Source organism: Caulobacter sp. GW821-FHT12D05 (genome assembly GCF_058807295.1).
On the sequence record NZ_JBXAQO010000002.1, the window covers coordinates 114,030 to 170,940 of the forward strand.

The 56,911-nt window shown below is 65.7% G+C and carries 50 protein-coding genes (1 of these 50 running past the window's edge); 23 read left to right on the plus strand and 27 right to left on the minus strand.

What is annotated here, in order from left to right:
* Positions 1–78: 78 nt before the first annotated feature.
* Entirely contained in the window at positions 79–651 is a 573-nt protein-coding gene (locus AC1RRR_RS07905; RefSeq protein ID WP_492811978.1) for a dihydrofolate reductase family protein, read from the minus strand.
* A gap of 19 nt (positions 652–670) precedes the next feature.
* Positions 671–1,693, minus strand: a complete 1,023-nt coding sequence (locus tag AC1RRR_RS07910) for a hypothetical protein (protein WP_492811980.1) — start codon at positions 1,691–1,693, stop codon at positions 671–673.
* A 99-nt stretch (positions 1,694–1,792) separates the two neighbouring features.
* Here AC1RRR_RS07910 and pdxR point away from each other — a divergent pair, with 99 nt between their 5' ends.
* Positions 1,793–3,190, plus strand: coding sequence for a MocR-like pyridoxine biosynthesis transcription factor PdxR (pdxR, locus tag AC1RRR_RS07915; protein WP_492811982.1), 1,398 nt, complete (start codon positions 1,793–1,795; stop codon positions 3,188–3,190).
* A gap of 98 nt (positions 3,191–3,288) precedes the next feature.
* Here the strand turns inward: pdxR and AC1RRR_RS07920 are convergent, their stop codons facing one another.
* Genes AC1RRR_RS07920 through AC1RRR_RS07930 form a run of 3 tightly spaced genes read right to left on the minus strand, consistent with a single transcriptional unit; the run spans position 3,289 to position 5,406 of the window.
* Positions 3,289–4,245 carry an amidohydrolase family protein gene (locus AC1RRR_RS07920; RefSeq protein WP_492811983.1) on the minus strand — a complete coding sequence of 319 codons (957 nt, stop codon included), beginning with the start codon at positions 4,243–4,245 and terminating at the stop codon, positions 3,289–3,291.
* A 52-nt stretch (positions 4,246–4,297) separates the two neighbouring features.
* Positions 4,298–4,735, minus strand: coding sequence for a DoxX family protein (locus AC1RRR_RS07925; RefSeq protein ID WP_492811985.1), 438 nt, complete (start codon positions 4,733–4,735; stop codon positions 4,298–4,300).
* Positions 4,736–4,737: 2 nt separating this feature from the next.
* On the minus strand, positions 4,738–5,406 hold the full coding sequence (locus tag AC1RRR_RS07930) for a dihydrofolate reductase family protein (RefSeq protein ID WP_492811987.1): 669 nt from the start codon (positions 5,404–5,406) through the stop codon (positions 4,738–4,740).
* 598 nt (positions 5,407–6,004) lie between these two features.
* Between AC1RRR_RS07930 and AC1RRR_RS07935 the strand changes: the two genes are divergently transcribed.
* Complete coding sequence (locus tag AC1RRR_RS07935) at positions 6,005–6,460, plus strand: VOC family protein (protein WP_492811989.1); 456 nt, start codon at positions 6,005–6,007, stop codon at positions 6,458–6,460.
* Positions 6,461–6,576: 116 nt separating this feature from the next.
* Here the strand turns inward: AC1RRR_RS07935 and AC1RRR_RS07940 are convergent, their stop codons facing one another.
* Complete coding sequence (locus AC1RRR_RS07940; RefSeq protein WP_492811990.1) at positions 6,577–7,458, minus strand: LysR family transcriptional regulator; 882 nt, start codon at positions 7,456–7,458, stop codon at positions 6,577–6,579.
* A 104-nt stretch (positions 7,459–7,562) separates the two neighbouring features.
* On the opposite strand from AC1RRR_RS07940, the gene AC1RRR_RS07945 reads away from it, so the two are divergent.
* The gene (locus AC1RRR_RS07945) at positions 7,563–8,441 is read left to right on the plus strand and encodes an SDR family oxidoreductase (RefSeq protein ID WP_492811992.1); all 879 of its coding nucleotides are present in this window, start codon (positions 7,563–7,565) and stop codon (positions 8,439–8,441) included.
* Positions 8,442–8,639: 198 nt separating this feature from the next.
* On the opposite strand, the gene AC1RRR_RS07950 is transcribed toward AC1RRR_RS07945, so the two are convergent.
* From AC1RRR_RS07950 to AC1RRR_RS07960, 3 genes are all read right to left on the minus strand, one after another.
* Positions 8,640–9,653 (minus strand): FecR family protein, encoded by a 1,014-nt coding sequence (locus AC1RRR_RS07950; protein ID WP_492811994.1) that lies wholly within the window; start codon positions 9,651–9,653, stop codon positions 8,640–8,642.
* On the minus strand, positions 9,653–10,228 hold the full coding sequence (locus AC1RRR_RS07955; protein ID WP_492811996.1) for an RNA polymerase sigma factor: 576 nt from the start codon (positions 10,226–10,228) through the stop codon (positions 9,653–9,655). Before AC1RRR_RS07955 ends, AC1RRR_RS07950 begins: the two co-directional genes overlap by 1 nt.
* Positions 10,229–10,505: 277 nt before the next feature.
* Entirely contained in the window at positions 10,506–11,120 is a 615-nt protein-coding gene (locus tag AC1RRR_RS07960; RefSeq protein WP_492811998.1) for a winged helix-turn-helix domain-containing protein, read from the minus strand.
* Between the two features lie 341 nt (positions 11,121–11,461).
* Here AC1RRR_RS07960 and AC1RRR_RS07965 point away from each other — a divergent pair, with 341 nt between their 5' ends.
* The 8 genes from AC1RRR_RS07965 (at position 11,462) to AC1RRR_RS08000 (ending at position 19,675) form a co-directional block, all read left to right on the plus strand.
* Positions 11,462–14,587 carry a TonB-dependent receptor gene (locus AC1RRR_RS07965; protein ID WP_492812000.1) on the plus strand — a complete coding sequence of 1,042 codons (3,126 nt, stop codon included), beginning with the start codon at positions 11,462–11,464 and terminating at the stop codon, positions 14,585–14,587.
* A 273-nt stretch (positions 14,588–14,860) separates the two neighbouring features.
* Positions 14,861–16,099, plus strand: coding sequence for an epoxide hydrolase family protein (locus AC1RRR_RS07970; RefSeq protein WP_492812002.1), 1,239 nt, complete (start codon positions 14,861–14,863; stop codon positions 16,097–16,099).
* Between the two features lie 104 nt (positions 16,100–16,203).
* Entirely contained in the window at positions 16,204–16,623 is a 420-nt protein-coding gene (locus AC1RRR_RS07975; protein WP_492812004.1) for an organic hydroperoxide resistance protein, read from the plus strand.
* Between the two features lie 58 nt (positions 16,624–16,681).
* Positions 16,682–17,434, plus strand: coding sequence for a hypothetical protein (locus AC1RRR_RS07980; RefSeq protein WP_492812006.1), 753 nt, complete (start codon positions 16,682–16,684; stop codon positions 17,432–17,434).
* Between the two features lie 148 nt (positions 17,435–17,582).
* Positions 17,583–17,960 carry a DUF1330 domain-containing protein gene (locus AC1RRR_RS07985; protein ID WP_492812008.1) on the plus strand — a complete coding sequence of 126 codons (378 nt, stop codon included), beginning with the start codon at positions 17,583–17,585 and terminating at the stop codon, positions 17,958–17,960.
* Between the two features lie 23 nt (positions 17,961–17,983).
* On the plus strand, positions 17,984–18,064 hold the full coding sequence (locus AC1RRR_RS07990) for a hypothetical protein (RefSeq protein WP_492813517.1): 81 nt from the start codon (positions 17,984–17,986) through the stop codon (positions 18,062–18,064).
* Between the two features lie 111 nt (positions 18,065–18,175).
* Positions 18,176–19,156: an alpha/beta fold hydrolase gene (locus AC1RRR_RS07995; protein WP_492812010.1), complete on the plus strand. Its 981-nt coding sequence runs from the start codon at positions 18,176–18,178 to the stop codon at positions 19,154–19,156.
* A gap of 12 nt (positions 19,157–19,168) precedes the next feature.
* Positions 19,169–19,675, plus strand: a complete 507-nt coding sequence (locus AC1RRR_RS08000; RefSeq protein WP_492812012.1) for a cytochrome P460 family protein — start codon at positions 19,169–19,171, stop codon at positions 19,673–19,675.
* 364 nt (positions 19,676–20,039) lie between these two features.
* Here AC1RRR_RS08000 and AC1RRR_RS08005 read toward each other — a convergent pair whose 3' ends face one another.
* Entirely contained in the window at positions 20,040–20,882 is an 843-nt protein-coding gene (locus AC1RRR_RS08005) for an exopolysaccharide biosynthesis protein (protein WP_492812014.1), read from the minus strand.
* Between the two features lie 17 nt (positions 20,883–20,899).
* On the opposite strand from AC1RRR_RS08005, the gene AC1RRR_RS08010 reads away from it, so the two are divergent.
* Both AC1RRR_RS08010 and AC1RRR_RS08015 read left to right on the plus strand, forming a co-directional pair.
* A complete protein-coding gene (locus AC1RRR_RS08010) occupies positions 20,900–21,154 on the plus strand; it encodes a DUF2171 domain-containing protein (protein WP_492812016.1) in 255 nt (84 codons plus the stop codon).
* Positions 21,155–21,439: 285 nt separating this feature from the next.
* Positions 21,440–21,880: a response regulator gene (locus AC1RRR_RS08015; protein ID WP_492812018.1), complete on the plus strand. Its 441-nt coding sequence runs from the start codon at positions 21,440–21,442 to the stop codon at positions 21,878–21,880.
* Here AC1RRR_RS08015 and AC1RRR_RS08020 read toward each other — a convergent pair.
* The 3 genes from AC1RRR_RS08020 to AC1RRR_RS08030 form a co-directional block, all read right to left on the minus strand.
* A complete protein-coding gene (locus AC1RRR_RS08020) occupies positions 21,877–22,968 on the minus strand; it encodes a sensor histidine kinase (protein WP_492812020.1) in 1,092 nt (363 codons plus the stop codon). The genes AC1RRR_RS08015 and AC1RRR_RS08020 overlap by 4 nt on opposite strands.
* A 103-nt stretch (positions 22,969–23,071) precedes the next feature.
* Positions 23,072–23,488: a hypothetical protein gene (locus AC1RRR_RS08025; protein ID WP_492812022.1), complete on the minus strand. Its 417-nt coding sequence runs from the start codon at positions 23,486–23,488 to the stop codon at positions 23,072–23,074.
* A 247-nt stretch (positions 23,489–23,735) separates the two neighbouring features.
* Complete coding sequence (locus tag AC1RRR_RS08030; protein ID WP_492812024.1) at positions 23,736–24,632, minus strand: LysR family transcriptional regulator; 897 nt, start codon at positions 24,630–24,632, stop codon at positions 23,736–23,738.
* A 102-nt stretch (positions 24,633–24,734) separates the two neighbouring features.
* Between AC1RRR_RS08030 and AC1RRR_RS08035 the strand changes: the two genes are divergently transcribed.
* Together AC1RRR_RS08035 and AC1RRR_RS08040 are read left to right on the plus strand one after the other, a co-directional pair.
* A complete protein-coding gene (locus AC1RRR_RS08035; protein ID WP_492812026.1) occupies positions 24,735–25,613 on the plus strand; it encodes an SDR family oxidoreductase in 879 nt (292 codons plus the stop codon).
* A gap of 374 nt (positions 25,614–25,987) precedes the next feature.
* Positions 25,988–29,314, plus strand: coding sequence for an ATP-binding protein (locus tag AC1RRR_RS08040; protein ID WP_492812027.1), 3,327 nt, complete (start codon positions 25,988–25,990; stop codon positions 29,312–29,314).
* Between the two features lie 146 nt (positions 29,315–29,460).
* Here AC1RRR_RS08040 and AC1RRR_RS08045 read toward each other — a convergent pair whose 3' ends face one another.
* Positions 29,461–30,357 carry a LysR family transcriptional regulator ArgP gene (locus tag AC1RRR_RS08045; RefSeq protein WP_492812029.1) on the minus strand — a complete coding sequence of 299 codons (897 nt, stop codon included), beginning with the start codon at positions 30,355–30,357 and terminating at the stop codon, positions 29,461–29,463.
* Positions 30,358–30,425: 68 nt separating this feature from the next.
* Here AC1RRR_RS08045 and AC1RRR_RS08050 point away from each other — a divergent pair, with 68 nt between their 5' ends.
* Both AC1RRR_RS08050 and AC1RRR_RS08055 read left to right on the plus strand, forming a co-directional pair.
* The gene (locus AC1RRR_RS08050) at positions 30,426–31,052 is read left to right on the plus strand and encodes a LysE/ArgO family amino acid transporter (protein WP_492812031.1); all 627 of its coding nucleotides are present in this window, start codon (positions 30,426–30,428) and stop codon (positions 31,050–31,052) included.
* Between the two features lie 14 nt (positions 31,053–31,066).
* The gene (locus tag AC1RRR_RS08055) at positions 31,067–31,747 is read left to right on the plus strand and encodes a B3/B4 domain-containing protein (RefSeq protein ID WP_492812033.1); all 681 of its coding nucleotides are present in this window, start codon (positions 31,067–31,069) and stop codon (positions 31,745–31,747) included.
* Positions 31,748–32,088: 341 nt separating this feature from the next.
* On the opposite strand, the gene AC1RRR_RS08060 is transcribed toward AC1RRR_RS08055, so the two are convergent.
* The gene (locus AC1RRR_RS08060) at positions 32,089–32,496 is read right to left on the minus strand and encodes a response regulator (protein WP_492812035.1); all 408 of its coding nucleotides are present in this window, start codon (positions 32,494–32,496) and stop codon (positions 32,089–32,091) included.
* Between the two features lie 263 nt (positions 32,497–32,759).
* On the opposite strand from AC1RRR_RS08060, the gene lov reads away from it, so the two are divergent.
* A complete protein-coding gene (lov, locus tag AC1RRR_RS08065; protein ID WP_492812037.1) occupies positions 32,760–33,797 on the plus strand; it encodes a blue-light-activated histidine kinase in 1,038 nt (345 codons plus the stop codon).
* A 51-nt stretch (positions 33,798–33,848) separates the two neighbouring features.
* Here the strand turns inward: lov and AC1RRR_RS08070 are convergent, their stop codons facing one another.
* The gene (locus AC1RRR_RS08070) at positions 33,849–35,369 is read right to left on the minus strand and encodes a sensor histidine kinase (protein WP_492812039.1); all 1,521 of its coding nucleotides are present in this window, start codon (positions 35,367–35,369) and stop codon (positions 33,849–33,851) included.
* Between the two features lie 120 nt (positions 35,370–35,489).
* Positions 35,490–35,747, minus strand: a complete 258-nt coding sequence (locus AC1RRR_RS08075; RefSeq protein WP_492812041.1) for a GlsB/YeaQ/YmgE family stress response membrane protein — start codon at positions 35,745–35,747, stop codon at positions 35,490–35,492.
* Positions 35,748–35,875: 128 nt separating this feature from the next.
* Between AC1RRR_RS08075 and AC1RRR_RS08080 the strand changes: the two genes are divergently transcribed.
* Positions 35,876–36,505 carry a type II toxin-antitoxin system HicB family antitoxin gene (locus tag AC1RRR_RS08080; RefSeq protein ID WP_492812043.1) on the plus strand — a complete coding sequence of 210 codons (630 nt, stop codon included), beginning with the start codon at positions 35,876–35,878 and terminating at the stop codon, positions 36,503–36,505.
* A gap of 205 nt (positions 36,506–36,710) precedes the next feature.
* Here AC1RRR_RS08080 and AC1RRR_RS08085 read toward each other — a convergent pair whose 3' ends face one another.
* Positions 36,711–36,956 carry a hypothetical protein gene (locus AC1RRR_RS08085; protein ID WP_492812045.1) on the minus strand — a complete coding sequence of 82 codons (246 nt, stop codon included), beginning with the start codon at positions 36,954–36,956 and terminating at the stop codon, positions 36,711–36,713.
* A 94-nt stretch (positions 36,957–37,050) separates the two neighbouring features.
* Positions 37,051–37,317 carry a hypothetical protein gene (locus tag AC1RRR_RS08090; RefSeq protein ID WP_492812047.1) on the minus strand — a complete coding sequence of 89 codons (267 nt, stop codon included), beginning with the start codon at positions 37,315–37,317 and terminating at the stop codon, positions 37,051–37,053.
* Positions 37,318–37,961: 644 nt separating this feature from the next.
* Here AC1RRR_RS08090 and AC1RRR_RS08095 point away from each other — a divergent pair.
* On the plus strand, positions 37,962–38,603 hold the full coding sequence (locus tag AC1RRR_RS08095; protein WP_492812049.1) for a GntR family transcriptional regulator: 642 nt from the start codon (positions 37,962–37,964) through the stop codon (positions 38,601–38,603).
* A 13-nt stretch (positions 38,604–38,616) separates the two neighbouring features.
* Here AC1RRR_RS08095 and AC1RRR_RS08100 read toward each other — a convergent pair whose 3' ends face one another.
* A complete protein-coding gene (locus tag AC1RRR_RS08100; RefSeq protein WP_492812051.1) occupies positions 38,617–39,282 on the minus strand; it encodes a GntR family transcriptional regulator in 666 nt (221 codons plus the stop codon).
* A gap of 181 nt (positions 39,283–39,463) precedes the next feature.
* On the opposite strand from AC1RRR_RS08100, the gene AC1RRR_RS08105 reads away from it, so the two are divergent.
* On the plus strand, positions 39,464–41,326 hold the full coding sequence (locus tag AC1RRR_RS08105) for an ATP-binding cassette domain-containing protein (protein WP_492812053.1): 1,863 nt from the start codon (positions 39,464–39,466) through the stop codon (positions 41,324–41,326).
* Here the strand turns inward: AC1RRR_RS08105 and AC1RRR_RS08110 are convergent.
* Together AC1RRR_RS08110 and AC1RRR_RS08115 are read right to left on the minus strand one after the other, a co-directional pair.
* Positions 41,251–41,757 carry a helix-turn-helix domain-containing protein gene (locus tag AC1RRR_RS08110; protein ID WP_492812055.1) on the minus strand — a complete coding sequence of 169 codons (507 nt, stop codon included), beginning with the start codon at positions 41,755–41,757 and terminating at the stop codon, positions 41,251–41,253. The two genes, AC1RRR_RS08105 and AC1RRR_RS08110, sit on opposite strands and share 76 nt — an antisense overlap.
* A gap of 93 nt (positions 41,758–41,850) precedes the next feature.
* A complete protein-coding gene (locus tag AC1RRR_RS08115) occupies positions 41,851–42,843 on the minus strand; it encodes a HEPN domain-containing protein (protein ID WP_492812057.1) in 993 nt (330 codons plus the stop codon).
* 137 nt (positions 42,844–42,980) lie between these two features.
* Here AC1RRR_RS08115 and AC1RRR_RS08120 point away from each other — a divergent pair, with 137 nt between their 5' ends.
* Entirely contained in the window at positions 42,981–43,949 is a 969-nt protein-coding gene (locus tag AC1RRR_RS08120; RefSeq protein WP_492812059.1) for a hypothetical protein, read from the plus strand.
* A 20-nt stretch (positions 43,950–43,969) separates the two neighbouring features.
* Here the strand turns inward: AC1RRR_RS08120 and AC1RRR_RS08125 are convergent, their stop codons facing one another.
* The gene (locus AC1RRR_RS08125) at positions 43,970–47,488 is read right to left on the minus strand and encodes a P-loop NTPase fold protein (protein WP_492812061.1); all 3,519 of its coding nucleotides are present in this window, start codon (positions 47,486–47,488) and stop codon (positions 43,970–43,972) included.
* A 194-nt stretch (positions 47,489–47,682) separates the two neighbouring features.
* On the opposite strand from AC1RRR_RS08125, the gene AC1RRR_RS08130 reads away from it, so the two are divergent.
* Complete coding sequence (locus tag AC1RRR_RS08130) at positions 47,683–48,672, plus strand: DUF8168 domain-containing protein (protein ID WP_492812063.1); 990 nt, start codon at positions 47,683–47,685, stop codon at positions 48,670–48,672.
* 48 nt (positions 48,673–48,720) lie between these two features.
* Here the strand turns inward: AC1RRR_RS08130 and AC1RRR_RS08135 are convergent, their stop codons facing one another.
* From AC1RRR_RS08135 to AC1RRR_RS08150, 4 genes are all read right to left on the minus strand, one after another.
* Entirely contained in the window at positions 48,721–54,633 is a 5,913-nt protein-coding gene (locus AC1RRR_RS08135) for an SIR2 family protein (protein WP_492812065.1), read from the minus strand.
* Positions 54,634–54,986: 353 nt separating this feature from the next.
* Complete coding sequence (locus AC1RRR_RS08140; RefSeq protein WP_492812067.1) at positions 54,987–55,676, minus strand: calcium-binding protein; 690 nt, start codon at positions 55,674–55,676, stop codon at positions 54,987–54,989.
* Positions 55,677–55,754: 78 nt separating this feature from the next.
* The gene (locus AC1RRR_RS08145) at positions 55,755–55,988 is read right to left on the minus strand and encodes a hypothetical protein (RefSeq protein ID WP_492812069.1); all 234 of its coding nucleotides are present in this window, start codon (positions 55,986–55,988) and stop codon (positions 55,755–55,757) included.
* A gap of 78 nt (positions 55,989–56,066) precedes the next feature.
* Positions 56,067–56,911, minus strand: the 3' portion of a protein-coding gene (locus AC1RRR_RS08150; RefSeq protein WP_492812071.1) for a sensor histidine kinase. 553 nt of this gene lie beyond the right edge of the window; 845 of the gene's 1,398 nt are visible here — the last part of the coding sequence; its start codon lies off the right edge, out of view — the gene reads right to left on this strand; its stop codon occupies positions 56,067–56,069.

Consider the following 56,911-nt stretch of genomic DNA (forward strand, 5'->3'; position numbering starts at 1 on the left):
CCTCCTTGTTGCGTGTGACCTAAACCCGTCGGCGCGGCCGTCGTTCGGCTTGGCCATGGGGCCGCGCCACCAGCGACCTCACCCGCGTAGACGCGCGTAGGTGAGCCTCACTGCGCCGGTGTCCATCTGCCGGACATCCTCGAGCGCCAGGGCGATGGGCGTGTGCGGATGCTTGAAGACCGAATGGCCGCCGCCAAACAGGTGCGGCGTCACCAGCAGGCGGTACTCGTCGACGAGATCCTCGGCCAGCAGCGCCGCGGCAAGGGAGACGCCGCCGACGGCGTTGATGTCGCCCTGGAAGCTTTGCTTTAGCCCCGCGACCGTCGCCTCGAGGCTGTCGGCCGAGACCGTCGCGTTCCATCCGGGGTCGCGCAACGTGCGGGAGACGACGACCTTGGGCAGCCCGTTCATCGTCCGGGCCAGGGCGCGAAAGGCCGCCGGATTGCGCTCGTCCTGCTCCATCGCCGGCCAGAGCGGCGCGTTCTGCTCGAACGCCCGGCGGCCGTAGAGCAGCAGGCTGCCCGGCGCGACGTTCGGCGCGGACCAGTGCTGCTCCAGGTCGTCGGACCAGTCGGGGCGGATCATCGCCCCGTCCGGCCCCTCGACGAAGCCGTCGAGGGTCATGAACATGCTGAGGATCAGTTTGGACATCCGGTTTCCTTTGTTTGGACTAGAGGCGCAGGCCGCACAGCCCGGCTATGATCGCCGCCGACAAGGCCGCCGCGCCGGCTAGGCCCGCGCCCCACACACGATCCGCCACTGCCTGGCGCAGGCCATGCGCGAGCAGCACCTGGCGCAGGCCGCAGAACAGGTGCGCGACGATGAAGAAGACGCCCAGGGCGTAGTGCGGGACGAGGCGGATGTTCCACGCGTCGAGCAGCAGGCCGTCGGGCGCGCCCGTCGCCCACGCCCAATTGGTCTGGATCTTGTGGACAGCCCGGGCCGACACGAACGCCGAGTTCATGTGGGTGACGATGAAGGCCGCCAGATAGGCGCCTGATCCGACCTGGATCGTGCGGACCAGATCCGTCGGGCGGGCGCTCCAGCGCCAGGCCATGATGCCGCCGCCGGCGACCTGGAACAGCAGCAGGATCACGAGCACGGGTTCGACGAAGCGCGACCGGTAGACCACCCGCCCCAGGGCCATCACGCGGGCATGCATGTCGGGACCCAGAAGGCCCATCAAGTGGTTGAACAGGTGAAACGCCACGAACAGCAGGATCAAGACGGCCGCCACGCCATGGGCGATCCGAAGGCGGGGGGATGACTCCACCTCCCCTTCCGTCCGGTCCGGTTTGACGAACGACGAGATCACGCCGAGGCCGATCCAGAGGCCGGTCCAGATCCAGAGGTCCTTTACGGGCGAATGCAGCAGCCCAGCCAGGACGCCGGTCAGCACGAACAATGGCGGCGCGGCCAGTCCGGCCAAGGCCAGACGGCGCGCGGCGACGCCGACCTGCGCGAGACCGGGCAACGTCAGCGCCAGGCACGAGAGCGGTAGGGCGAAGACGACGAGCAACCGGATGCACGCGCCCAGCGTCAGCCCGCCGGCGCTCGCCGCAGCGCCTTGGAAGGCTCGAAGCGCCCATGGATACAGAAGCGCCGCGGCGACCGGCAGCCAGAGTGCGCCGCGAACCGCTAGGTCCGTCGCCGCCAGGTTCAGCCTTGAATTCGTCGAAACGCTTGTCGACACGCCACACGTCCCTGCTGGTTCGCCATCGTGGCGACGGCAGGACTAGAGGCGCCCCATGGCCCATTGCACAGAGCCACTTTCGATGAAAATTAGTGAGCCATGAATGCTGCGCCCCATCTCGACGCCTTCGTCATCGACCGCGCCTCGGCGATGCCGCTGCATGATCAACTCTATGAGCGGATCCATGGCGCGATCCGCGATGGGCGTCTGGCGCCGGGCGCGCGGCTGCCCTCGACGCGCAGCCTGTCCACCCAATTGGGCGTCGCGCGCGGGACCATCGACGCGGTCTATGCGCGCCTGGCCGGCGAGGGCTGCCTGACGGCCCGCCGCCCCGGCGGCACGATCGTCAGCCCGAGCTTTCGGCCGCCATCCGGCGCCCCTGCCGCACCCAAGCTCCAGCCTTCATCCGAGCCCTGGCTTCCCTTGCAATTGGGCCTGCCGGCTCTGGATCTGTTTCCCCGCAAGACCTGGACCCGGATCCTCGCGCGGCAGGCGCGACAGTTGCCGATCGACGAGATGGTCGCGCCCGATCCCATGGGCCTGCCGGCGCTGCGCGAGGCGATCGCCGCCTATCTGGCCGTGTCGCGCGGGATCACTTGCGACGCGCGCCAGATCGTCGTCACCCATGGTTATCAGGACGCGCTTAACCTGACTGTCGACCTGGTGCTGGCCATGGGCGACACGGTGTGGATCGAGGACCCTGGCTATGGCTTCGTCCAGCGAACCCTGAGCGCGCGGCTGATGACCGTCGTCGCCGCGCCCGTGGACGAGGAAGGTCTGGATGTCGACCAGGCCCGGGCCAAAGCGCCTGACGCCAAGCTCGCCATCGTCACGCCGGCCCATCAGTTCCCGCTGGGCGTCACCCTGTCGTCAGCGCGGCGGCGCGCCCTGCTGGCCTGGGCCGCGGAGGCTGACCGCTGGATCTTGGAGGACGACTACGACTGCGAATTCCACTACAGCGGCCATAAGCCGGCGGCGCTGAAGACGATGGACGTCGACCAGAGGGTTTTCTACGCCGGCAGCTTCAGCAAGTCGCTGCTGCCCTCGCTGCGCCTGGGCTATCTGGTTCTTCCCCCCCACCTCGTGGACGCGGCCAGGACCGCTCAGCAGCTGCGTCATCGCGGCGTGGCGATGTTCGAGCAATTGGCTGTCGCCGAGTTCATGCGCCAAGGCCATTTCGCGAGGCATCTGCGGCGCATGGCGGTCTGCTACAAGACGCGCCGCAACGCTCTGGTCGCCGCGCTGGAACGCGCTTTCGGCGACCGCATCGCCCTCACCCACCGCGCTGGCGGCCTGCATGTGCTGGGTCGGTTTCCAAGCCTGAGCGAGGATGTCGAACTGGCCCAGCGGGCGGCGCGGGCCGGTCTCAGGCCAAGCCCGCTATCAGGCCAATATATGGAGCGGGGCCGCGACCAAGGCCTGCTGATGAGCTTCACCAACATCCCCGAGGATCGGGCCGACCAGGTCGCCGCCGCTTTGGCGAGCGTCCTCATTTGAGACGCCGTGAGACCTAAAAGCCCGCCGACGGCCTCAGAGCTTGATCCGATGCGCATACACCAGGCTGCGACGCCGCGAGTGGCTGCTCCCGGGCCGGTTCAGCCCTGGACGCCGTAGAACGACGCCGCATTGTTGTAGAAAATGTCTCTTTTTTCCTCCGTCGAGAGATAGGACGCGGTTCCGATGCGCTCGACAGCGAGAGCGATGGCGTCGGGCCAGAACATCTGGTCGGAGCCAAACATTATGCGCTTGCCGAAGCCGGCGTCGATCATACGACGGAGATAGTCGCGGAAGGCCGGCGCCGGCAGCAGCCACGAGAGGGCGCCGGTGTCGATATTGACATTGTCGTAGATCATCATGACCGCCATGGCCTCCTCGACGTGGGGCCAAGCACTGTGCATCAGGTTTATCTTAAGCTTGGGATGCCGATTTATCGCCTCCTCGATGGACTCGGGATGCCCAAGTCCGGACCGCGCGAGACGGCAGCAGGGATCAAATGTCGTCTGGCCCGGCATTGTGCCCAGGTGCACGGCGACGGGAACGCCTAGGTCTTCGGCCAGAGCAAGATAGGGCTCATAGATTGGATCACCCAGCGTCTTGCCGGCGTATTGCGCTGTGACTTCGCCCAGGACCCTTAGGTCGCCATTGGCGAACAGCTGTCGCAATGTATCGATGGACGGCAAGGGCGCGTCCTCCGAGCCTCGGATCCCCGCTCCACCGATCACCTGATCCGGATAGGCGCGGCGCCATTCGAGCGCTGCGCCTATCCTGTCGCCGTCACCACCGCTCACCACCGCGCGGGCGACGTTGAGCCGCCTCATCTCATTGATGCAGGCCTGCATATGATCCGCGCCGTTGCGGATCGAACTCTTTTGCTTTGTGATCGGATTGACGATCGGGCCATCGAACCTCATCGCTGCGGGATAGGCGTGCACGTGCACGTCGATGATGGGGTTGGCCTTGACGCCTTCTGGATGTGGCCAGACCGCGCCGGCATAGCCGCTGGCGGCAGTCACCGCCGCGGTCGCCAGAAAATTTCGCCGATTTATGGTCATGCTTGATCTCACTCTATGGCGGTTCGGCAAGGATCGCGGCTTGCTCATCCGTTCAGCGCGCGCGGTCGACGATCAAGGACCGCCGCCGGACGAGAAGCCTTCCGGGGCCATGGACCGCGGCGAACAACATCCCCGCCGCGAAGGGGAAGTGGCTGACGAAAGCGCCGAGCTCGAGGTTCTTTGCGTCGGTCCAATGCGACGCGCCATGGAACGCGAAGGCAAGGAACAGGACGTAGATCGCGCCCAGCAGCATCATCTCGGAGAAGAATGCTCCGGTCGCGAGCGCGAGAATCAAGCCCAGCTCGAAAAGCGCGGCGAGGACCGCCAGGACCCACGGGACGGGGAAGCCCGCTGCGGCGATGGTCTCGGCGATCGTGGCGAACATCATGACCTTCGAGGCAAACGCCATGAGAAAGACAAGCGCGAGCGCGAAGCGGGCCAAGAGCGCGATCGCGTCCGACCATCGCGCTAGGGGGAGATTATCGGTCACGATTATCGCTCTCCCTCGCTCTGTTCCCTCGCCTCGGATGCGGCCGTTTGCCCTCTGGGCGGCCGTGCGATGGCGTAGCGCAGGTGGGTCGCCGCGCGCGTGGTGACGACCGAGCGGGCCTCCAGAGCGACGACGCGCCCGAACGCATCGTCGAACATGCGCGTGCCGCCACCGAGAAGAACTGGCGAGACATGAAGCGAAACTTCGTCGACAAGCCCGGCGCGCAGGAACTGCCGGCCGATATCGGCGCCGCCCATGATGCAGATGTCCTTGCCGCCCACCGCGACGCGGGCTGACGCCAGCGCGGACACGATGTCGCCGGCGAAATGGTAGACGCCATCGGGGATGGCGGCAGGGACCGTGTGCGAGACAACAAACAGTGGAAGGCGGGCGGCGCCGGTCGGCCCGTCGGCGCCCCAACTTGGGAGAGAGTCGTCATAGGTCCGGCGACCGCAGATTATGGCCCCTGCCCCGCCGACGCCGTCGGCCAACAGGCGGCGGTCTTCCTCGGTGGCGTCGCGGCCAACCCAGGCGTGGAGCGCTTCGCCGCCATCGCCGAGGATATTGCCGGGGCCTGGGTTGGGACCGCGCATGAACCCGTCCACCGACAGGCTAATATCGAATACCACGAGGCTGCTCATCGACGCTTCTCCTTCAACTGTGGTGGCCATGACGCGCTCCCGCGGAGGTCAGGCCGCCGGAGACCGCCTCTCCGTGCCGCCCTGAGCGCCCGCGGATGCAGGAGCGCGGCGCCGATCGGCGGCCAGGGCGAGACCGAGGCGGCTCGGCCCGATGTGGCGAAAGCCAATCCCGAATTTGCTGCAACCTCTGTCGACACCGCGTACATCCCTGTCGTCGCCAGGTTCGACAACGGTCGCACTAGAGAGGTCACATGGACCACTGCACAGGGCCATTTCTGGTAAAAACGAGTAGGCCATGAACCAGGCGTCCGATCTCGACGCCTTCGCGCGGGATCACGCTTCGGCGCCGCCACCGCATCGCCAACGTTGTGCGCGGAACTTGGCCCGGCGCGCCGATACCGTCGACGCGCATCCCACGCTTCTCAACCGTCTGGAGCTTAAGCGACGCAGCTTTCGTGGCGGCTGGCGCCGGCGCCAGACTCTAGCTTTCAACCAACTCGCGGACGTTCAGCCCAGCGCGCCTGCAGAGGCTAGGGCGCCCACTGCCTATGACTAAAGAATTCGATAGCGACCAGCCCACAGCGCGCGAATGATCCGGGTGGCGACACGCCGCCCCTGGGGAGAGAACATGACCAAGAGCAACCTGCTGCGGATGGACAACGTGGGCATCGTGGTGGAATCCCTTGATGATGCCGTGGAGTTCTTCACCGCGCTTGGCCTGACGTGCGAAGGACGAGGCGCGATTGAAGGTGAGTGGGCCGGACGCGTCACCGGGCTTGGCGATCAGCACGTCGAGGTCGCCATGATGGTCACGCCCGACGGCCATAGCCGCCTTGAGCTGTCGCGGTTTCTCAGGCCATCCGTCATCGCCGATCACCGCAACGCTCCGGTCAACGCCCTCGGCTACTTGCGGGCTATGTTCACCGTAAGCGACATCGACGAAACCCTAGCCAGTCTTCAAAAGCACGGGGCGCGGCTAGTCGGCGAAGTGGTTCGGTACCAAGACGCGTATAGGCTCTGCTACATCCGCGGCCCCGAAAACCTTCTCATCGGACTGGCGCAACCGCTCGCCGGTGGTCAGTAGCATTGGGCGCAGCGGCGCCATGAGCGGACATTGAGCGCAGCTCCAGAAGCAGACGTGCTCAAACGGACCTTCTGCTCTGAGCCAGAGGTGATTGCCCAACCCTCTTCCCGCAAGCTTCAGCTTAGCTCGACGTACCTAGCGAGCTCCTCAGGCGCGCCAGTTGGGAACGTGGCCTTGAGATGATCCAGAAAAGCTGAGACCCGCGCGCTCAACAGTCGCCGGGACGGATAGAGCGCCCAGAGCGCGATCCTGGATTCTGCGACCTCGCCCCAAGAGACCAAGCGGCCCGCCTCCAAATCGTGGCTGACCAGCGAGATCGGCAGCCGGGCAATCCCCACGCGCGCGCGCACCGCGTCGCGCACCATGATCATCGACGACAGCCGCAGCACCGGCTCGACTGCGATGCGGGAGGCGCCTACTTGCCAAGTCTCGGCGTCATTGGCCGCGCCGCGCACGACGGCCCGCACCGGCGCGCCGTCCATCGGCTGCGTCAGATCCGGCGAGGCTACGACCACCAGTCGGTCGTGCAGGAAGACTCGGCCGATCAGGCCCGCGTCCGGGTCGGGGTTCACCCGGATCACCAGGTCATAGCCTTCCTCGACCATGTCGACCTGGCGGTCGTCGGTGGTCACCTCGAGCCTCACCTCGGGGAACTGGCCCGCGAAGTCGGCGGCGAGGCGGCCCATGGCGGTCTGCGAAAACAGCAGCGGCGCACTGATCCGCAGCCGGCCGCGCGGCGTGCCGCCGCCGGAGGCGATCGCCGCGGCCGCTTCATCCAGCTCGGCCAGCAGCGCGCCGGTGCGGGCGTAGAGCGCGCGGCCCTCCTCGGTCAGCTTGAGGGTGCGCCCGCGCTCGAACAGGCGCAGGTCCAGACTGGCCTCGAGCTCGGCCACCCGGCGCGACAGGGTGGCCTTGGGCCGGCCGGCTTCGCGGGCGGCGCGGCCGAAGCCGCCATGACGGGCGACCAGATTGAAGTCGGCGAGGGCCAGAAGATCCATACGTTCCGCCAGTGAGACGAGGCGTCCAGATATAGCGACTATTGGCCCACTTGTGGATCGATCATTTCTCTGGGCGTCAAACCACTGCAACCCGGAGATTTTCCATGACCATCCTCGTCACCGGCGCTACCGGCCGTGTCGGTCGCCACGTCGTCCAGCAACTGACCGATCGCGGCGCCAAGGTCCGCGTCCTGGCCCGAGCCCCCGCCAAGGCCGACTTCCCGACTTCGGTCGAGATCGCCAAGGGCGACCTGCTCGACATCGACGCCCTGCGCGCGGCCTTCAAGGGCGTGCGCACCCTGTTCCTGCTCAACGCCGTGGCCGGCGACGAATTCACCCAGGCGCTGATCACCCTGAACATCGCCCGCGAATGCGGCGTCGATCGCGTCGTTTACCTGTCGGTGCTGCATGCCGACCGCTTCGTGAACGTGCCCCACTTCGCGGTGAAGTCCGGGGCCGAGCGGATGATCCAGCAGATGGGCTTTTCCGCCACGATTCTGCGCCCGGCCTACTTCATCGACAACGAGCTGATGATCAAGGAGGTGGTCCTGAACCACTGCGTCTATCCGATGCCGATCGGGGCTAAGGGCATCGCCATGGTCGACGCCCGCGACATCGCCGAGGTCGCCGCGATCGAACTGATCCGCCGCGACCAGGCGCCGGGCAAGCTGCCGGTCGAAACCCTAAACCTGGTCGGTCCCGACTCGCTGACGGGCGCGGACGTGGCGGCGATCTGGTCGGACGTCCTGGGCCGGCCGGTCGCCTATGGGGGCGACGATCCCAGCGGCTTCGAGCAGGCCGTCTCGGCCTTCATGCCCAAGTGGATGGCCTATGAGATGCGGCTGATGGCCGAGCGCTATGTCAGCGACGGCATGGTTCCGGAAGCCGGCGATGTCGAGCGCCTGACCGCGATCCTGGGTCGCCCGCTGCACACCTATCGCGAGTTCGCCAACGCGGTCGTCGCTGACAAAAAACAGGCTTAGCTTCTGCGGAAAATTGGGGGCGGCTAGAGTCGGCCGCCCTCGTGCCGCTTTGTTTGGTATGCGCCATTAGCTGACTTTGGACGGCATCCGGGAAGGCGACATTCAGCTGATCGTCCGAGCGTCGAAATAGGCCTATCCAGAAGGTTATCTCACGTTGACGAGATGGAACATTTGCCACCGCAGCTTCGGGCAAGCCGACTAGTGGTTGGCGACAATTTCCCATGTGCCGCGACCTCGCGAAACAAGCCGAACGTTGTGGAGCAGAGCCAGAGAACGTCCGAACCGTGGCAGGTCGCCAGCCTTGAAACGCCCGCTGATCCGCAAGGCGGCCACGGCTGGATCGCGCACGAGAAGTTGGCCGCCGCCGCGACTACTGAGCACCTTGGCGGCCTCGCCCAAGGTGACGTCGTGGAGGACCACGAAGGCCTCGCCCTGACCGCCTTCCAGTGAAGGACGCAGGGTGGACGCCACCACAGGCGCCTGACCGGCGCGGGCGATGAGTTGCTGCCCCGCCGTCAGAATCGTGACGCCCTCGCCTTCATTGATACGCCGTACGGAAACCCGACCTTCCTCGAGGACGATCCGAACTTCGCCCGACGCCAGTTGAACGTCGAACCGGGTTCCGAGCGCTCGAACTTCCTGATCACCCGCTTGGACCACGAAGGGCCGCTCCGCGTCATGCGTCACGTCGAAGTGCGCCCGCCCGCGTCGCAGCTGCACATCGCGGTGCTGGGCGGTCATTTTCACGGTTACGGCGCTGCTTCTGTCCAGGATCATCCGTGAGCCATCGGCCAGACGAACGTTCTTGGCTTCAGCCGCGTTCGCCATGTAGTCGCGCGTCACCGGAGCGCCCGAGGTCAGGCTTGGAAGTCCGCGTTGAACCACAAGGCCCAGCGTCCCGCCCACCGCGAGCACGGCGACCGCAGCGATCGCGGCCACTCGCCTCGCCCAGCCGGTTCGTGCCGGCGAGGCCCCGCGCGCGTCGACGCGGAGAGCGGCAAGGATCTCATCGTCCTCACCGCCTTCGAACGCGTTCCAGCCTGTGCGAGCGGTCTCCAGGGCCAGACGATGGGCAGGATCAAGCGCCAGCCACTCCGCCAGAATGTACGCGTCGAGGCCTGCCGCGCCGTCCGCATGGCGATAGACGAGCAGCGCTGCGGCCGCATCGGGGTCCATGGCTACAAGGCGTTCTAGGGTCAGCACGTCATGCATCAGGTCGCCCTTCCCCGAACCAGGCTGATGTGTTGGATCGCGCGCACCATGTGCTTCTCGACGGCGCTAATCGATATTCCGAGTTGCACGGCCACCTCCCGCGACTTTCGTCCCTCTAGCCGGTGCAAGACAAAAACCGTTCTCGTGCGATGCGGCAGGTCCAGCAACGCCAGGGTCACGGCACGTAACGCCTCCTTGCCAGCCAGAATGCGGTAGGGATCGAAGTCCTCGTCGCCATGGCGCTCTGGGTCGAATGCGACATGGGCTTCGGCTTTGCGGGCGAACCGGCGTCGGCCGCGGTCAGCCAGGACGTTCGAGGCGACCTGGAACACGAACCCGCTGAGATGCGCGATCGGCTCTGGACTGTCTCGCGCTGCGATCCGGGCGAAGACCTCCTGCACCAGGTCTTCGGCATCGGCCGGATCGGGCACCCGATGGCGAAAATAGCGCGCCAGGGCCTGCCGGAGCGGGCCGGCCTCCTCTGCGGGCGAGGGTCTTGTCACCTGGGCTGGCCTGTTGCGGTCGCGGGTCTCGCCCGCCTCCACATCCGTCGCCCAGGTGGAAATCTGATCCATCTCACTGAGGTCGCGGCGAGGCGCAAAACCCGCATGCATTTTCCGCGCTGTCCTGCGGAAAGGCGATGCTCGACGGGGGCTGTCAGACCAAACCCGACCCTTCGCATATCCCGGCGGTCCCCAGCGCCGTGTCCCCCGGCGCTTTAGTCGACGCGCCCCAACCGAGAGCAAGAGTACGCGGCCCCGCATCGTAACCCAGCGTGGCCTGTGCGACATGATGGATAATCGCCATTGGCGGACCATCCGGCGGATGAGGCTTCGTGACTTGCCCGTCGCGCTAGCGCGGGGCGCCAGGCAGGAGGACGCTTTGGGGGTCCACGGGCGATCCGTCGCGGCGCATCACCCACAGCTCGTCCAATACCGACCGCAGCAGCGTGGTGAGGATCTGGCAGGTCTGAGCGAGATCCTGACTGGGCGTCGCCGGGGGCGTCGCGGCGTCAAGCTCTTCCTGGCCCGCGATCCAGATCGCGCCCGGGACGTCTATCTCGGTCGCCATCATGTAGCCTCGGCCTGGCACGGTTTTCAGGAGATGGCGGTCTTCGCCCAGCGCCCGCCGCAGGCAGGACACCTGGAAGCGAAGATTGCCCTCGTCCACCGTGGTGGTCGGCCAGACGTGACGGAAAATCTCCGCCCTTTCGATGACGACGCCCCGCGAGCGCAGAAGCAAGTGCAGCAGGTCGAAGGCGCGACCGCCGATCTCGACCGGATCGCCGTGTCGAAGCAGGATGCGCGCGGAGGGCGACATCTGAAACCGACCGAAGCAGAGTGTCTCTGGCTTCAAGGGGGCAAGCGCGCCGGAAGGCGCCCAAGACGTCGACGTGCTTGCCGGAACAAGCACGTTTACTGATGCTCGATCCGGATCAACTTCGGCCGCTATCGCTCTGGCGTCCATGCCCCGCATCCCTCCTCAGACCTTGAGACTGAGGTCGGTCTCCACGTCGGAACCCGCACCCGATTTCTGAAAAAAGCTCTACGTCGGCTGTCTCGAAGACCGCGCCAGCGATCTGACCACACGGATCAATTGAGGAATTCGCGACATGGAAGGCGATCGCGCAAAGAATAGATAAACTCAACAACCAAACAAGAGCGGTAAAATCGTCCGGATCCGCAGGACGCTGAGGAAATAAATGGGCATCAGCGTTGAACTACAAAACTCTACTCGTAGGGCTTATTGCAATTCACGATTGAAATAACAGCGTTCGCTAAAGTTGACGCAAAATGCCATTCTAGCGGATGGGCACGCCTTGCCGCCTCGTCCGCAAGAAGTGGATACGCGTCCGGCATCGCCACGGCTATTGCGCCAGCCTGCTAGGCGTCCTGCTCGCGACCTCTCCGGCCACGGCTTCGCCAAGTGCGGTGCTTGTCGACGTCCGCGCGGGTCGGCTGGTCGAGGCCCTCAACGAACTGGCCCGCGAGAACGGTGTCGAAATCCTCTTCGAGGATAGTCTGGTCCGCAACCAGCGCACCAAGGCGCTAGCCGGGCGCGTTACGATCAGGCAGGCGCTCTCCACGCTGCTGGCCGGCACCGGCATGACCTATCGTGTGAGTCCTGACGGGGCTTTCGTGCTGGTGCGCCTTCCCCAACAGGCTCCTGTCGACAGCGACGATGGCGCCATCTCCGAGGTGCTTGTCATCGGTCGCCGGACACAGAACGCCGACATCCGCCGGACCCGAAACGATATCCAGCCCTATAATGTCATCGGGCCGCGCGAGTTATCGCTCCTCCAGCACGACAATTTCGACCAGCTAGCCCGGAGTCGGCTTTCCGCCAACGCCCAGGCGGCCTCACCAGGCCAAGGTGGCATCGCCCGCACGACGACGACTTCGGCGATCAATCTGCGAGGCGTAGGCGCGCAGCGGACGCTGGTGCTGATTGACGGCCGTCGACTGCCCGGTCTTCCAACCGTGGCTGCGGGTCTGGATCAGAGCGACCTCAACGCCCTGCCCCTGGGCGCGATCGAACGGATCGAGACACTCACCGCCACCGCCGGCGGCATTCATGGTCCCAGCGCGCTGGGCGGGGCCGTGAACATCGTGCTTCGCCGCGACTACCGAGGCGCCGACCTGACCGTGGTTTCTGGTCTCACGGATCGGGGAGACGCCGGCCGCTTCAGGCTGGAAGGTCGCATCGGCTTCACGCCGGACGGAGGGACCACCGACGTCATGCTTCTGGGAGCCTATGCCAGGTCGGAGCCCCTGACGGCCGGTCGACGCGATTTCGCCAGGCGCGCGCTGTACCGGGAAAGCACCGAGGATTCCGCCAATTTCCTGAACCGTGGCTCGAACGTCAACGCCGTCATCGTCCGCAGTTTGTCAGGGCGTCCCCTGCAGCTCGACGCCGCCGCCGGCGCCGTTCCGCTGGGCAGCGCCTACACCTTCCTGCCGCTAGACTTCACGGGCGACGCTCAACGCCGCGCGGCGGCCCTTGTCGCCAATGCCGGAAACCTGCCGACGGACCCGCCGCGCGGCGGAGCTGGATCCGACACCACCTTGCTGGCTGGAGCCGAGCTCGGCTCGGGCCTGATCAACCTCCGTCGCCGGCTCTGGAGCGGCGTCGAGGCGTTCGTGGACGGTCTCTATCTAGCGAACAGGGCAAGGGGGTCGGTTCCGACCGCTCCAGTGACGAGCTCGGTCCACGCCGATGCCCTTAGCAACCCTTTCACCGAGTCGGTGGCGTTCACCTTTCCGACGTCAGCGCTCCGCGACGATCGCGAAACCCGCGTGCGGACGCATCGGCTGACCGTCGGGCTCATTGGACAGCTTTCCCGCCGCTGGAAGGGTTCGGCCGACTACACCATGGGAGCGTCGAGCCTCCAGACCTTCCAGCAAACGTCCCGCTTCACCACCTTTCCAGCGACCTTCGCCTATGGCGTCCCCGGGCCAGGAGGCCTCCCGCCGATCTTCCCCCTTGCCGACGGCGCGTCCCTCACAGCCGCCACAGCCGCCTATACTGTCGATACGATCCAGACATCGCGGATCATCGACCGGTTCCAGAGCCTATCGTTGAGAGCCGCGGGGCCACTGGTCGAGCTGCCGAACGGTCCGCTGACCTTGACCCTGTTGGGTGAAGCGCGGCGCGAACACATGCCCGAAGGCGGCGGGCTCACCATTTTCCCAGACCGCACGACGGCCACGGTCACGCCCGATCGCACGCAGGTCGTCCACTCCGCCTATATGGAGCTGCGAGCGCCCCTCGTCCCACGCACCTCTCCCATCATCCCGCTTCGCGGCCTTGAGGTGCAGATCGCCGTCCGGCACGACGCGGTTTGGACCACCTTCCCCGAGAATGTCTTGTCAGGCGCGGAATTTCGCGAAGGCGAGACAACCATCCGGCATCGGGCCAATGTCTTCACGGTGGGCGGCCGCCTCTTTCCAGCCTCGTGGATGATGGTGCGCGGCAGCCTGGCGACGGGACAAGCGCCGCCCGATCTGCGGCATCTCCAGGAGCGGGCCGTCCCGGCTAGCTTCGACAATCCCAGCGAACCTACCGATCCGCTGCGCGGCGGCCGGCGGATCACTCAAGACGGCCCCTATCTGTGGGTTCGGGGCGGGTCGCACGCCGTCGATCAGGAGAAGGGACGCACGACGTCTATGGGCTTGGTGCTCAATCCCGAGGGACGCTCCGGGCCACGCCTGTCGATCGACGCTTCCCGCATCGACATCCGGGACGAGATCATCGCCTTTTCCCTCAGCCTTCAGCAGCTGCTGAATGCGGAGACGCAATTTCCGAACCTCGTCGTCCGTGAAGCCCTGTCCGCTTCCGACAAGGCCCAGGGCTACACTGCGGGCCGGGTTATCGCGCTCCGCACTGGCCTCATCAACGGGGGACGGACCGTCACTGAAACGATGGATGTCCAGTTGGACTGGAGCCTACCGCCCACACGCCACGGCCAGGCCCGCGTCTATGGCGCGGCCACCTGGCAGCCGCGATTTCGTGTACGCGACACCGTCGGTGGCCCCTTGATCGACCGCACGGGCTACAACGACGCGCCCTTGAAGTGGCAGGGTCACGCGGGGGTCGAGTGGACGCGCGGCCCGCTGTCTGTCGATCTGGATGTGCAATTCATCGACGACCGTCGAGAAGAGCCCGCCACGAGCCTTTCCGCGCTCAACGCGGCGAAGATCCGCACCACGGAAGCCAAGCGGATCCCAGCCCAGTCCTATGTTGATCTCGCACTCCGGCGCACGTTCGATCTTCCGCCAGGACACGCCGTGCGGGCCATCGACCTGCGGGCGGGCGTTCAGAACCTGTTCGATCGCAGCCCCCCGATCTTGGCCAACGCCAACGGCGTCGGCTACGACTTTCAGGGTGATCCTCGACGGCGTCGTTTCCAGGTCATGCTGTCCGCCAGGTTCTGACGCCCTGCCGGGCCCGCCCCCGCCGACCGCATCCGCCCTATCGCTATCTAACGACTGCTAACGAGCGCCCGTCGCCGCCGCCTGATTGGATGTCTGTGTGGCGAACACGGCGCGAATGGATGCGTCGAACGCCGCGCAGCGGCCCCGCTGGGGCCTTCTCGCGGAAGGATCAATACCGTGTCTGCAGAGTCCCCTCCCCCCACGCGGCGACGCCTGCTCGCCGCATCGACGGCCGGCGGCGTGTTCTGGCTCGCCGCGCCTGCGTTCGCTGGTATGGCCGGCCCCGCGGCCGTGGGCGGTCCGTTCGGGTCCGCGCTCACCCCGTCGACCGGCTCGACCGCGATCCGGCCGTTCCGGGTCAAGATCCCGGATGCGGTCCTGAGCGACATGCGCCGGCGGATCGCGATGACCCGCTGGCCCGAGCCCGAGACCGTCAAGGACCATTCCCAGGGCGTGCAGATCAACAAGCTCCGGCCGCTCGTCGACTACTGGGGCGGCGACTACGACTGGCGCAGGGTCGAGGCGCGCTTCAATGCCCTGCCGCAGTTCATCACCGAGATCGACGGGCTGGACATCCAGTTCATGCACATCCGCTCCAAGCACGCGGAGGCGCTGCCGCTGATCATGACCCACGGGTGGCCGGGTTCGCCGCTGGAACTGCTCAAGACTATTGGCCCGCTCACCGATCCCACCGCTCACGGCGGCAAGGCCGAGGACGCCTTCCATCTCGTGATGCCTACCTATCCGGGCTACGGCTTCTCCGGCAAACCCACCGACCAAAGCTGGGGACCAGAGCACGTGGCACGCGCCTGGGACGTGCTGATGCGCCGCCTCGGCTATGACAAGTACGTCTCGCAAGGCGGCGACTGGGGCGCGATCATCTGCGAGATCATGGCCGTCCAGGCGCCCCAGGGGTTGCTGGGTATCCACATCAACATGCCGGGCACCGTGGCGCCGGACGTGCTGCGGTTGATCCGCAATCGGGAGCCCGCGCCGGCTTCCTTCACTGAGGCGGAGAAGACCGCATTCAAGGGGCTGGAATACTTCTACCGCAAGGGCTTCGGCTATGCGGAGATGATGAATACGCGGCCCCAGACCCTGGGCTACAGCCTGGCGGACTCGCCCGTCGGCCTGCTGGCGTTCTTCTACGACAAGTTCGACGAATGGACTTACAGCGGCCACGACCCGCTGAAGGCGCTGACCCGCGATGAGATCCTGGACGACGTGACCTTCTACTGGGTCACCAACACCGGCACGTCCTCGTCGCGCTCCTACTGGGATGCCGCCCAGGGTAGCGGCGGCCCGTTCAACGCCTTCGACATCCAGCACGTGCCGGTCGCCGTGACCGTCTTCCCGGGCGAGATCTATCGCGCTCCGAAGGCCTGGGGCGAGCGGAGTTTCAAGAAGCTCATCTACTGGAACGAAGTCGACCGCGGCGGGCACTTCGCCGCCTGGGAAGAGCCGGACCTGTTCTCGGCCGAGCTGCGCGAGGCGTTCCGCCCGCTCCGCTGACCGCCCTATCGGAGCCTCGCCCCCCCGCCCGGCTCCGGTTCCGGCCCGCCGTCATTCCTCCCCCCTCGGCGGCGGGCCACCCCTTTTCATGAGGACTTCGCGACATGACCCAGACCGACAAGGTGCTCTACACCGCAAAGACCCACACGGCCGGCGGCCGTGAACATGGCGCGGCCCGCAGCACGGACGGCCGTCTCGATATCAAGCTGACCTCACCCGGCGCCCCCGGCGATGGGACCAACCCGGAGCAGCTGTTCGCGGCCGGCTGGTCGGCATGTTTCGAAGGCGCCATGGGCCTGGCGGCGCGCAAGCTGAAGGTCGAGCTGCCGCCCGAGACCGCGATCGACGCCGAGGTCGATCTCTGCCTCGTCGACGGCGCCTACTTCCTGCAGGCCCGCCTCAAGGTCAGCCTCCCCGGCCTGGCCAAGGATGACGCGCAGGCCATCGTCGATATGGCCCATCAGACCTGCCCCTACTCCAAGGCCACCCGCGGCAACATCGACGTCGTCATTTCGGTCGTCTGACCCCCTAACGACGGGCCGTAACGGCTCCGTCGTCTCGCCTCCAGCTGCGGAGCTCGCCATGATCCAACAGCCCCTCAATCCTCTCCTGGCCGAAGCGGTGGAGGCCCATGGCGGCTTGGCGCGGTGGCGGCAATTCGAAGGCCTGTCGTCGACGATCGTCACGGGCGGCCAGCTCTGGCCTCTGAAGGGTGTCCACCTGATCCCGACGCCTCGGCGCGCGGTCACTGACTTTCATCGCCAGAGGACCAGCGTCACCCCGTTCGGGGAACCGGATTGGACGATGACCTGGACGCCGCAACATGTGACGATCGTCGACGGCGCGGGCGCGATCGTCGCCGAACGTGACGACCCGCGCGCTGCGTTCGCGGACCATGGTTTCGAGACACCCTGGGATCCGCTGCACCTGGCCTATTTCAACGGCTACGCCATGTGGATCTACCACGCCGCGCCCTTTGTCCTGGCCGAGCCCGGCTACGGGGTGACCGACTTGGCCCCGATCGACCACGAGGGCGAGACGCTACGCGGGATCAACGTCCTCCTGCCGCCCAGCATCCACAGCCACAGCCGCGAGCAGCAGTTCTATTTCGGGGCCAACGGTCTCCTGCGCCGCCACGACTACGTGGTCGACGTCTGGGCGGGGACGCCCGCCGCGCACTTCGTCTCGGACTATGTCGATGTCGAAGGCCTGAAGCTGCCGACCCGGCGCAGCGTCTATCTGCGCAACGCGGACGGCTCGCTGCGGCGCGACTTCAACGCCGTCACCGTGGCGCTCTCCGACTACCGCCCGCGCAAGCCCGGCGAGCCGGACTGAACCAGCCAACCGATCGTCACAGCGCGGCGGCCCCTGGTCACGTCTGTTCCTTCCGCTCGGCAGTCGCCGGCGCTCTCCAACCTCCTCCCATTCAGGAGAGCGTCAGCCGCACAACGGGCCTGCGGTCCGTAGAAAAGGTATTCGCGCCATGAAGACTTACCTCATCAACCACCTACGCATTCCGGGCGACGTGCCCAACAGCCAAGGCCTCAGCTATCTCGAGCAGGTCGAGGCGACGGTCGCACCGTACGGCGGCAAGTGGCTCGCCCAAGGGAGTGGCGAAGTCCTGGAGGGCGCCTGGCCCGGCTCGGTCGTGCTGATCGAGTTCCCGGACCGTGACGCGGCCTCCCAATGGTACAGTTCGTCGGCCTACCAAGCGATCTTGCCCCTTCGGACCCGAAACGCGATCTCGGACGTCATCCTGATCGACGAGCTTCCCGAGGGCTTCACGGTCCAGGGCTTTGCTGCCGACATCCGCAGCGCCTTCAAGGCGGCGGGCGGCGTCCTCGTTGCTCAATCCCACTAGGCAAGGAAACGATCTTCGGTCCCGTGCTGTCGGTCAGCGCCTACGGCGACGATGACCAAGCGGTCTCAATCGGCAACAACAGCGACTACGGCCCTCACGCCTAAGTCTTCCCCCGGACATTTCCCATCCCCGCCACGAGCCGCGCCGAGGGCTCCACAAGATCAGATCTCGAAGGACCTGAAATGCGGATTGCAGCCCCCACCACGATCGACCCCATGCGTCGGGCCATCCTCGGCGCGGCGATAGCGACGGCCGGCGCAACGACGCTCGGCGTCGGCAGCGCCCATGCGTCACAGGCGTTTCTCGGCGATTTGAAACAGATCGACGCCGGCGTCCTGAAGATCGGCTACGCGGACCTGGGTCCGCAGGACGGTCCCGCCGTGCTGCTGCTCCATGGCTGGCCGTACGATATCCAGACCTATGCCGGCGTCGCGCCGCGGCTGGCGGCCAAAGGTTACCGCGTCATCGTTCCCTATCTTCGCGGCTACGGAACCACGCGCTTCCTTTCGGACAAGACCCTTCGCAACGGACAGCAGGCGGTGTTCGCAGTCGACGCCATCGCCCTGCTCGACGCGCTCGGCGTCGCCCGCGTAATCGTAGGCGGGTGCGACTGGGGTGCGCGCACGGCCAACATCCTGGCCGCGCTCTGGCCGGATCGGTGCAAGGCCCTCGTCTCCGTCAGCGGTTACCTCATCGGGAGCCAGGCGGCGAACAAGGCGCCGCTGCCGCCCAAGGCCGAACTCCAGTGGTGGTACCAGTTCTACTTCGCGACCGAACGCGGCCGGGCCGGCTACGCCGCCAACACCCACGACTTCGCCAAGCTTATCTGGCGTCAGGCCTCTCCGCGGTGGGCTTTCGACGATGCCACGTTCGACAAGACGGCGTCGGCCCTCGACAATCTCGACCAGGTCGACATCGTGATCCACAACTACCGCTGGCGACAGGGCCTGGCTGACGGCGAACGCCAATACGACGCGATCGAGGCGCGCCTGGCCGTCGGGCCGCCGATCGGCGTCCCGACAATCACTTTGGAGGGCGACGCCAACGCAGCGCCCCACCCCGATCCGTCCGCCTACGCCAAGAAGTACACGGGCGCCTACGCCCACAGGCTGATCACGGGAGGCGTTGGCCACAACCTGCCTCAGGAAGCGCCCGAGGCGTTCGCCCAGGCAATCCTCGATGTCGATCGCCTTTGAAGGAGACATCGCATGAAGACGCCAGGACTGCTGACCCTGACCATCATATCCGCGGCAGGCGTGACGCTAGTCGCGGGACTGGCCCCTGCCCCTAAGCCGGAAGAGGTCTCGCCGATCTTCGGCGTGAAGATCCCGACGGGCTATCGAGACTGGCCGCTCGTGGCGCCGGCGCAGGAGACCGCTCCTCTGGATGAACTGCGCGCCGTCGTCGCGAACCCCTCGGCGCTCAAAGCATACCGCGCGGGCGTCCAGCCGTTTCCGGACGGAACGATCCTGGTGAAGCTGGCCTGGAAGCACACGCCCTCTCCCGACTTCCCGCCGGCATCCGTCCCTGGCGCGGCGACGACAGTGCAGGTGATGGTCAAGGACTCCAAACGCTATGCCAGCACCGGAGGATGGGGCTTTGGCCGTTTCATCGGCGGCGGCGCGGTCGACAAGGCCCAACACGAGACGTGCTTTGCGTGCCATGCAGCACGCGTGAAGGATCGCGACTACGTTTTTACGCGGTATGCGCCGTGACACTTTCGATGACATCCCGATAGCGCCAGTTGCTGACATTGGCGCCACTCCAGCGTCCGGACATTCAGGCGCCGACGCTGAGGGCGAACTCCGACCCAGCTGAGAAGTTTGAAACGTCCGCTCGGCGTGCAGACCCGTCAGAGCCTCGCCCGTCTTCGGCGCGCTCGGTGAGATCACGGGCGGCGAATACCCCTGCCCGTGCATCGGACGCCGGCCGGGCTCTGCGCGGTGTGATAGCTCCGCCCGCCGCCCGACAGCCAACATCAGCGCCAGGTGACATTTCTAACTGGCAGACTCCGCGACATCTTTGTGCGGCGTCGACAATACAAGTCGCGGTTTTTGTCAGGATTTTCCCGCCAAGCCTCTAATGCCACATCGCCAGGAGGTGGTTCGCGCCTTCGATTAGCGAGTGAGACAGAAGCGCTAATACGCCGATGCTAAACGCGCCCACTAGCCATCCAACCAGGATGGCCAGTCCGTCGAACTCGATCATGCCGAACCCGAACGCCACCAGCGCCAGAGCAGGCAACAGGTGGCCAAACGGAATGGGCAGAAAGCTGGCCAAGGCCAGAACGAACGCCGCGATCCCGAGTAGGCGGTCTCCCACGGGATTGAACAAGCCCTGGAAACGCGGCTTCACCACCAGTTCGATGCGGCGCAGGGTCGGCAGGATCCGCAGGCTCATGGCGATGAACGTCGCTCGCGATACCCCGCGATCCATCATCGTCCGCGGTAACCAGAGCCGGGGTCTGCCGAACATGATTTGGAAGGTGATGAGCACGAGAGGCACGCCGATCACCAGCGATATCCCTGGCGGCATCGGAAGGGCGTTTGGAATGGAGAAGATCAGCAGAAGCGCCCCAAAAGCCCGTTCGCCGAAGTGGTTCACAAGGTCTCGAACCGTCACGGTCTCGTTGGCCGTGGCCGCCAGTTGAAGCATCACGTTCGAGATCGATTGGCGTCGTGAGAATATGTTGAACGCTGCAGGCGGCAGGTCCGACGGTTCGATCGGAAATGTCTCGCCACTTTTCACCCGCCGCACCTGGACCTCTGCATCTTCAGGCCAATCGAACCACGGCGCCGCAGAACGGTTCCGCTTTAACTGCCTGTCGGCGAGATGCGCTTCGCAAAACTTTCCTCTGTCGCGCGGACCAAGCCTTGTCCCCACGGGAACACGCCGATCATCCCGCTCGTTGACGACAGTCATTTGAAAGGACCCAGGCGATGGCCAACGGCGAACAGATCACGGAACACATGGAAATCATTGGCGCCGATGGCGTCCATGTCGGGACGGTCGACAAGGTCGAAGGCGGCCGCATCAAGCTGACCAAGGCCGACAGTGCGCACAGCGATCACCATCACTACGTTTCGCTGGGTCTCGTCGCGGACATCGAGGGCGACAAGGTTCGTCTTTCCGCGAACGCTGCCAACGCTCTTCTGCTCGAAGAAGAAGAGTCGGGTGAGGCAACTTCCGACTAGTTGCTGACACGCGCCGGAGCGACAAAAGTTGCTCCGGACAGCACGGGCAAATTGCCTAGGCGCAATAGCTCGCATCAGCACCCTGCACTCGCCGGCGTCTGCTTTGCGCCATGAGCTGACCTTGGCGGGCATCCAGGAAGCAGACCTTCGGGGCCTGTCCTGCCCACATCACTTTTCCCGAACTGGGCAAGAGGCCCGGACAACGCACGCGGACGCGGATGGCATTTATGTCGCCTCTCCGACAAATTATCCCTGATCGCCTTCCGCGTGGGAACGGTTTCCCAAATGAGCCGTACCCCAACCATGTCGCGGGCTCGCATACTCATTGTCGAAGACGAATACCTGGTCGCTTGCGACCTTGAGGCCTCGCTGGAAGAGCTTGGCTATAGCTGCGCCGGCATCGCTCCGGATCTTGAAACAGCCCTGACCCTTGCGGTGACGAAGCCGGATCTGGCGCTGGTCGATATCCATCTGCGCGACGGTCAGACGGGCCCGCAGATCGCCGAGCGCCTAGCCCAGGATCACGGCATCGCGGTCCTGTTCGTCACCGCCAATCCGCGCATGGCGATCGAGGCCAAACTGCCCGGCGTTCTCGGCGTGCTGAACAAGCCTTGCCAGGAGGAAGTCGTCGCTGCGGCGGTGGCCTATGCCCTTCAGTCCAAGCGCGGCGCGCCGCTACTATCGCCGCCGGCCGGCCTGACGCTCTTGCAGGGCGGGCTGAGCTAGAGATCGCGGCTCAACCGCTTGGTTAGCACGTCAACTTCAACGCACAGCCCGCTCGTCTTCCATGCGCGACGGATCACTCCGCCAAGCTGCTGGACCACACTCATCTCGGCGAGCCGCGTGCCAAAGCCCGTACGTGTAGGCTCTCCTGACACTTCAGGACCGCCGGTCTCGGACCACATGATGCGCACGGCATCGTCGCCGCAGGCGATTTCCACCTCGACGCGCCCATCGTGCGTCGACAAGGCCCCGTATTTGGCGGCGTTGGTCGCCAGTTCATGGAAGACCAGGGCGATCGGCGTGGCCCCTCGGTCATCGATGTCTACGTCGTCGCCGGCAATCACGATGCGCTGCTCGTCGAAGGCGGGATAGGGCCTGAAGATCTCCTCAAGGAGGCCCTTGAGGGTCGATCCGCCGAGCGCAGGCCGGGACTGTTCGCTATGGGGCCTGGCGAACTCGTGGGCGCGCCCCAGGGCGGCGATCCGCTCCTGAAGACCCTTGGCGAACCCCCGAACCGAAGGATCGTGGCGGCTGGAAAGGCCGATTAGGCCTGAGACCACGGCGAAGATGTTCTTGATCCGGTGGCTCAGTTCGCGACTGAGCAACTCGTTCTGCTCGGCCGCCATCTTGGCGTCGTGTATGTCTGTGCAGGTTCCGATCCAGCGCGCGATCGCCCCCTCGTCATTGAACACCGGCAGCGCCCGCCCCAGGGTCCAGCGGTACGTTCCTGATCGATGCCTTAGCCGGTACTCGATCTCGTAAGGCTCGCCCGTCGCTAGGCTGTGGCGCCAACGCGACCAGGCCCGATCCTGGTCCTCGGGGTGGAACATGCCGTTCCAGCCCTCCCCGTCAGTCGACCCTTCCGGAACGCCGGTGAACTCATACCAGCGTGCGTTGTAGTAGTCGTGGAAGCCGTCAGGCAGCGTCGACCACACCATCTGCGGCATGGCGTCGGTGAGCACTTGCAACTGCGCCCGGCTCTGGCTGAGCGCCTCGGCCGTGTTGGGCGAGCCGTTCTGCCATGGCGCGCGCATCGTCTCGGGATCTGCACTCACGTGTTCGGCGCTCGCATGGTTGTCGTCCCGGTTCAAAATTCACCTTCCAGCCAAGCTGGTGTCGGTTTCGTCGGCGTGGCCGCACCTTCAGGACGTGGCCCAAAACATAGCAGAAGGCGGCTGGAAAAGTTCCGCGTCGCTAGGTGGACGCCGCCCGTGGGACGATCGCGCGGAAGGCCGTGGGCAGGAACGTGATCTTAGCGTGCCGCTCGATCTGGACCTTTTCGCCGTCGAGGATGGCGGGGATTTCGCCATGGGCCAGGACATCGACACACTTGACCTTGGCGCGCGTGACGGACGGGTCATTGCGCCATCCATCGAACGCCGCGTGGAAGGCCAGGCCGAACAGTCCCGCCGCCGTCCCTGGATCTAACGCCACGGCTTCCAGGGCTGCCTCGTGACCATCCATGGCTTGCGATATCAACGGGCAGATAACAGCCACGGCGTCGGCCGAGCCATTCATGGTCCCGAACTCGTAGTCGATGGCGTCCGACAGACTACGCCGGGTCGCCGTCACCGCACGTTTCGCCGCCTCGACAAGGTCGCCCTCCCGCACGGCCTCGCGTAACTCTTGGAGTCAATCCAAAGAGGGATGGGCCTGGATCGCGCTCTGGCTGCGGGCTTCGCCGTTTTTGAATTCACACCTGAGGTCGCCGTGGCCGACCGTCTGCTCCCCCCTCTCCGCCAATCGCGGGGTCTGCTTCGACTGCGAGCTCGCGCCATGAGCGGACATTGCGCTCCGCTCCAAAAGCCGACCTGCTACTCGGCGCCAGAGTGATTGGTTGGTCCTCTTCCCACAAGCTTCAGCCTATCTCGACGTAGCTCGCGAGCTCTTCAGGCGCTCCCGTTGGAAACGTGGCCTTGAGATGATCCAGGAAGGCGGAGACACGCGCACTGAGCAGCCGACGGGACGGATAGAGCGCCCAGAGCGCGATCTCCGATCCAGCGGCGTCGCCCCAGGAGACCAGTCGGCCGGCGTCCAGGTCGTGACTGACCAGCGAAATCGGCAGGCGGGCGATCCCGACGCCGGCCCGCACCGCGTCGCGGACCATGATCAGCGACGACAGGCGCAAAACGGGCTCGACCGCGATCCTGGAAGGACCGTCCGAGGTCGTTACATCCCAGGTCTCGGCGTCAGATCCCGCGCCACGGACCACCGCCCGTACGGATAAACCGTCCTTCGGTCGCGCCAGGTCCGGGCTGGCCACAACGACCAGGCGGTCGCGCAGGAAGATGCGGCCGATCAGGCCCGCGTCCGGGTTCGGGTTCACCCGGATCACCAGGTCATAGCCCTCCTCGACCATGTCCACCGCGCGGTCGTCGGTCGTCACTTCCAGTCGCACCTCGGGGAACGCCAGGGCGAACTCGGCAGCCAGGCGGCCCATGGCGGTTTGGGAGAACAGCAGCGGCGCGCTGATCCTCAGGCGGCCGCGCGGCGTCCCGCCGCCGGAAGCGATCGCGGCGGCGGCTTCGTCCAACTCGGCCAGCAGAGCGCCCGTACGAACGAAGAGCGCTCGCCCTTCCTCCGTGAGCTTCAACGTCCGGCCGCCGCGCTCGAACAGACGCAGGTCCAGGCTGGCCTCCAGCTCGGAGACCCGCCGTGACAGCGTAGCCTTGGGGCGGCCGGTTTCGCGGGCGGCGCGGCCAAAGCCGCCATGCCGCGCGACCAGGTTGAAATCGGCGAGGGCGAGCAGGTCCATCTGTTCCACTAGTGAGACGGTTTGTCCAAATCTAGCGACTATTGGTCTCCATGTGGATCGATCATTTTCCGGGTGCCAACCACCCCAACCCGGAGATTTTCCATGACCATCCTCGTTACCGGCGCGACCGGCCGTGTCGGCCGCCAAGTCGTTCAGCAACTGATCCAGCGCGACGCCAAGGTCCGCGTCCTGGTCCGCGATCCCGCCAAGGCCGACTTCCCGACCCGCGTCGAGATCGCCAAGGGCGACCTACTCGACATCGACGCCCTGCGGTCCGCCTTCAAGGGCGTGAGCACGCTGTTCCTGATCAACGCCGTGGCGGGCGACGAATTCACCCAGGCGCTGATCACCCTGAACATCGCCCGCCAGTGCGGCGTCGAACGGGTGGTCTACCTGTCGGTGCTGCACGCCGATCGCTTCGTGGACGTACCGCATTTCGCCGTGAAGTTCGGCGCCGAGCGGATGATCCAGCAGATGGGCTTTTCCGCCACGATCCTGCGCCCGGCCTACTTCATCGACAACGACCTGACGATCAAGGACGTGGTCCTGAACCACGGCGTCTATCCGATGCCGATCGGAGCCAAGGGCATCGCCATGATCGACGCGCGCGACATTGCAGAGGTCGCTGCGATCGAGCTGATCCGCCACGACCAGTCGCCGAGCAAGCTGCCGGTCGAGACCCTCAACCTGGTCGGCCCCGACACGCTGACGGGCGCGGACGTAGCGGCGATCTGGTCCGACGTGCTGGGCCGTCCGGTCGTCTACGGTGGTGACGACCCCAGCGGCTTCGAGCAGAACGCGGCGGCCTTCATGCCCAAGTGGATGGCCTACGAGATGCGCCTGATGGCCGAACGTTTTGTCAGCGACGGCATGGTCCCGGAGAACGGCGACATCGAGCGCCTAACCGCGATCCTGGGCCGCACGCTGTACAGCTATCGCGACTTCGCCGGCGAAATCGCGGCTGAGATGAAGGAGGCTTAGTTGCAGCTGGGAATTGAGGGTGGCCAGCGCTGGCCGCCCTCTGCTCGCTTGGCGCCAAGAGCGGAACTTGCCTCACTATCGCAAAGCGGACATCGGGGTCCGATCGGAACAAGTAGCTTCCTACTCCCCTGCACGCTCGACCTTCTCGAAACTCCGCCGCGCTGCGACGTGTCGTCGCAGCCTGTGGAAGCATGCGGATCCTGAAACGCCTTGTGTCGCGGCGCTATTTGGCGATCTCGCAACTCACGCCTCGCGAGAGATGCGTGCAGCCGCTCGCCAATAACGTTGATCGCCCGATAGGCGGTCGATACGGTCACCCACCGGTTGCCGACGTGATCATCACATCGCCAGGGTGACCAGCCTTGGACCAGTGCATGAGCAGTCGCAACGGCGCCATGGTCGCGGAGGACACCGCCTTCCTCTCCGGGGGCGGCGAGATGGCGCGACTGATCGGCGAGACCGACTGGTCCAAGACGCCGCTGGGACCGATCGACACCTGGCCGCAAAGCCTGCGCACCACCGTGAGCCTGTGCCTGGCCTCGAACTTCCCCATCAACATCATCTGGGGGCCACAGCACTGCCAGATCTACAACGACGGATACCGCGTCGTGTGCGGCGCGGCCCACCCGCAGGCGCTGGGCGAGCCCTATAACGTGACCTGGGCCTCGGCCTGGCCAGCGATCGGCGCGCCGTTCCACCACGCCCTGGCCGGCGAGACCTCGTTCCTCGAGAACCAGCGGATGTTCCTGTTCCGCAACGGCTATCTCGAAGAGACCTTCTTCACCTTCTCTCTGAGCCCGATCCGCGACGAAAGCGACGGGATCGGCGGGCTCTTCCATCCGGTCACCGAGACCACGGCCAGCATGTTGGCCGAGCGCCGAGCGCGATTGCTGCGCGACCTCAACGCCAGCCTGGGCGAGGTCCGGGAAACCCGCCAGGTGTTCGAGAACGTCCTGGCGATCCTGTCTGAGCACGCCCTCGACCTGCCGTTCGTGCTGCTCTACACCTTGGATGTTCAGGACGGGACCTATCGCCTGACCGGATCCGTGGGCGTCAAGCCCGAGGATCCGATCGCCCCACCGGTCCTGACGGCGGACGCGCTGACGCCATGGCCCGTCGAGACCCTGGCCGACACCCGCGAACCGATCGAGGTCTCCCTCCCCTCACCGGCGGTCGGCGCCCTTCGCGGCCCGTACGAGGAGTCCCCGCACACCGCCCTGACGTTTGCGATCACCGCGCCCGACACGCCGCGCCCGCAGGCCTTGATGATGGTCGGAACCAGTCCCCGCTTGCCGCTGGACGAGGCCTATCGAGGCCTCATCGGGCTGCTGGCGTCGGCGCTGAGCGCGGGGCTGGCCAGCGCTCGCAGCTACGAAGACGCACGTCAGCGCGCCGAAATGCTGGCCGCGCTGGACCAGGCCAAGACCGCTTTCTTCTCGAACGTCAGCCACGAGTTTCGCACGCCGCTGACCTTGATGCTGGGCCCCATCCAGGACGCTCTGGAGGCGGGCGTCGATCTGCCGGCGATCCAGCGCGAGCGACTGGAGGTAACCCATCGCAACGCCCAACGCCTGCTGAAACTGGTCAACTCGTTGCTGGATTTCTCACGGGTGGAGGCGGGGCGGACCCGCGCAGCCTTCCAGCCCACGGACCTGCCCGGCCTGACCGCCGAACTGGCCAGCAACTTCCGTTCGGCTTGCGAGCGCGCCGGCCTGACCTTGACGGTCGACTGCCCGCCGCTGTCGCAGCCAGTCAATGTCGACCGAGAGATGTGGGAGAAGATCGTCCTCAACCTGATCTCCAACGCCTTCAAGTTCACGCTGGAGGGCGGGATCGCCGTTCGCCTGCATCAAGCGGGCGCGCGCGTCGAGTTGATCGTCGAGGACACCGGCCTTGGCATCGCCGAGGATCAACTGCCCCGCGTGTTCGAGCGCTTCCACCGGATCGAAGGCCAGGGCGGACGCACCCATGAGGGCAGCGGTATCGGCCTGGCCTTGGTCGAGGAACTGGCCAAGCTGCATGGCGGTCAGGTCTCGGTGCGCAGTCGCCCGGGCGAAGGCAGCGCCTTCACCGTCAGCCTCCCGCTCGGCGTGGCGCACCTGCCGCGCGACCAGGTCTCGAACCGCGAAGCCCTGACCGACACCGCCGTTCATGCCGAAGCCTTTGTCGCCGAGGCGTTGCGGTGGCTGCCCGATGTCGCGGACGCAGCGCAAGACGGGATGGTCGAGATCGCCAAGGACGTAGGCGCCGCGATCGAGGGTCGCCCTCGCGTGGTGCTAGCCGACGACAACAACGACATGCGCGCCTATGTCCAACGTCTGCTGGAAGCCGGGGGATATGAGGTCCAGGCGGTATCCGACGGACAGGCGGCCTTGGCGGCGGCGCTCAAGGGGCCGCCGCCTGACCTAGTGCTTAGCGATGTGATGATGCCGGGGCTGGACGGCTTCGGCCTGCTGGCGGCCTTGCGTTCGGAACCGCGGCTGGAGGGCCTTCTGGTCATCCTGCTGTCGGCCCGGGCCGGCGAGGAAGCTCGCGTCGAGGGTCTGGCCGCCGGGGCCGACGACTATCTGGTCAAGCCGTTCAGCGCCCGCGAACTGCGGGCCAGGGTCGACGGAGCCGTGCGGCTGGCGCGCCAGCGCCGCCAGGCCGCGCGCCGCGAGCAGGAATTGCGCGCCGAGATGATCGCCGAGCGCGGCCGCGCGGCGCTGCGCCAGAGCCAGGAACAACTGGAGTTCGCCCTCGAAGCCGGGCGTCTGGGCAGTTGGGAGATGGACGTCGCCACCAGCCGCATCGCCGCCTCCGACCAGTGCCGCGCCCTGTTCGGCCTGGGGACCGCGGACCCATTCGAGCACTATGACGATGTCGTCAGACGTGTTCACCCTGAGGATCGCGACCGTCGCGACGCCGAAGTCCAGCGCGCCATCGTTTCGGGGGAGGACATGGACGTCGAATACCGGATCGTGACTCCCGACGGCGAGGTGCGTTGGGTCCTGGCGCGCGGACGGGCGACCTATGACCAAGGCCGTCCGGTCAGCGTCGCCGGCATCACGTTGGATATCACAGAGCGCAAGGCCGCCGAGGTGCGCCAGAAGGCGCTGCTGGCGGAGGTGGATCACCGGGCCAAGAACACCCTGGCCAGCGTGCAGTCGATCGCCGTCCAGACCCTGCGACACACCCAGGACCCGCAAGACTTCTCGGAGACCTTCGTTGCCCGCATTCACGCCCTGTCCCGGGCGCACGAGCTGCTGACGGCCAGCGCCTGGGAGGGCGCTGATCTGATGGAGGTGATCCGCCGCACGGTGCGGGTGCACCTGCCCGACAACGAGCAGGATCGGGTGTCGCTCGCCGGGCCGTCCATCCGGCTAGGCCCCAACGCGGCCGTCACCATCAACATGGCGTTCCACGAACTGGCGACGAACGCCGCCAAGTACGGCGCGTTTTCGGCCGTTAACGGGCGTGTCGAGGTGGCGTGGTCGTTGGACCTCCACCGAAGCGAGGTCGTCGTCGATTGGCGTGAAACCGGCGGCCCGACCGTCAGGGCCCCAACCCGCCGAGGATTTGGCTCGCGCCTTCTCCAGGTAGGCTTGCCGCGCGAGTTGGGAGGAAGGGTCGATCTCCAGTTCCCGCCAAGCGGGTTTCGGTGCGTCCTTTACCTGCCGCTCTCGACCAAAATCGGTCTCGGCCAAGCCTCCGAGACTTGAAATCGGCGCCTGCCAAATCGCGCCAGGAGCCGACGTTAGCGCACCTCCAAGAACGCGACATTCGGCGCCTTGCCGAGACGGCCAACACCGAACCATGCGGATGATCGAGGGGGCCGCTTTGAGGCGTTGGCGCGCACCTTCTTTGACTAGCAAGGCGCCAATGTGCGGGTGGCGGCCGTTCGGATAGCGTGGGTAAGGTTGTCGAGGAGCCGGGCCGACAGTCTTGTGCGTTGCCAGTAGAGCGAAACCGAGATTCGATGCTTCGGCGAGAGCTCCACCAGACGGCCGGCGCTAAGATGTGGCGTGGCCAGAACCGTAGGGGTCGTCGCCCAGCCGAGGCCGGCAAGGGTCATGTCCAGCATGCCAGGCGTCGAGGGGGCCCAATGCGTCGGTGGGGAAATCTCCACATCCCAAGCCTCGCGAGCCCACCGCGCTTGCAATTGATCGCGTCGATCAAAACGCAAAATCGGCACTGCTTGAAGGCTGTTCGCACCGACGCCCTCGGCGAAGAAGCGCGCCATGAACGCGGGGCTGGCGACCGCGACGTAGTCGATGGCGCCGAGCGGGTAGGTCTTGCAGCCGGACACCGGCGACGGATCCGCCGTCACGGCCGCGAGCACTTCGCCCGACCTCAAGCGATCAGCCGTGTGAGCTTCGTCTTCAAGCACAAGGTCCAGCATCGCGCCCGTCTCTCGAGCGAAGAGCGCCGCGGCTTCTGGAAACCAGGTGCTGACGCTATCGGCATTGACCGCCACGCGGACGGTCGAAGGCTCGAGGGTCGGGCCGGCCAGGCTTGGCAAGTTGCGGATCACCTCACCTTCCAGGAGGCGCACCTGTTCGACATGGGCGCAAAGCTTGGCGCCCATGTCCGTGGGACGGCAAGGCGCGCCGCGCGTCAGTAGGATTGCGCCAACGCGTTCCTCCAGGCCTTTGACTCGTTGCGACACGGCCGAGGGGGTCACGCCCAGCACCGCCGCGGCCTTATCGAAGCTGCCTTCGCGGGCAACGGCGGCGACGGCGGCAAGCGAAGCATAGTCCAACATTAGCTTGCCTAATTTAACGTAAGGAACCTGAATTAGCCTACAGCGTCCACGTCGGGCATCAAGCGCCCATGACCCAAGACCTTCTCCCCGCCTTCACCAAGGGCTTCGTCCTCTCCGCCGGCCTGATCATTGCGATCGGCGCCCAAAACATGTTCGTGCTGCGGCAAGGCCTGAAGCGCGAGCACGTGCTGCCGATCGTGCTGTTCTGCGCGCTCGCCGACGCCACCTTGATCGTGGCTGGTGTCAGCGGGCTGGGCGGGGTCCTGGCGTTGATCCCGGGCTTGGCCCTCGGGCTCAGCCTCGGCGGCGCAGCGTTCTTGAGCTGGTACGGAATCTCGGCGCTGCGCCGGGCCGCCAGACCTTCAGCCCTGGTTGTCGGCCAAGAAGCCGGTTTGACCTTGGGCGCGGCCCTGGCGGGAACGGCCGCCTTCACCTTCCTGAATCCGCACGTCTACATTGACACCGTCATGTTGATGGGAGCGGTCGGCGCCAGCTTGCCGCCCCTGGAGCGCCCGCTCTTCATGGCTGGTGCAGCCCTGGCCAGCTTTGTCTGGTTTTCCTCGCTAGGCTTCGGCGCGCGCTTCCTGGCGCCGCTGTTCGCCCGGCCAATGGCGTGGCGCGTACTCGACGTCGCCATCGGGATACTGATGCTGGCGCTCGCCGCCAGCCTCGTGCACAGCGCCATCACCGGCTAGGTAGGGTCATTCCAATGTCGTTCGCGCCTGCCATCTCGCCAGAAATCTTCGCCCTACGACCGGACTTCACCGCGCTGAGCATCTATGTCGATGCGGCACGCAACACAGAGAGCGACGCCCAAAGCGCCGGCCTCTTGGACGCAGCATGCGGTATGCTGGACGCGGCCCCTTGGGCTGAGGCGCATCTGGAGGCTTGGCGAGACGCCTATCGCGCCTTCGGCGCCAAACCTCAACGTACACCGTGCTCGGCCGATGCCCTGCGCAAGCGCGCGCTTAAGGATGGCCGGCTGCCGACAGTCAACGCGGTCGTCGATCTTTACAACGCTATCAGCGTCCGCTTTGCGCTGCCCATCGGCGGCGAGGACGCGGACCTCTACGCAGGAGCGCCGTCCTTGATCCGCGCGATCGGCGGCGAGCCGTTTGACACCATCCAGGAGGGTCGGCCGCAGATCGAGCCGGTCGATCGTGGAGAGGTGGTCTGGCGGGACGCCCGGGGCGTCACGTGTCGGCGCTGGAACTGGCGGCAAGGTGTGCGAACCCGCATCGGCGTCGACACCACCAGCATGTGGTTCGTCCTGGAGCGTCTGGATCCGATGCCGATCAGCGCCTTTGAGCAAGCCGGCGCCGAACTCTTAAACGGCCTGAACGCCCTCAGTCCCGGCATTCGCGCGTCAACACTGATGCTCCGCGCATAAGCTTAGCGACGGCTTTCGCGCGTGGCTCTCCCAACCCTCCCGATCTGAAAGTTCGCGTTGTCGGCAGGGTCGCGCCAGGAGCGGACATTGTCGCATCTCCAGAAATACGATTCTCGTCCGTTTAGACGGCTAGGCCATGGCCGGCGTCGGCGTGCAGGATGGGGTGGGCAGCCATGGCTGTCCTTCGCCGACCAAAGGCTCGCGAAGCGAAAGCCATACCTGGTTTGGAATGTCTGAAATCAGGGCCGCGATTGTCGAAGTGCGGCTCGGCGAGAACCCTATCACGCCTAGCTTGAGCTGATGGTCATCTCATTTGACCAAGGGACGACTATCGCGGCGGACTATCGCTGCGGCGCGAGCATCGCCTGGACAAGCTCGATCAAATTGGAAGGCCGATAAGGCTTTTGCAGAAAGCGTCCGCTCGCCGGAAGATCGACGGGCTTCAAGACGGCCGCGCCCGAGGTGGCGATGATCGGCATTTTGGGCCAACGCAGAGCGACCAGCCGGGCTAGTCCCAGGCCATTGATCTCGCCGGGCATGTCCACATCGGTGAACAGCAAGGCGATGTCGGGTCTTGCATCCAGCAGGACGAGCGCTTCGCGGGCGTCCACCGCCTCAAGGGCGTCGTAGCCGGCGTCCTTCAGGATGTCGCAAGCCAGCATGCGAACCAGGACCTCGTCCTCGACGATAAGCACGACTTGTGGCGCCGCGCGGGCTCCGTCCGCGGCCTCGCGGCCTTCACTGCCCATCAAGATTGCCCCTGCCGGAGTCGCGCCAGAAGGCGCGCGGAAACGTCGGCTATCCGACTCAATCCGAGCCGAGCGTTTTAGTTTCATTCATGGCGCACGTTCAAGCTTGCACCGTGCCGTTGCCTCCCCCGAAAGGTGAAACAATGTAGAACCTGACGCGCCATCGCACCGCGCAAACCCTCTCTTGCGCGCCGCTCGCAACCCCCGCCAGACCCTAGCGTTGTCCTGCCCCGGACAGAGGCGCACCGGGCGGGAGGAAGCACTTGAGCGACGAGACCTTGTCCCTGGCGGACCAAGGCCCGATCGATCGGCGGGACCTTGTGTTCATCGCCGTGGATCGCACGCGCACGCCGATGGTGATCTGTGATCCGCGCCAGAGCGACAATCCCATCGTCCTGGCCAACCAGGCTTTCCTGAACATGACCGGATACACGCGCGACGAGGTCATCGGTCGAAACTGCCGTCTCGTGCAGGGCCCTCTGACGGCCCGCGCGGCGATCGAGGCCCTGGGCGCGGCCGTCACCGACGCGCGGGAGATCGAGGTTGAGATCCTCAACTACCGCAAGGACGGCTCGACCTTCTGGAACCGGGTCACGCTCAGCCCCGTGCATGACGAGGTCGGCGCGCTGCTCTATTTCTTTGGCTCGCAGTTGGACGTGACGCAACGGCGCCTGGCCCAAGCCACCCAGGCCGAGGACATTTCCGCCCTGATGCGTGAGATCGACCATCGGGCGATGAACGCCCTGGCCATCGTCGAAGGCATCGTGCGGCTCAGCCGCGCTCATGACGTCCAGCAGTACGCCGCGGCGGTCCAGCAGCGTGTCCAGGCCCTGGCCCGAGCCCACGCCTTCCTGTCCGAGAGCCGATGGCAGGCCGCCCGCCTGCACGACGTCCTGCGCCTGCAGATCGAACCCCACGCGCCCCACCGCGCGACCCTGGACGGCCCCGACATCCGCATCGGCGCCACCCTGGTGCAACCGTTGGCGCTGGTGCTGCACGAGATGATCGCCAACGCCAGCACGCACGGTTGCCTTTCGGAGCCCGCCGGACACCTGGCCGTGCGCTGGACGCCGCATGACGGCGGGAGCGGCCTTCGCCTGATCTGGGAAGAAACCGGCGGCCCGCCGCCGCCGCGACGCCGGATCGGCGGGTTTGGGTCCGCCATGGTCACGGCGATCATCGAACGGCAACTGCGCGGCCAGGCGCGCCTGGACTGGCTTCAGACCGGACTGCGCGCCGAGTTCATCGTCCCGGACCTGGCCAGCGAGCCCAAGCCGTTTCAGGTCGCCGCCGGCGCCTGATCTCGACGCGGGGCGCTAAGCCGAGGCCAAGCGGGCGCGGGCGTGGCGTCGCTAGTCTTGGATCGCACTTAGCGGCGCGGTCGTCATCCAGGCCAAGCCGTCCGGTTCGAAAGCTGTCCGATTACCGCCGCTCGCCGAGCCCGAGAGGCTGGTCTCGATCAGTCGTGAGCCGAAGCCCCGGCGGGTGGGCGCGGCGACAGGGGGGCCGCCGCGCTCCTTCCAGGTCAGCACGAACTGCGCCTGGGGTCCCTCGCCCACCACCGACCAGGCGATATCGACGCGCCCCGTGGCGTTGGACAGCGCGCCGTACTTGGCCGCGTTGGTGCAAAGCTCATGCAAGGCCATCGACAACCCCACCCCCGCCCGCGCCGAGATGAGCATGTCCGGACCGGTCGCGTGGATGCGCCCCTCGCCGGAGTCGTGCACGCAGGTCGCCGCTTGGATGATCGCCAAGATCGGCGCGGCCGCCCAGTTGCTGCTGGTCAGGATGTTGTGCGCACGGCCCAGGGACATCAGGCGATCCTCGATCGTGTTCTGGGCTTCCAGAGGCGTTGCGACAGTACGAAGCGACTGGCGGACGATCGCCTGAACCAGCGAAAGGGTGTTCTTGACCCGATGCTCAAGCTCGCTGGTCAGCATCTGCCGGTCGCGCTCGGCCGAGGCTTCGCTGATCTTCAGCGCCTCCTGCGCCAGCCGATACTCGGTGCGGTCCCTCAGGATCTTCAGGAAGCCGACCGGGACATCGTTATCGTCGCGCAGCGGCATCATCTCGCCGCTCGCCCAGAAGCGCGTGCCGTCCTTGCGCAGGTGCCAGCGTTCGTCCGACCCGCGGCCATGCGCGAGGGCCGCGCCCATCTCCTGCTCGGGAACCTGGGCGGCGCGGTCTTCAGGGGTGAAGAAGTCGTCGCAAGGACGTCCGCACATTTCCGCTTCCGTCCAGCCCAGGATGTTGGCGGCGCCGGCGTTCCAGCTCGTCACCAGGCCCTGCAGATCCATGGTGATGATGCCGTAGTCGATGGCGCTTTCCAGGATCCGCTTGTGGCGCTCTTCGCTGGAGCGCTTGTGCGCCAGCGCCTTGCGCAGCTCCAACTGGACCATGACCTGGCGCGCCAGGGTCTTGAGGGCGAAGACCTGCTGATCGTCGAGCTGGCGGGGCCGGTCGTCCAGAACGCAGAGCGTGCCCAAGGGCAAGCCTTCGGGCGTCTCCAAGGGCGCGCCGGCGTAGAAGCGAAGGTTCGGCGCTCCCGTGACCAGCGGATTGGCGACGAAGCGTGCGTCCAGCGTGGCGTCCTCCACCACGAAGGTCTCGCGCTGCTGGATGGCGTGGGCGCAGAAGGCGACCTCACGCGGGGTCTCGGCGACATCGAGACCGACCGCCGATTTGAACCACTGCCGGCGGTCATCCACCAAGCTGATCAAGGCCATGGGCATGTCGCAGATCTGCGCGGCGACCTTGATCAGGTCGTCGAACGCGTCCTCGCTCGGCGTGTCCATGATCGCATAGCTTTGGAGCGCGGCGAGGCGATCGGCTTCACGCCAGCCAGGGCCTTGAGCATTGGGTGGCGAACTCATCGCACACCCTTAGAGGTTCGGCCCCTCAAAGCCCAGCGTCGCACGATGTCGCGGCAGGTCTAAGCGGCCGCCGGCGAACCGGCGGCCGTCCAGAGGCTGTCGATGTCGGATCTCTGGCGCCTAGAGCGCTCGGCGGCGGAAGACCATGTGGTAGAGCAGCAGCACGACCACCGCGCCGATGAACGCCACGAAGATGCTGTAGAGATTGATCCCGGTCGGCGCCGAATGGCCGATGGCGTTGAAGATAAAGCCGCCCACCAGCGCGCCGACGATCCCCAAAACGATGTCCATGACCAGGCCCGAGCCGGTCTTGTTGACGACCTTGCTGGCCAGGAAGCCGGCGATCAGGCCCACGACGAGCCATGCGAGAATTGACATTGGAAACCCCTTCATTGCCCCAGCGGCAAGGAGGGAAGCCCCAGCGACCCCGCCCGTTCCATCCGCCCCTTGAAATTGCGCAAAACTACACAATCTTCTCGAAGGGGCTTCTGTGGAAGGATGAGATCATGACCACGGTCATCTACGTCGCGCTCGTTTCCGGCGGTCAGGCCGACGGCTACAGGGCCCACTTCCATGACCTGCCCGACTGCACCGTCAGCGGCGGCGGCTTGGCCGAACTCTTGACCAATGCCCGGCAGAACCTGGTGCAGCGGCTGGAGGCTTTCGAGGCGGCGGGCGAGGCCTGGCCGGCGGCGACGTCGATCGAGCAGATCCCGCCCCAAGCCGGGATCATGCCGATCCCCGTCGATGTGACGGTCGACGACCAACCTATTCGGGTCAACATCTCGCTGGGCGAGCGACTGGTGCAGCGCCTGGACGCGGCCGCCGAGGCCGGCGGCATGACCCGGTCGGGCTATATCGCCAAGGCGGTGCGCGTGAGCCTGGGCGAAGGCGCCCAAGCCCAGGGCGATTTCGACGCGGTCGGCCGGCGCCTGCAGGACGAGCTGAGCGCCCTGGGGCGCAGGATCAACGACAGCATCGGCCCGGAGTCGGCGTTCACCCGACGCATGAATGAACTGGACGAGCGTCTGTACGAAGGCGTCCGCAAGGCGGCGGACAATGTTTCGGCGGCGATGGCGCGAAAGCTTGACGGGGCCAAGGCGCCCGAGGGCGGCGAAAGCCCCGCCTCGGCTTGAGGCTCGCCGCGAGGCGCTCCGCGTCGGAGCCGAGACCCGGCTACGGCGCGACCGCCTCGGCTGGCGCGGCGATCGGATCGACCGGGATCGAGAGCGGCAGCTTGACGGTCATGGTCGTGCCGCTTGAGTGTGAAGGCGATGGATGGCGAGACGCACCAGCAGCGTCGCGCTTGGAACTTGAGAGCGGGTCAGTCCGACGGACGGATCAGGCCGGCGACCAAAGCCGGTGGGCTTGGGCGACCTGGATGGCGATATGGTCCTGCAACTGGCCGGGCGCCTTGACCTTGCAGTAGCAGAACCAGACGATTTCCCGTTCCAGCTCCTCGAAGGTCGCGCCCTGGACCTTGGCGGTCGCAATCATCGCCTTGGCGGCGGCCGCCTGTATCCAATGATGACCAAAGCCGGCGGCTTCGGGTTCGAAGCAATTGGCGATCGTGTCTTTCCACGACATCGGCGGTGTTCCTTGCCGAGCGGCTATGGCGCCGCGAGGCGCTCGCCAGGCCCGTGTGCGAACCCGTCGTCGAATGGTCGGTGACGGCCTCGAACTAGGCTGCCGCGACCGAAAGCTTGAACAGCTTGGGCGCGGCCAGGATCCGGTCGTCAGGCGGGACGATCTCGAAGCCCTGCACCCTGAGCCGATCGAGCCCCTGCTCGTCCATGCCCCCGACCAGCAGCAACTGTTCCCACGACCGATACGGCCGCCAGAACCCCAGCTCACGCGCGAGCATGGGATCAAAGCCTGCCGCGGCGAAGTCGGCGAAGCTGGCGCTGTTGAGGTCGGTCATGGCGATATAGCGCGCGCCTATGGTCAAGGTTCCAGAGCCGAGGCGACGAACTGGGCAGGCGGCACGTGGCGTCCTGCTTTCAGGCTTTACGAAGACGCTCTACTAGGGCTTCGCCAAACTCTTAGCCCCTCTCCGGCTAGGGGATGGTTCAAAGGTCGTCTCGCTTTGCCAAGCCTACTATCTGCTCGACAGCGCCTTATGGATTGAAGCTAAGGATCTCGAAGAGACGCTCTTCGAGCGTACGCTCAAACCCAATCCGGGCCGGCTCATCGTCTAAGGGGCCAACAACCGGACCTTCCCAAGGTCAAAGAAGAGTCAGAGACGGGCTCCCGCCTCAGGTGACCACACCGCCATTCCGACGATCAATCCCTTCCTGTGGACTGGAGATCGACAATGACACTGGCAGTGTCAGGAATTCCTTTTAGCAATCGAGCAAGTCGTCAAGGTGATAGCGTCGTGTTTATTGAGCGATCGTACAGAAAATGACGTCGTGAATCCAACATTACACTCGAAATATATTATCAAATATATTGCTTCACGCGCAACCGTGCCTGAGTGAAGCTGTAAGGAGCGACTGGAGAAGTCTGGGGCTTGGCGACCGGGCGACCACGCACACAACACTGTGGAACGATGTCCTATTCGCGAGCTCGGTCAAGGCGGGAGCGTTAGACGTGGTGGGACGGTTTTCGATCAGCGACCAAGCGTATGACGCGATCAAGGCTCAGCTGCTTGAGGGGGCCTATCGTCCAGGCGAGCGTTTGGACGCGGCCATACTCGCCCAGCACTATTTCTGGAGCATCACGCCCGTTCGCGCGGCGCTCGCCCGCCTCGTCGGCGAAGGCTTCATCGAAGCACGATCGAATGAAGGGTTTATGGCGCCGTTGGTGACCGAAAGCAGCCTGCGAGCGCTCTATGATCTTTCACGGGGCCTCTTGAGCCACGCCCTGAAACTGGCGTCGACGCAGGCGCCGCATCTTGCACTCCGCGCGCCGGAAGTTGCGTCATGGAATGGATCAGGCGGTCCGTCAGTTCTTAGAGAGACCGAGCAGTTGTTCGCCGCCATTGGCGTGGCCGGCAATATCGAATACGCGCGTGCGATCGTGCTGGTAACCGAACGCCTGCGCGTTGCGCGCCGGCTCGAACCGCAGCTGATACCAGACCTGGACGGCGAGTTCGCAACCCTGCGTACCTTGCTGGAGCAAGGCGCCTATGGCGCGCTCGATCGGGCTATCGGAGCTTATCACAAGCGGCGGGGCCGCCTTACGCCGACCCTGGTGGCGATGCTGCAGCAGGCTAGCGCGCCGGCTGCGTAGCTGACGCGCGACGCTAGAACAGCCTAGCGCGCAGGCCCTTGGCGTTGGCCTGATCCACCAGCGACGGTAATCGCTCGATGCGATTGGCGATCAGGCGTGCGGCGACCACGCGCGCCTGATCAGCGTCCCCTCGCAGCAGCGTGCGCGCGATCGCCTGCAGTCCCTCGGCCAAGCCCGCGCCTGGGGTGGCCTGCAGGTCGAGTTTGCGGGGCAGGTGCGTGCGGTCGATGAGACCCCAGGCCATCTGGGCCATCACCTGATTGCCGGCTGCGGCCGTCATGGCCTTGAGGTGATCCTCAAGCATCGTCGCGGTCATGGACGTGGACGCCTCGATCGCGGTCAGACGGATCAGAAGGTCGGCTGGCGGCGCCGGCGCGAGACGATCGAGCGCCGCGCCGATGAGCACCAGCAGCGCTTCGTGCAACTGGCGCTGCTCTTCCACCTCGAAAGGTTTGCTGAAGAAACCCTGACTGGCTTTCCAGTCGATGAGGCCTTCGACCGAAAGGCGCATGAGCGCGTCGCGGACGGGCGAGGCGCTCACGCCGAAGTAGCTGGCCAGATCTTGCGGTGATAGGCGCCGCCCCAGCGGTAGCTCACCTTCCAAGGCCAAGTGCCGAAGATGCTCGAACGCGGTCGCCGACTTACCCGCGATCTCCCGAGAAATAAGGAATCGGGTCATCGCTTGTCCTTAAGCCACCCGCACGCGCAATGGCTAAGTGTACGAGAAATACAACTTATAGGCAATATTGCTCGCTGCGATTTCGCCTGAGGGTAGTCTGACGGCGGATGAACCAAGTCGCCGCGCTGATAATCAGATTATAATCGTCGTCACCGCCGACGCCGACCACTAGCCTACCGGCATGACCCGGCCCTTCGCCCCATCGGTGAGCGCTTGGCGGACCCGGCTGGCTCTGGGCCTGAAATGGGCGCCGCGCCTGGTCGACACCGTCGTCGTGCTGTGGCTGGGCCTGGCCCTGCTGATCGTGTGCCTGGGCAGCCTGGCCGCGAGCCTTGCGCCCCTCGCCCTCAAGACGCTCGTCGACGACTTGGCCAAGACGGCGGGTGGGCAGGTTGCGATCGGCATGCGCCCTGCTCTGCTGGCGCTATCGGCCTATGTCGGCGCCCTGCTCTTTCAGCGTCTGTGCGAGCAGGTCCAGGCCCTGGCCTACGCCACGGGCGAACAGCGGCTAATCCGCCGGCTCAACAACCGAGCCTTCGCTCATATCCTCGCCCTTCCCCTGGGGGTCCATCTCGACGGCAAGTCGGGCGGCTTTTCCCAGACGCTGGCCGAAGGCGTCGCCGGCGCCAGACTGATCCTGACCCACCTGGTGATTTCGATCGCGCCGATGCTCGTCCAGATCTTCGTCGTGGGCGGCGTCCTGGCGGTGGTGCTGGGCCCTGCGCTGGGCTTGGCGCTGTTGGCCGCGCTCTTGGCCTATGCGGCGGTCTTTGCCTGGAGCGTGTCACGGATTCAGGCCGCCGCGCGCGGCGTCTCAGCGGCGCAGATCGATGTCGGCGGCGTCACAGCCGACGGCTTGATGAACATTGAGGCCATCAAGACCTATCAGGCCGAGGACCGTTACGTCCGGCGTCATGACGCGCTCTTGAGTGCGGCCGAACAGCGTTGGCGCGTGGTGTTTGATCGCCGGCTGCAAAACGGTCTGGCGGTGGCCAGCGTATTCGCGCTGGCTTTGGGCGGTGTGCTTGGCCTGGCCATCTTCGCCGTCGCGGGCGGTGCGATGAGCTTGGGCGCTTTCGTCATGGTCAACACCTACGTGCTCCAGCTCATTCGCCCCCTGGAGATGCTGGGCTTTGCCGTGCGCGACATCGGCCAGGGACAAGCCTATCTGGAGCGTCTGTTTGATCTGCTCGCTCGCCCTGCCGAAGCGGCGATGGCTGCAACCAACAGCAGCGTCGGAAACACACGCGGCGCGGGGCCGGCGGCGCTGGCCTTCGAGAACGTCGCTTTCGAGGTCGGCGGCAAGGCGATCCTGACAAAGATCAACTTTTCCGTTCGGCCCGGCGCGCGGGTGGCCATCGTTGGCCCTTCAGGGGCGGGCAAGTCCTCCCTGTTGCGCCTGGTGCTGCGCCTGTTCGAACCGACCGCAGGAACGATCAGGCTCGACGGCGAGGTGCTGGCGAACCTGTCCTTGGCGAACGTGCGCGAACAGGTGGCGCTGGTTTCGCAGGACACCATCCTGCTCAACGACACCATCGCCGAGAACATCGCCCTGGCGCGCGAGGACGCTGACCGCGCCGCTATCCTGGCCGCCGCACGAACCGCGCGTCTGGGCCCTCTGCTCGACCGCTTGCCCGACGGGCTCGACAGCCGCGTCGGCGAACGAGGCCTCAAGCTGTCCGGTGGCGAGAAGCAACGGGTCGCGATCGCGCGCGCGGCGTTGAAGGGCGCACGGTTGGTGATCTTCGATGAAGCCACCGCCGCCCTGGATCCTGAAACCGAGCAAGCGGTGTGGGCGGGCATGGTTGGGCTGTCACGCCAGGCCACCTGCCTGATCGTCACCCACAGGCTCGCGGCGCTGGCGGGCGTCGACGAGATCCTTGTGCTCGAGGCCGGTCGCATCGTTGAGCGGGGCGATCACCTTGCCCTGCTCGCCGTCGGCGGCCTCTACGCGCGGCTCTGGCGCGCTCAGGAGGCCGAGACCGCCAATCGTGGCCTCGGTGGCGGCGATATTGGGCCGCTGGCCACAGCGGGCTTGGTCTGAAGCTCTACGGCGGCCAGCGATGGGCCTGCTTGGGCCATGGCGCGGGCGATATCAAGAAGCGGTTCGCGCAGCGCGACCGGCATCCGCAGGAAGGTCTCGGCCAAACTGGCGCCGCCAGCCGCTTCCAGCAGGGCGCGCAGGCCTGGGGTAGTGCTGTCGCCGGGAGGCGCGCCGAACGGCGCGGCCAGATCCGCCGGCAGTCCCTCGAACAGCACGCCGATCGCCAGGCCAAACAGCGCCGCGATGCGGTAGAGCATGGCCGCGCTGATGCGGTTGGCGCCCTTCTCGTACTTCTGGACCTGCTGGAAGCTGATGCCCAGTTGCGCGGCCAGGGCTTGTTGGGTGAGCCCGTGGATCTTGCGCAGCACGCGCACCCGCGCGCCGACGAAGACGTCGATCGGGTCGCGGTCGTCGTGAATGTCGGGGTCCATGGCTCGTCTCCTGGTGTCTTCACGCCTCCCCGGTCAGAACCGGGCAGTCCGCAGACGTTCACACGCAGGTCTCGGGCGGGATGGACGGACGGCTTAGTCGGTAGCTTCCTTCAGTTGGGCAAGGCGCGCTTCGCAGAGCTCCTGGACGAGCGCGCGCAGGGCCTCGATGCGCGCCTGGATCCAGTCGAGTTCCTCGGTGGTGATCTTGTAGTGCGGTGAGTAGCGGGCCTTCACATAGGCCGCGCGCAGGAGCTCGAAGCAGCGCTTTTGGAACTTGGTCTCGGTGGGCCAGACCTCGGTCAGGCGTGGGTCGAGGGGCTCGGCTAGGGCGCGCAGGCGCACGAGGTTGTGGGACTTGGGGGCGTAGAGCGAGACGACCAGCAGGAGGCAGTAGTAGAGGCGCTCGGCAGCTTGGTGGAATTGGAATGCCGCTTCTTTTTCTCTTCCTTGACTAGCCACGTATTGCGCAGTGTCGAGAAAGCCAGTCGCGCTCTGGAACCACTCTTGATAGTAACCCTCGCTCCCGGTGAGGGCCGCCCGCGCCGAGAGCGGGGTCGGCTCCGGCAGCGCGTGGCCTGGCTCCTCGAACAGGGTGACGCCGTCACGCAGGATGTCGACGAAGAAGTAGCGGCCGCGGGCGAGCTGGTCGGTGACGTCGTTGAGGTCATGGACGATGAAATTGACGGGGGTGCGCAGGCGTTGGCCGGCCGAGAGCTCGGCGAGGAGCTGCTCTTCGGCCCCGCTCCAGAACTCCAATGTGTCGGCGAGCTTCTCCTGGTCGACGATCACCAAGAGGTCGTAGTCGGAGAAGTACCGCCCGACCGGATCTTCGACCCAGTCGCCGCGCGCGTAGCTGCCAAACAGGATGATCTTGAGGATCTTGCCTTGGTTCAGCTGCCCAGAACGCTGGGCGACCTCCTGGCCGAACCGATCCTTGAGGATGTCGACGACGAAGGCCAGTTCGCGCTGCTTGCCAGCGGGCAGGTGGTCGAGCGTGTTGGCCATGGCGCTGGTGTCGCCTGCGGCCCGTTGCATGGCAAGCGCCTCTTCGGCGCGGGCGGCGCGGTGATGCTCGGGCTTGGCCATGGAGACGCTTTCGACGACCGGAACAATATCGGAACAGAGTCTACACGTCGTGGTTGGAAATGACCACAACTGTCGTGTTAGGCAATGCTTAAGCTTCACCTTGTCAGGTCGCCGTGAGTGAACTTGAAAGACGGTGAATGGTGGATTTTTACGATGACGAGGATCCAAATCCTCCGCCGGAGCCCGATCCCGACCTTCGCGAGCCGACGCGCTTCTATCTAGACGCCACCGCCATCTTCTCACGGCTTGAACTGGTCGGAACCCAGGCGCCCGGCCTGACGATCGCCGTGATCAGCACCACGGTTTCACTCTTCGAGCGCAAGCACTGGCTTTACCTACCCGAACGCAAAGTCGCTCAGGCATTGGATATGGCCGTGACGCGTAAGCTCATCAAGCGGGAAGCGGCTTGGCGGGGGTATGCGCTAAACCGGCTTTCCGACGAGCAGGCCGACCTTCTTCGACACGTCGCTCTCCGCAAGCCCGACGCGGCCCTGGTCACCGACAATGGGCAACTGGCAAGAGCAGCGCGAGGGCTGGACATCACCACCCTCACGAGTGCGCAGCTGGCGCAGAAGCTGGAGGGGCGCAACGGCGTCGTCGTGGATCCAGACATCCAGAATAGGGCCCGCTATTACAAGGCGTTGACCCTGGCATTGGGCCTGATCGCGATCGTAGTCGCCGTGGGCGTCAGCATCCCCGTTGCCCTTTTCGCGCCGGTCGTTCTGGCTTGGATGCTGGAAAACCGCAAACCGCTCGCTTGGGCGGCGCCCGTTATCGGCCTTCTCCTCATCGGCTGGAAAAACAGCGAGCCAATTTCCTACGGCGCTGTGGAAGTGCTGGCCGGAACCGCTCTCGCCAGAGTGGCCGCCGGCGAGATCGACGTCGGTACAGCACCGCCTATCTCGAAACTTCTACCCTTTTTGACCGGGCTCTATGTCGTGGTCCGAGGCTTTGAAAACCTCTGGAAGGGAACGCGTTACAGCTGGTTGTCGACCGCCGTCGCACAGATCAAGGCTGGGCTGGGCCGGTTGCGTCGGCGGGCGCTTTTTGACCTGATCGTCACGCGGATCGCTGTCATCTTCGCTCCGACCCCGGCGCGCCCTTGAACGCGCTCGGCGGCGTCGGTTCAAGTAGAAGGATCTGGAGCCATGATTGTGGTGCTTGCCGCGCCGAAGGAGAAGCGCTCGACCTCAGGCAGCCATTGAGCCAGGGCTGCGCTGTCTGTGCTGACATCACCCTCGCGCATGGCTGTGTCCAGCGCGCTCTGCAGCCTGGCATGGGCTGCCGTCGCGGGCCCCTCGAACCAGGGCGCGGCGAAGGGGTCGCGCCGGGCCGCCAGGCGAGCCCTGAAGACGGCGAAGAGATCAAGCGCCGCCGAGGGTTCTCCGGTCAGTATGGCTAACAGGAGCATGGGGGTCCGAAACGCGCCGCTCTGCCCGCCCTCACCCTCGAAATCGGCCAGGTCGGCCAGGCGGATGGGCGCCTTCATCAAGCGGTAGAGATTGGCGAACCGTTTGGCCGCCCGGGGCGTGCGCACGAAGCCATGGAGCCGCTCGGCATATTCGCTTTCCACCGCGGTGATGGTCAGGGCTTCGACCTCGATCGGCGGCGCGGTCTGGTCCGGATCCGGGGCCTGAACAGCATCTCCGGTCGCCTCGGCAATCTCTGGCGCAACAAGCCGCGAGCGTCTTGAGGGACCGGACGCGGTTGCTGACCTTCCGCCGCCGACGGGCGGCGGGGCATCGGTTTGATTGTCCGTGGGCGGAAGCAGATTTTGCATCAGACGGGCAAAGCCTGCTTCGCTCATCGACCGCATCCGGAACGGAATCTGGAAAATCTTCTCCAGATAGTCTTGGGGTGTGGCTTCCAAGGTCTCGGCCGATGATGCGCCGTCTTGACCGCCGGGGTCGGGGAACTGCTTGCGCACCGATTTGGACAGCCAGCGTGGGTCGACCCCGACCACGACCACGAAAAGATCATAGGCCAAGAGAAGATGGACGGCCTGTAGCACCTCATTGACCTTGTCGGCCTCGCAGCGATCCAGGTCGTCGATATAGAGCACGATCCGCTCGATGCTTTGTTGCCCGGTCGTCGGATCGGGCCGCTTGAGGCGCTCGGTGAGGGTCTCGAAATCCTTGCGAATGATCGCGATCAGGCCCTGATGACGACGGTAGTCGTCCGAACCGACACGATCGGCCAAGAACCGCTCGAGGCTGGTCTCTTCGCGCAGTTGCGCCAAGCGACGCTCCAGGATCAGCACCTGGTCCGCCGCCAGTCGAACCTTGGCGGCGGCCGCATCCTCCTCGGCGCGTAGCCGGGCGACCTCGGCCTCGAGGGCTTGCTCGGTGTCGGAAGGCGTCTCACGGCGGGCGCGAAGCTTTTCATCGACCGCCCGCTTGGCCGCTTCAAGCTTGGCCAGTCCCGTCTTGACCTTCTCGGCCGCGCCGCGCACGGCCACCGTGATGGTGGTGGCGACCGCGCCGATCTGCGCGACAATCAGAGAGAGGCCGACAAGGTGCTGCTGAAGCCTAGCCAACGCCGCCCAGGCCAAGAACGGCAAGACGAGCAGCACGCCAAGCAGCAGCCACCCTTTCCAGCCCCATCCAGGCTTGCACAGATTGACCGCGAATGATCCGGCCCGTCCGACCAGGGAATTGGCTTCGGTGACGACGTTATCCAGATCTTGCAGCTTGGCCAGCGCGGCGGGCGCGCCCAGCGCATCGAGCGCGTCCTTGATCTTGGCGTTGAGATCCGGCTCTGCATCCAGGGCGCTCGTGAAGTCGGCTAGCCGCAGATCCAGCAGCTTGAGTTCCTGCCGTTGACGTTTCTGCTGCGCCGCCTGCAGCTTGCCCTGCTGATCTTTCAAACTCTCAGCGCTTGCGGTCTGCGCTTTGGTGAGGTCTTCGAGCGTCGCCTGGGCGCTGGCCAGGCCCGCCACCAGCTCGGCGTGTTTCAGGGCTGGGTCGTCGGGCGCGACGTACTTGGCGAGGCTCTCGAGAATATGCGCCACCAAGCTCGCCAGGAGATGAGCGTCGACATAGTGCCAGGCATTGAAGTCGATGGTCACGACGCGACTGCAGAACGGGGAGTTCGCGGTTGAGGCCGCCTCCGTGGTCAGCGTCCGCGTGACCCGCTTCATGGCCTGCATGAAGAACGACTTGCCCGAGCCCCAGTCGCCGAACAGGCCGATCGCCAATGGTGGAATGACCGAGTGGGCCAGCATGACCGCGACCAGGCTATGGACGTCCTTTTGGATATTCAGCTCATCGCGCTGGTCGCCGATGGTGTCGGCGCGATAACCCGCCACCGGCGTCTTACGAACATCAGCCTGGCCCGCATCATCGAGCCCCTCATCGATCAGCCGGTTGACGCTTCGGGCCAACGGCCGCAGGGAGGGCGTATCCTGTACGACGCGGGCAATAGTCTGCCGGGTTTCGGTACGCGGGAAGCCGCCCAGAAGCATGGCAAAGCGTCGTACGGCGTTTCGGTCCGAGACCCGCAGGATTTCCAACACCCGCTCGGTCAGGACCGGTAAGGGCATGGTCGCGGCGAGCGCCTTGGCGGCCGCCGGGATCATGCCCGGATGGCTGAGGGCGTAGAGCGCGTCATAAGCCAGCGGCGAGCGCTCGTCATGTTGGCCGACGAGGACGGCGAGGTCGGGGGCCAGTTGCGGTATCGGAAGGATGCGCAGCGTCCGAAGCACCGGCCAGACCTTGCCCTCGAAATCGCGCGATTTTAGCCAGCGGCGCAGGTCGTAGATCAGTTTTGCGGATGCGCCGGTGACGAAAACGCGCCGGAGCATCTGCACCTCGGGCGCCTTGTCATCCGCGACGCGCGCGATCGCCAGGTCAAGATAGGAAGGGCGTGTCTGGATCAGGCCCGCCAGGATCCAGAACCGCACGGAGGGTTGGGGTTCGATTTGCTGATCCAGATGATCAAGCAGCACCGTGCGGGCGATATCCGCCTCGCGCGCGCTCCAGATGAGCAGGCTCATCATCCAGGAGCGGACGGCCGGCAGCTGGCTGGGCTCGCGCGCCGCCGAGGCGCCGGTGCGCTCGGCCTGTGCGGAGAAGCGAAATTGAATTTCGTCGACCACGCGCCGCGTCAGCGCGAAATTACCTTTCCGCCGCCCCTCGATAAAGCCTTCCACCAGCCGCAGACGGGCCTCGACGCCGCCATCGGCGAGCTGGCTGATAATATCGTCGATCGATTGCTCGACGCCTTGGACGAGGACGCTCTGTATGGCCCGGGCGCTGTTCAGAAGGGTCTCGCTGGTGAGCTCAAAGACCGGGCCGTCGAGGTCGGTGGCTCGCAAGAGGCGGGTTGCGAGCGTATCGACCGCGACAAGGACATGCGGGCGTTTCAGGGCGGAGACGAAGGCCAGGTCCGCGCCAGGCGCGCCCTGGGACTGGGGGCCGACGACGAAGATGACGCCGGCGCAGGCTTCAAGGGCGTCGCGCGTCGGCGCCGCCAAGCGCGTCTCTGCCGTCGGCGCGGCGGGCAGGTCCACCACCACGGCGCCGCTTTCCCGCAGCCAATCCACCAGCGCTTGGCCCGCCGCTCCGGCCCCATCCAGGATGACGACGATATCCAAGGGCTCGCCGGGGCGCCCTGACCAGCCGTGGTTGCGCGTCTTCTCGTTCATTCTGCGCCCCTCAGAACCCCGCGCTATAGCGCTACCGTTGCGATTGGATAGTCAAGTTACTCGCTAGGCGCGTTGCCCTTCAGGCCGCGCTGACGATTGGAGGGCGTACCCGCGGCAGGCGCCGCACGGCGATTAAGCTTGTTTGCAAGGTCGGGATTTACCGCCCTGTTCGCACCGTCCGGGTTGGAGGCCTGATGTCGAAACACAAACCACACTGGATTTTTTCCGGCCGCGTGCTGCCGACCGGCTCGGCCCTGTCGTTCAATCCGATCGACATGACCTGGAAGGACCAGACAGGCTTGGTCAGTCTGCACGCCCATCTGAGGTTCATCGACGGCGAGGTCACCGTAGCGGTGACGATCCTGGAGGGCGCGCGGGAGATCGCCACCTTATGCAATGACGTGGCAGGCATGGCGCGACGGGTTCTCGACCTGCACGGGTTTCTGAGCGGGAACGCATATGGCCTGGAGATTTTTTCGGCGCGACGGTCCGATGGTCTAGTCTGTGTGTTCGACGCCGAACGACCCTACCTTGGCGATCTGACGCGCGGGGGAAATCTGACCGAGCTGCTGCTGCCACTGGTGGGCGCCGACCTGCACGCGGCCGAGGCCCTCTCCGCCTTCGCGCTGGCCCAGCAGCGATCCGACCTCGCTGACTTTCTCTGCTACCGGGCGCTCGAGAACCTGCGCCATGCGTTCGGTGAGGATGGTGACCAGGGGCGGCGCAATGCCTCCTGGGATGCGCTGCGCGGGGCGCTGCGCTTCGATACGAGCGTGGTTGACCGGATGAAGGCCCGCGCGACCGCGGCGCGTCACGGCGCGCGGCAAACCCAGGATCATCTGGAGCGGGGCGCCATGATGCGTACGATGCAGGTTTTGATCGATCGCTACATTCGCTATCTCGAAGCTGGTCGTGAGTCGCTGGACCCTACGCTTTACCCGCAGCTCACCGCCCCACTCGTCTATCGACAGGACGAGGAGTTGACGCCGCGCGGCAAGGTTTCGGCCTGGCGATCCTCGGGGCTGAACTTCACCTACTCGAGCTCAGATTCAACCGCTGCGCTTAGCCGCTCGGATCGCGCTGGGGCGTTCCTGTCCGCGCGATCGACGAGCGCTTCGATGCACGGTCCTCACGCGCGGCGCCCAGGTCATGCGGCAACTGCTGGTTCGGCGCCTTCCAGCTGAACGGCGGAGGTTACCGCAGGCCGGAGAGAGGCGGCCGCGCCCGATGTCTTAGCTGGGACCGCTGGCCTGCGCCAAGGCCGCCTCGATGCCTCCGACTCTGGCGGTGTACTCGCCATGATACGCCAGCTCCCGAGCGCGCATCAGCAAGCTCTTGGCTTCAGGCATGGCAAGTTTCAGCATGGCCGAACCCATGAGGGTCAGGGCCGCGATCTTGCGCATCTCCATGTCATGACGCGTGGCCAGGGTCAGGGCCGACTGAGCGAGCTCGGCGGCCACCCGATAGTCGCCCTGACGCAGATAGAACTCACCGCGCGCCTGGGCCACCGCGCAGGTCAGGCGCGGCATGCCCATCAACTGCGCATAGTCGCGGATGCGATCGAGACGATCTTCCAGCTCCCGTCGTGCGGCGACGTCGAAGCGACGACGCTCGTCGGCGATGATGATCCAGACCTTGGCCAGCTCAGCGATCTGTCGAATGTCCTCGTGGCCGCCCTCGGCGGCATAGTTGGCGCCCTTCACCGCCAGCGCCATGGCCTCTTCGGCCCGGTCCGACCCCAGGCCGCGCAGGCAATCGGCGTGCTGGACCGCAAAGATCGCCGCGGCGCGATAGCGTCCGATCTTCAGGAGGTTTCGCACCACCGCGTGATATTGTTGGTGGGCGGTGTCGGCATTGCCGCGAAGGTCACTGATCTGCGCCAGATAGCCCTGCGCAATCAGGTGTAGAGGACGGGTCTCATGATCGTCCTCGGCGATGATCCGCTGCAGCAGCGCCTCAGCGTCGCGCAACTGGCCGCGCTGGATATCGACCACGGCCTTGTTGAGGCCTATGCGCGCGAGCAGCGGACCCCAGCCGCTGGCCTCAACAAATTCGCGTGCGTAGCGTCCGGCCTGAGACAAAAGGTCGGCGGCGTCGTTCATGCGGCCTTCGGCAAGGCTGAGCACGCCACACTCATTGAACAGCCAGACAGACTCCTCGGCATGGAAGGTCGGGATGATCGGCTCGTCGGCGTCGGTCGCAACGTCCGGCGCCCCGTCCGCTGCAATCTCCGGCGCCGGCGCCGGCGCCGGAGTCTGGACCTCCTTGGCCTCCTTGGCCTCCTTGGCCTCCTTGGCCTCCTTGGCCTCCTTGGCCTCCTTGGCCTCCTTGGCGAGGGGCCTGTCGAGGTGCTTGGCCATGCGCAACATCCAACGCACGCGCAGGCGATGGCTTTCGAAGTAGCCGCCGTCGGGCGTCTCCAAACCCTCATCTTCGTAGCTGCTAAACCGTGAGACCACGGCGATCGAATAGACCGACCGTAGCGCCCCATAAGCCGCGCGCAGGCGACTGCGGGCAATGCGGTTTTGTTCGTTTTGGACGGCGGGGGTCGGGGTTTTGGCCGCAAGGGCGTCGAGATAAGGGTCGGCCGCGCCATGGGCGCGCGCGCCATCGGGCTTTTCAAAACGCGAGAGCTGATCGATCAGATGGCGGACGCGGCGATGGCCCTCGGCGGTTGGCCGCGGCAGGTCGCTCGGCTGGGTGGTGTAGAGCGATACCGTCAGTTGATCGACCTCTGAATAGTCGATGATCGGGGCGTTGAGCTGGCGATAAAGATGGCGACGCACAGACTTGTGGGTCGCGAAGCGATGGCGTCGCGCGATCTTGGCGATGGTCTCGTCGCCCTTGGCGGCGATGCGAAACACCAGACACCTGTGCACCAGCAGGTCCAGCACCGCCGACAGCACCCTGATCTTCTCGTCATGGGTCTGCGCCTTGACCCGCACACACAGCGCCTGAAGCGACTCGGCCACGGGACCGACCCCAGTCAGGACGGCCGCTTCCACCGGCTGTCCGATCAGGGCGAGCGCGATCAGCACCCTCTCCTGCAACTCGAACACCATCGGCGCTGGCGCTCGGCTCAGACGCGACCAAAGGCCATCGGGACCGCCGTCGGCGTTGGAGTCTTCTTTCTTCTTGGGCGCCTCGAAAGGCCAGGCGCCCAAGGCGTTGCCGAGGCTGGAGGTGGTGTCGGTCTGGTAGAGTTGCAGCACCTGGGCGATGGCGATGTCCTCGCGCACATCAGGCTGCTTGCCACTCGCCGCCAAGGCCAGGCGCTCGACGAACGCGCGAATGGCGGCCAGATCGACCAGGGCGGGCGGCAGCCCTGGGATGCGCCGGGCGATCATATCGTCGATCGCCGCCAAAACGATGGTCATGGCGTAGCGGCTGTGGCCGACGGCCGTCGCGATCGTCTCCAGATAGTGCGCCTTGCCTTCAAGCTTTTTGTATTCCTCCTCGGAATAGGCGCGATGCCTCTGGATCAGCCGCGTTACCCCTTGAGCCACCTCCGTAGCGGCCTTCTCCAGATTGCCGGTCTCCGCGCCGCTGCGGCCGGGGCGATAGACCAGCAGCGCCGCAAGCATAATGTTCTCGATATCGTCGCTGGCGAAGGTCACGCCTAGATGCTGACAGGTCTCGGCGTCGATCGGCGTGGACAGGCGTTCTTCGAAGACGGCGCGGATCTCCTTTTGGAACGCCAGCACCTCGGCGCTGGTCCCAAAGCCGAGGCTGACAGCCTTCCCCTCGGTGGATGGGGCGAACCGCACAAGCACCTTGCCCTCGGGCTCGCCTGACAGGTGAGCCAAAGCGATCGCCGCCCTCGGAAAAAAGCGCGCCGCCAGGGTGACGGGACGCATGGCTTGCATGAAGTGGACGAAAATCCGCGGGGGCGGCGGGCATGGCGTGGTGTCGGATAATGCGTTGGTCGTCTCGTCGTGCGGCTCTGCCGGGGCGACCAAATCGCGCCACTGGCTCGGCGTCGGCGATGGGACCTGACTTCCGAAAGCGTCATGAAAACGCTGGCGCAGCAGACGCTCGGCTTCTTCCGGCAGGCCCCGGGGCTTGAGCCAGAGCATTTGCGTCGCCGCCGTCACGCCATCCACACGGGCCTTGGCCCGCAGATCCTTCGGCAGATGCTGCTCGTTGAGCATGAAGATGAAGTCGATCGGGGCTTGATGACAGCTTGGATCGATCAAAGCCTCGTAGAGGTGGCGCACCTGGGCGTTCTTGGGCTCGCCGCTGCGCTCGAAAAGAACGCTGAGGTGATTGATGACGACGACCGCGCGAGGGTGTCCCCCGTTCGGCGGTGGCTTGTCGGCGTCCAGGGCCGGCGCGTGATCGTGGAGCGCGCGCATGGCGTGACGAATACGGCCGAGCCGATCGCCCCGCAGACTCTCGCAATCGCGGTTAAAGGCGGTTTTCTCCGCCTCGCTCTCCAATGCCCGACCCGCGATCGTCTCGAGGAAGGAGGCGAGCCGGTCGAAGATCGAGATTACCTCGTGAGACATACCCAGATTGAAGAAGGCGCTGTGGATGTTAGCCGCGTGGGCCTTGGCTTGGGCGTCCGGCGTTAGACGCGTTTTGGGCGCGTCGCGACGGTCCCTGGTGTCGGGCGACGTGAGGGCCAGCCAGTCGCAAAGATGAGCAAAACGCCTGGGCGAGCGCATGGCGGAAAAGACATGACCGCGTCCCGTGCCCCGGCGGCTGAGCAGATAGAACAGCCGCCGACCATCGCCAGGATGCCCGACCTGCTCATGCATCGCCGCGCGCAGGATTTGGAACGCCGGCGAGGGGGCGCCCGCAAAGAAGCGGTCGGTGGTCGGTGAGCCCCCGTCGCGGTGGGGGCGGGTGGGATCGGGGTTGGGGCGGGCCTGAAGATCAAGGTTGCGCAGCAAGGTGCGATGGCGAGACGCCTCGATATGGCCATCCAGCTCGTGCTCGACCCGGCCGTCGGGCTCGCGCCGATGCGGGGCTTCGGCCCAGTCACTGCGCCAGTCGTTCCAATGCACGGTCATACGCCGCAACCAAGCGGTCATGAACGTGGTCTGCAGCACCTGGCCAACGCCCAGGTTCAGAAGGCGTAAGGCCTCCATCTCCCGCGCATCCGGGGCCGGAGGGCGCGGTCGCGTTTTGTCTTCAGTCGATGCGGCGCCATGGCGAGCCTTGCCCGAGAGACGCTCCTCGATCCACCAAAGATGGGCCTGGGCCATATGCACGGCCGGCAACCCGTGGCTGCCGCCTTCGACCGCCAAGATCTTGCCGTTGAGCAGCTTTCGTTCGTCGGGGCTCATGCGCGGATAGCGACCTCTGCCCTTGGCGGCTTTGCTCAGGAAGGTCCAGTTGATGTCCTGACGCGCGAGCAGGCGCGCCATGAGCAACGGGTCCACCGTGGTCTTGGCGGTTGTTTCGCCTGCTTGGCGCGGCTCGCGCCGTTCGCCTTCGCCGAAAAAGAGATAGTAGACGCCGTAGCGTGAGAGGGCGTCGATCTGGGTCTGGCGCTCGCCGCCATCCATGGTCAGTCGCGGCAGCAGCGCCACGGCTGGGCGGTCGCAAAGTCGGGAAACATTGTCGGAAAAGGCGCGCAGCGGCCGCAAGATGTCTGGCTCGCGCATGCCCAGGCCCAGGAACAGCAGCGGATTGGCGGTGAACAGCAACCGCATGGCGTCATCGGCTCGCGCCCGCGGGTCGTCGTCTCGCGCGTAACGTTCGCGATAGTCGTGCTCGCTCAACACCAGCCAGCTGTCGGGGCTCCGGGCTCGGCCGTGGATATGCAAGGCTTGGATGCGCGACTCGCGCGTGTCAGCGCCATAGTCGAAGAGATAGGCTGCGGCCCCCGGCTCATAGGCCAGCACCTCGGCCCGGCTCGAGGCGCTGTCGACCATCAGCGATCGCGAGGGCGCCGTTTCTGTCGGTCGGGTCTCTGGGGTCGTGGCCTTCGCGCCGGCCTCATCGACTTCGCGGTAGCCGCGCGCGGCCAGGAGCCGGTCGATTTCGCCGTCGTAGTTGGTGGTCAGAATGCGTTTGACGCGCAGGTGGTCGAGGACCACGGCCAACGGATCACGATAGAGCGGCGTCATGGCGCGAACCACTTCGGGGCTTAAGCCCTCGCCTCGGCCCGTCTCGGCCTCGCTGTCGGCGTTAAGGGTGGCCGAGGCGATCAACTGCTTGACCACGTGAGCCATTTCCGGCTCCGACAGCAACGCGAACGCGGCCTCGATCATGTGGCGATTTTCGACCCCCTCGCCTTGCGTCAGCCACTGGGCCAGGCGCTCGCGGGTGCTCGCGCCCGATCCAGCCAACTCCCCCACCAGCAACGCCACGGCGTCCACGACGTCATCGGTGGCCTCGCCGCCTGGGCTCTGCCGTGGCTTAGGGCGTCGCCGCGCAGCCTGGCGCGAGGCGTTTCGATAGGTGAGATGGCCGATCCAGGCCGCCAGGCGATCTTGCTTTGCTGAGGGCGGTCCGTCCTTGGTGTCTGGGAAGGTCAAGTGACCGACGATGATTTCAAGCTGCGCCTTCGCAGCGCCCGTCGCCGCGGCCAGCAGCCTTTCGTAGAGCAGGCCGGCTCGGCCGCGATCGTCCTTGAGTTGCCACTTGAGCCGGTCGCGCAGCTCACGCTTGGTCTTTAAGGCTTCCTGGCGATGGCTGACCAGTTTGCGTTGGCTTTCCAGTTCATGGATGCGCAAGGCTGTCAGCAGGTTCTCGCACACCTCGAAAGCCACGCTCATCCGGTCGCCGGCAAACCTGTGCAGCGGGCCCTCCAAGCCCATTGTCACGAAGCTCTCGTAGATCGGGGCCAGATCGCCTAGGGCGCGTCGCGCCTGCGCATAGGCCGGGCTGCGAGGGGCTGATCCGGCCAATTCACGGCGCAGCCGAGCAATGTGGTCCTTGATGTCCTTCTGTTCGAGGCGCTGACGGACGAGCCGCGCTGTGCTGGCCAGCAGTTCGTTCCAGGTCGGCTGTCCATAGCCATTCGAAAGGCCTGAACCGACGACCGCGACAAGCCGACGGGAATTGAGCGCCCGCGCCAGCTGGGCGAAGGCGTGGCTTTCCAGGAGCGCTGCGTCGAACGACCCCATCAGGTGGCGTTCGGCATAGACCCAATCGTCCAGCACGGTTTTAAAGATCTTGTTTTCGTCGCTCATTTGCTCGCCCCCAGCTGGGCGCAACCGTCCGCAGCCCGAGCCCTCGTGCGGACGCTCCCCCCCAAAGCGCCTTAAGCACGTCATAGTTGTCGTGCACGGTCAACTGCCGCGTCGTTATCGTTCAAGAGTGTGCGCGGCGCGGAGGTGGTTGGCGCCGCCGGCGCCGATCCTCGATTCTGAACCGGTCATCGCCATCGTCAGGCCGGCCGCCACTAGCGGTTCGCCAGACGCGGAGAGCGATGTCAGCTAGGCCCCTGCGGATGACCGCGGCGAGGGCCCTGACGATCCGATCGCTTGACCAGCCGCCGTCGGCGACCGACCTGCATACAGCTGTCTATAGTCGTGGCGGAGGATTAAAGCAGGAAGTCGGAGGCGTGCAGCGTGTAGCCGCTTGTCATGCGCACCTCCATGTCCGCGACCCCATCGCCATTAACGTCGACCTGAAAACCACCGCCATGGAGGCGAAGTTCACCGGCGACCTTATGGAACGATTGGGTGTTGATGAAGGTGAAGGCCTGATTGCCGGCAACGCGCGTATTGGCGTCGATCGCCGAGACATCCAGGCGATCGCCTCTCTGGAAGTCGACGATCGTGTCGATGCCGCTGCCTTGGCGGCTTTCCACAACGTCGAGCCATCGAAACACATCAGCGCCCGTTCCGCCGATCAAGGTGTCGGCGCCCGAACCACCCATGATGACATCGTCCCCGCCTCGTCCGTCGATGATGTCGGCGCCCCAGAGGCCCATGAGAATGTTGCTGGCGGCCGAGCCGGAGAGCTGATCGTTGAAGCCGGTGCCTTCGGCATTCTCGATGTTCTTGAAGGTTAGGCCATAGCCAGTGGCCGAGAAGACGCCCGGCAGGGGCGGCGAATACGCCGCGCCACGGTCGAGATCGATGATCCAGCGACCGGGAGCACCGTTGGCGCCGGAAGGCGCCATGACGAGCGTGTCGCGCCCTCCCTGGCCGTCGATGAACTCTCCGATGCCGCGACCGACCAAGCGGTCGTCGCCGGGGGTGCCAATAATCGGTTTGGTGATTGCCATCGTGTAGCCTCTCTTGTTAAGCGGCGATTGGATTGCACGAAGATCCCGGTCGTCATGGCGACCGACGCTTCGAAGCGGCTAGCGCAGGGCGCGTCCGATGTTCTTGATCAGACCCGTGCCCCCAGCAGCAGCGCCGAGGCCGGCGGCCAGAGCCCAGCCGACGGGCGTCAGCGCCAGACCAGCCAGGCCGACCGCCAGCGCTGCGCTGCCGGCGACCCCGACGGCGCCGGCCACCGCGCCTTCGGCGCCGTCATGTTTCAGGGCGTGATCAAAGGCGTGGGCGACGTTGTGGGCTTTGTGCAGGATGCTCATGGCATGATCCTTTCAGCAGCGAGCAAGTGATGCCGCGAAGGTCGCTCATGGGCGAAATTTGACTATTTACATTGGCTGTTAAGTGACCCGAGGACCGGTCAGCCAGGCTTCAAAGCGGCTCTTCCCTTGGCGAAAGCCGAAGTTGAGGCCGTAGCGCAGAGCTAAAAAGCGGACCGTCTCCAGACCTAGTCCATAGCCGGCGCGAACCATGTCCGCTTCGTCGGTGGCGTCATCAGGCGGCAGGTTGGTCACCAGCAGGCGAAAACCAGGCGCTTCGGCCGCGCCCATGGACCTCAATTCGATCTCGATCGGACCGCGACCGCCATGTTTCAGCGCGTTGGCCAACAGATTGACGATCACGCCGCGCAAAGGGCCTTCGTGCGCTAGCACGCGCAGGTTCGCGTCGATCGACGCTTGGAGCGGGCGTCCCGCCGCTCGGGCCCTGACGCCAAAACTTTCGACCACCTCGGTCACTAGAGCAGAGGCGTCAATCACGACCGGCGCAGCTGGCGTGGCGGCGACTTGATCGAGCATGCCCCGCGCGGTTTCGACGACGCGGTCGATGTCGGCGTCGATGGCCTGAGCGGCCTTGGCGTCAATGTTAAGACCCGTCAGCCGCAGCTTCACCAAACCCAATGGGTCGATAAGGTCGTGGGCGATACGCGCCCCGATCAAGCGCAGCGCCGTGATCTGGCTTTCGAGGCGGCCAAGGGCGGAATTGACGTTGTCGGTCAGGCTACGCAGCTCCGCCACGCGTGTAGGTAAGATCACGCGCCGGCTCAGATCGCCCATTTCCACCGCGGCGAACACGGCGTTGATCCGGCGTGCGCCCTGGCGAAATTGTCCGCCAAGCCAGAAGACCAGCACGCCGCCGGCCGCGATCCCCAACCCGCAGATCAGGAGCGCGATGGCAAATTGCAGAT

Coding starts and splice junctions, on each gene's coding strand:
- AC1RRR_RS07975 (WP_492812004.1), top strand. CDS start 16,204: ATGACCCAGACCGACAAGGTGCTCTACACCGCAAAGACCCACACGGCC.
- AC1RRR_RS07970 (WP_492812002.1), top strand. CDS start 14,861: ATGGCCGGCCCCGCGGCCGTGGGCGGTCCGTTCGGGTCCGCGCTCACC.
- AC1RRR_RS08055 (WP_492812033.1), top strand. CDS start 31,067: ATGTCGTTCGCGCCTGCCATCTCGCCAGAAATCTTCGCCCTACGACCG.
- AC1RRR_RS08010 (WP_492812016.1), top strand. CDS start 20,900: ATGGCCAACGGCGAACAGATCACGGAACACATGGAAATCATTGGCGCC.
- AC1RRR_RS07985 (WP_492812008.1), top strand. CDS start 17,583: ATGAAGACTTACCTCATCAACCACCTACGCATTCCGGGCGACGTGCCC.
- AC1RRR_RS08035 (WP_492812026.1), top strand. CDS start 24,735: ATGACCATCCTCGTTACCGGCGCGACCGGCCGTGTCGGCCGCCAAGTC.
- AC1RRR_RS08000 (WP_492812012.1), top strand. CDS start 19,169: ATGAAGACGCCAGGACTGCTGACCCTGACCATCATATCCGCGGCAGGC.
- AC1RRR_RS08120 (WP_492812059.1), top strand. CDS start 42,981: ATGGTGGATTTTTACGATGACGAGGATCCAAATCCTCCGCCGGAGCCC.
- AC1RRR_RS08070 (WP_492812039.1), bottom strand. CDS start 35,369: ATGAGTTCGCCACCCAATGCTCAAGGCCCTGGCTGGCGTGAAGCCGAT.
- AC1RRR_RS08040 (WP_492812027.1), top strand. CDS start 25,988: ATGAGCAGTCGCAACGGCGCCATGGTCGCGGAGGACACCGCCTTCCTC.
- AC1RRR_RS08110 (WP_492812055.1), bottom strand. CDS start 41,757: ATGGACCCCGACATTCACGACGACCGCGACCCGATCGACGTCTTCGTC.
- AC1RRR_RS07965 (WP_492812000.1), top strand. CDS start 11,462: ATGGGCACGCCTTGCCGCCTCGTCCGCAAGAAGTGGATACGCGTCCGG.
- AC1RRR_RS08135 (WP_492812065.1), bottom strand. CDS start 54,633: ATGAGCGACGAAAACAAGATCTTTAAAACCGTGCTGGACGATTGGGTC.
- AC1RRR_RS08060 (WP_492812035.1), bottom strand. CDS start 32,496: ATGGGCAGTGAAGGCCGCGAGGCCGCGGACGGAGCCCGCGCGGCGCCA.
- AC1RRR_RS07960 (WP_492811998.1), bottom strand. CDS start 11,120: ATGGACGCCAGAGCGATAGCGGCCGAAGTTGATCCGGATCGAGCATCA.
- AC1RRR_RS07920 (WP_492811983.1), bottom strand. CDS start 4,245: ATGACCATAAATCGGCGAAATTTTCTGGCGACCGCGGCGGTGACTGCC.
- AC1RRR_RS08085 (WP_492812045.1), bottom strand. CDS start 36,956: ATGTCGTGGAAAGACACGATCGCCAATTGCTTCGAACCCGAAGCCGCC.
- AC1RRR_RS08145 (WP_492812069.1), bottom strand. CDS start 55,988: ATGAGCATCCTGCACAAAGCCCACAACGTCGCCCACGCCTTTGATCAC.
- AC1RRR_RS08015 (WP_492812018.1), top strand. CDS start 21,440: ATGAGCCGTACCCCAACCATGTCGCGGGCTCGCATACTCATTGTCGAA.
- AC1RRR_RS08080 (WP_492812043.1), top strand. CDS start 35,876: ATGACCACGGTCATCTACGTCGCGCTCGTTTCCGGCGGTCAGGCCGAC.
- AC1RRR_RS07905 (WP_492811978.1), bottom strand. CDS start 651: ATGTCCAAACTGATCCTCAGCATGTTCATGACCCTCGACGGCTTCGTC.
- AC1RRR_RS07945 (WP_492811992.1), top strand. CDS start 7,563: ATGACCATCCTCGTCACCGGCGCTACCGGCCGTGTCGGTCGCCACGTC.
- pdxR (WP_492811982.1), top strand. CDS start 1,793: ATGAATGCTGCGCCCCATCTCGACGCCTTCGTCATCGACCGCGCCTCG.
- AC1RRR_RS08005 (WP_492812014.1), bottom strand. CDS start 20,882: ATGACTGTCGTCAACGAGCGGGATGATCGGCGTGTTCCCGTGGGGACA.
- AC1RRR_RS08105 (WP_492812053.1), top strand. CDS start 39,464: ATGACCCGGCCCTTCGCCCCATCGGTGAGCGCTTGGCGGACCCGGCTG.
- AC1RRR_RS08075 (WP_492812041.1), bottom strand. CDS start 35,747: ATGTCAATTCTCGCATGGCTCGTCGTGGGCCTGATCGCCGGCTTCCTG.
- AC1RRR_RS07930 (WP_492811987.1), bottom strand. CDS start 5,406: ATGGCCACCACAGTTGAAGGAGAAGCGTCGATGAGCAGCCTCGTGGTA.
- AC1RRR_RS08130 (WP_492812063.1), top strand. CDS start 47,683: ATGTCGAAACACAAACCACACTGGATTTTTTCCGGCCGCGTGCTGCCG.
- AC1RRR_RS08045 (WP_492812029.1), bottom strand. CDS start 30,357: ATGTTGGACTATGCTTCGCTTGCCGCCGTCGCCGCCGTTGCCCGCGAA.
- AC1RRR_RS08100 (WP_492812051.1), bottom strand. CDS start 39,282: ATGACCCGATTCCTTATTTCTCGGGAGATCGCGGGTAAGTCGGCGACC.
- AC1RRR_RS08125 (WP_492812061.1), bottom strand. CDS start 47,488: ATGAACGAGAAGACGCGCAACCACGGCTGGTCAGGGCGCCCCGGCGAG.
- AC1RRR_RS07935 (WP_492811989.1), top strand. CDS start 6,005: ATGACCAAGAGCAACCTGCTGCGGATGGACAACGTGGGCATCGTGGTG.
- AC1RRR_RS07940 (WP_492811990.1), bottom strand. CDS start 7,458: ATGGATCTTCTGGCCCTCGCCGACTTCAATCTGGTCGCCCGTCATGGC.
- AC1RRR_RS07955 (WP_492811996.1), bottom strand. CDS start 10,228: ATGGATCAGATTTCCACCTGGGCGACGGATGTGGAGGCGGGCGAGACC.
- AC1RRR_RS08030 (WP_492812024.1), bottom strand. CDS start 24,632: ATGGACCTGCTCGCCCTCGCCGATTTCAACCTGGTCGCGCGGCATGGC.
- AC1RRR_RS08050 (WP_492812031.1), top strand. CDS start 30,426: ATGACCCAAGACCTTCTCCCCGCCTTCACCAAGGGCTTCGTCCTCTCC.
- AC1RRR_RS07980 (WP_492812006.1), top strand. CDS start 16,682: ATGATCCAACAGCCCCTCAATCCTCTCCTGGCCGAAGCGGTGGAGGCC.
- AC1RRR_RS07995 (WP_492812010.1), top strand. CDS start 18,176: ATGCGTCGGGCCATCCTCGGCGCGGCGATAGCGACGGCCGGCGCAACG.
- AC1RRR_RS08140 (WP_492812067.1), bottom strand. CDS start 55,676: ATGGCAATCACCAAACCGATTATTGGCACCCCCGGCGACGACCGCTTG.
- AC1RRR_RS08115 (WP_492812057.1), bottom strand. CDS start 42,843: ATGGCCAAGCCCGAGCATCACCGCGCCGCCCGCGCCGAAGAGGCGCTT.
- AC1RRR_RS07950 (WP_492811994.1), bottom strand. CDS start 9,653: ATGCATGACGTGCTGACCCTAGAACGCCTTGTAGCCATGGACCCCGAT.